Source organism: Klebsiella sp. I138, assembly GCF_051131765.1.
Taxonomy (GTDB): Bacteria; Pseudomonadota; Gammaproteobacteria; order Enterobacterales; family Enterobacteriaceae; genus Klebsiella.
In genome coordinates, this window is sequence record NZ_CP180447.1 from 2,986,518 (window position 1) to 3,043,088 (window position 56,571).

The 56,571-nt window shown below is 52.9% G+C and carries 53 protein-coding genes, 1 tRNA gene and 1 pseudogene (2 of these 55 running past the window's edge); 30 read left to right on the forward strand and 25 right to left on the reverse strand.

The annotated features are described in order from the left end of the window. On the forward strand, positions 1–1,471 hold the 3' portion of the coding sequence (locus tag ACMYSK_RS13940) for a lysophospholipid acyltransferase family protein (protein WP_434636101.1). It extends 248 nt beyond the left edge of the window; only the last 1,471 of its 1,719 coding nucleotides appear in the window; the start codon falls outside the window, past its left edge; the stop codon is at positions 1,469–1,471. Between the two features lie 79 nt (positions 1,472–1,550). Here ACMYSK_RS13940 and tauD read toward each other — a convergent pair whose 3' ends face one another. The 6 genes from tauD to mmuP all read right to left on the reverse strand — a co-directional run bounded on the left by tauD (position 1,551) and on the right by mmuP (position 7,515). After that, on the reverse strand, positions 1,551–2,402 hold the full coding sequence (tauD, locus tag ACMYSK_RS13945; RefSeq protein ID WP_434636102.1) for a taurine dioxygenase: 852 nt from the start codon (positions 2,400–2,402) through the stop codon (positions 1,551–1,553). Further along, positions 2,399–3,232, reverse strand: a complete 834-nt coding sequence (gene tauC, locus ACMYSK_RS13950) for a taurine ABC transporter permease TauC (RefSeq protein ID WP_434636103.1) — start codon at positions 3,230–3,232, stop codon at positions 2,399–2,401. Before tauC ends, tauD begins: the two co-directional genes overlap by 4 nt. Further along, positions 3,229–3,996 (reverse strand): taurine ABC transporter ATP-binding subunit, encoded by a 768-nt coding sequence (tauB, locus tag ACMYSK_RS13955; protein ID WP_434636104.1) that lies wholly within the window; start codon positions 3,994–3,996, stop codon positions 3,229–3,231. The genes tauC and tauB overlap by 4 nt, the downstream gene beginning before the upstream one ends. 12 nt (positions 3,997–4,008) lie before the next feature. Continuing rightward, a complete protein-coding gene (gene tauA / locus ACMYSK_RS13960; RefSeq protein WP_434636106.1) occupies positions 4,009–4,971 on the reverse strand; it encodes a taurine ABC transporter substrate-binding protein in 963 nt (320 codons plus the stop codon). A gap of 218 nt (positions 4,972–5,189) precedes the next feature. Then, the gene (mmuM, locus tag ACMYSK_RS13965) at positions 5,190–6,122 is read right to left on the reverse strand and encodes a homocysteine S-methyltransferase (protein WP_434636107.1); all 933 of its coding nucleotides are present in this window, start codon (positions 6,120–6,122) and stop codon (positions 5,190–5,192) included. Beyond that, entirely contained in the window at positions 6,109–7,515 is a 1,407-nt protein-coding gene (gene mmuP, locus ACMYSK_RS13970; protein WP_434636108.1) for an S-methylmethionine permease, read from the reverse strand. The genes mmuM and mmuP overlap by 14 nt, the downstream gene beginning before the upstream one ends. Before the next feature lie 222 nt (positions 7,516–7,737). Here mmuP and eat point away from each other — a divergent pair, with 222 nt between their 5' ends. From eat to eutC, 3 genes are read left to right on the forward strand one after another with little or no spacing between them, the layout of a single operon-like run. Then, on the forward strand, positions 7,738–9,117 hold the full coding sequence (gene eat / locus ACMYSK_RS13975) for an ethanolamine permease (RefSeq protein WP_434636109.1): 1,380 nt from the start codon (positions 7,738–7,740) through the stop codon (positions 9,115–9,117). Between the two features lie 9 nt (positions 9,118–9,126). Then, positions 9,127–10,515 carry an ethanolamine ammonia-lyase subunit EutB gene (locus ACMYSK_RS13980; RefSeq protein ID WP_434636110.1) on the forward strand — a complete coding sequence of 463 codons (1,389 nt, stop codon included), beginning with the start codon at positions 9,127–9,129 and terminating at the stop codon, positions 10,513–10,515. Beyond that, positions 10,512–11,291 (forward strand): ethanolamine ammonia-lyase subunit EutC, encoded by a 780-nt coding sequence (eutC, locus tag ACMYSK_RS13985; RefSeq protein WP_434636111.1) that lies wholly within the window; start codon positions 10,512–10,514, stop codon positions 11,289–11,291. Before ACMYSK_RS13980 ends, eutC begins: the two co-directional genes overlap by 4 nt. 106 nt (positions 11,292–11,397) lie before the next feature. On the opposite strand, the gene ACMYSK_RS13990 is transcribed toward eutC, so the two are convergent. Next, positions 11,398–11,574: a hypothetical protein gene (locus ACMYSK_RS13990; RefSeq protein ID WP_015585065.1), complete on the reverse strand. Its 177-nt coding sequence runs from the start codon at positions 11,572–11,574 to the stop codon at positions 11,398–11,400. A 305-nt stretch (positions 11,575–11,879) separates the two neighbouring features. On the opposite strand from ACMYSK_RS13990, the gene ACMYSK_RS13995 reads away from it, so the two are divergent. The 8 genes from ACMYSK_RS13995 to phnE (ACMYSK_RS14030) all read left to right on the forward strand — a co-directional run bounded on the left by ACMYSK_RS13995 (position 11,880) and on the right by phnE (ACMYSK_RS14030) (position 18,779). Then, entirely contained in the window at positions 11,880–12,689 is an 810-nt protein-coding gene (locus ACMYSK_RS13995; protein WP_434636112.1) for an ABC transporter substrate-binding protein, read from the forward strand. 1 nt (position 12,690) lies between these two features. Beyond that, positions 12,691–13,509: an amino acid ABC transporter ATP-binding protein gene (locus ACMYSK_RS14000; protein WP_434636113.1), complete on the forward strand. Its 819-nt coding sequence runs from the start codon at positions 12,691–12,693 to the stop codon at positions 13,507–13,509. Then, positions 13,506–14,258: an amino acid ABC transporter permease gene (locus ACMYSK_RS14005; protein WP_434636114.1), complete on the forward strand. Its 753-nt coding sequence runs from the start codon at positions 13,506–13,508 to the stop codon at positions 14,256–14,258. The genes ACMYSK_RS14000 and ACMYSK_RS14005 overlap by 4 nt, the downstream gene beginning before the upstream one ends. Further along, the gene (locus ACMYSK_RS14010; RefSeq protein ID WP_434636115.1) at positions 14,248–14,952 is read left to right on the forward strand and encodes an amino acid ABC transporter permease; all 705 of its coding nucleotides are present in this window, start codon (positions 14,248–14,250) and stop codon (positions 14,950–14,952) included. The genes ACMYSK_RS14005 and ACMYSK_RS14010 overlap by 11 nt, the downstream gene beginning before the upstream one ends. A 204-nt stretch (positions 14,953–15,156) precedes the next feature. Then, on the forward strand, positions 15,157–15,999 hold the full coding sequence (gene phnC / locus ACMYSK_RS14015) for a phosphonate ABC transporter ATP-binding protein (protein WP_434636117.1): 843 nt from the start codon (positions 15,157–15,159) through the stop codon (positions 15,997–15,999). A 23-nt stretch (positions 16,000–16,022) separates the two neighbouring features. Then, positions 16,023–16,964 carry a phosphonate ABC transporter substrate-binding protein gene (gene phnD / locus ACMYSK_RS14020; RefSeq protein WP_434636119.1) on the forward strand — a complete coding sequence of 314 codons (942 nt, stop codon included), beginning with the start codon at positions 16,023–16,025 and terminating at the stop codon, positions 16,962–16,964. A gap of 67 nt (positions 16,965–17,031) precedes the next feature. After that, complete coding sequence (gene phnE, locus ACMYSK_RS14025; protein WP_434636121.1) at positions 17,032–17,904, forward strand: phosphonate ABC transporter, permease protein PhnE; 873 nt, start codon at positions 17,032–17,034, stop codon at positions 17,902–17,904. Further along, entirely contained in the window at positions 17,901–18,779 is an 879-nt protein-coding gene (gene phnE / locus ACMYSK_RS14030; RefSeq protein WP_434636122.1) for a phosphonate ABC transporter, permease protein PhnE, read from the forward strand. Before phnE (ACMYSK_RS14025) ends, phnE (ACMYSK_RS14030) begins: the two co-directional genes overlap by 4 nt. A gap of 48 nt (positions 18,780–18,827) precedes the next feature. Here phnE (ACMYSK_RS14030) and ACMYSK_RS14035 read toward each other — a convergent pair whose 3' ends face one another. Together ACMYSK_RS14035 and ACMYSK_RS14040 are read right to left on the reverse strand one after the other, a co-directional pair. Continuing rightward, on the reverse strand, positions 18,828–19,490 hold the full coding sequence (locus tag ACMYSK_RS14035) for an HAD family hydrolase (protein WP_434636125.1): 663 nt from the start codon (positions 19,488–19,490) through the stop codon (positions 18,828–18,830). Positions 19,491–19,661: 171 nt separating this feature from the next. Then, entirely contained in the window at positions 19,662–20,477 is an 816-nt protein-coding gene (locus ACMYSK_RS14040; RefSeq protein ID WP_434636128.1) for a sulfite exporter TauE/SafE family protein, read from the reverse strand. 103 nt (positions 20,478–20,580) lie between these two features. Here ACMYSK_RS14040 and ACMYSK_RS14045 point away from each other — a divergent pair, with 103 nt between their 5' ends. Both ACMYSK_RS14045 and ACMYSK_RS14050 read left to right on the forward strand, forming a co-directional pair. Beyond that, positions 20,581–21,381: an AraC family transcriptional regulator gene (locus ACMYSK_RS14045; protein WP_434636131.1), complete on the forward strand. Its 801-nt coding sequence runs from the start codon at positions 20,581–20,583 to the stop codon at positions 21,379–21,381. A gap of 229 nt (positions 21,382–21,610) precedes the next feature. Beyond that, complete coding sequence (locus ACMYSK_RS14050) at positions 21,611–22,177, forward strand: NlpC/P60 family protein (protein ID WP_434636134.1); 567 nt, start codon at positions 21,611–21,613, stop codon at positions 22,175–22,177. 91 nt (positions 22,178–22,268) lie between these two features. On the opposite strand, the gene phoE is transcribed toward ACMYSK_RS14050, so the two are convergent. Then, positions 22,269–23,321, reverse strand: a complete 1,053-nt coding sequence (gene phoE, locus ACMYSK_RS14055; RefSeq protein WP_434636137.1) for a phosphoporin PhoE — start codon at positions 23,319–23,321, stop codon at positions 22,269–22,271. A 290-nt stretch (positions 23,322–23,611) separates the two neighbouring features. Between phoE and proB the strand changes: the two genes are divergently transcribed. The 6 genes from proB to ACMYSK_RS14085 all read left to right on the forward strand — a co-directional run bounded on the left by proB (position 23,612) and on the right by ACMYSK_RS14085 (position 30,827). Continuing rightward, positions 23,612–24,715, forward strand: coding sequence for a glutamate 5-kinase (gene proB, locus ACMYSK_RS14060; protein WP_434636140.1), 1,104 nt, complete (start codon positions 23,612–23,614; stop codon positions 24,713–24,715). 10 nt (positions 24,716–24,725) lie between these two features. Then, positions 24,726–25,979: a glutamate-5-semialdehyde dehydrogenase gene (gene proA, locus ACMYSK_RS14065; RefSeq protein WP_434636141.1), complete on the forward strand. Its 1,254-nt coding sequence runs from the start codon at positions 24,726–24,728 to the stop codon at positions 25,977–25,979. A 115-nt stretch (positions 25,980–26,094) separates the two neighbouring features. Continuing rightward, positions 26,095–26,170, forward strand: a tRNA-Thr gene (locus ACMYSK_RS14070). 163 nt (positions 26,171–26,333) lie between these two features. Beyond that, positions 26,334–27,518, forward strand: coding sequence for a tyrosine-type recombinase/integrase (locus ACMYSK_RS14075; RefSeq protein ID WP_434636144.1), 1,185 nt, complete (start codon positions 26,334–26,336; stop codon positions 27,516–27,518). Next, positions 27,505–29,208, forward strand: a complete 1,704-nt coding sequence (locus ACMYSK_RS14080) for an ATP-dependent nuclease (RefSeq protein ID WP_434636147.1) — start codon at positions 27,505–27,507, stop codon at positions 29,206–29,208. Before ACMYSK_RS14075 ends, ACMYSK_RS14080 begins: the two co-directional genes overlap by 14 nt. Further along, complete coding sequence (locus ACMYSK_RS14085; RefSeq protein WP_434636150.1) at positions 29,205–30,827, forward strand: UvrD-helicase domain-containing protein; 1,623 nt, start codon at positions 29,205–29,207, stop codon at positions 30,825–30,827. The genes ACMYSK_RS14080 and ACMYSK_RS14085 overlap by 4 nt, the downstream gene beginning before the upstream one ends. Positions 30,828–31,350: 523 nt before the next feature. On the opposite strand, the gene ACMYSK_RS14090 is transcribed toward ACMYSK_RS14085, so the two are convergent. The 3 genes from ACMYSK_RS14090 to ACMYSK_RS14100 are packed head-to-tail and all read right to left on the reverse strand — an operon-like array spanning position 31,351 to position 32,914. Then, complete coding sequence (locus ACMYSK_RS14090) at positions 31,351–31,917, reverse strand: phage polarity suppression protein (protein WP_434636153.1); 567 nt, start codon at positions 31,915–31,917, stop codon at positions 31,351–31,353. A gap of 17 nt (positions 31,918–31,934) precedes the next feature. Then, positions 31,935–32,180 carry an ogr/Delta-like zinc finger family protein gene (locus ACMYSK_RS14095; RefSeq protein WP_023339332.1) on the reverse strand — a complete coding sequence of 82 codons (246 nt, stop codon included), beginning with the start codon at positions 32,178–32,180 and terminating at the stop codon, positions 31,935–31,937. Beyond that, the gene (locus ACMYSK_RS14100) at positions 32,177–32,914 is read right to left on the reverse strand and encodes a glycoprotein 3 (RefSeq protein WP_434636156.1); all 738 of its coding nucleotides are present in this window, start codon (positions 32,912–32,914) and stop codon (positions 32,177–32,179) included. The genes ACMYSK_RS14095 and ACMYSK_RS14100 overlap by 4 nt, the downstream gene beginning before the upstream one ends. Positions 32,915–33,473: 559 nt before the next feature. Between ACMYSK_RS14100 and ACMYSK_RS14105 the strand changes: the two genes are divergently transcribed. The 6 genes and pseudogenes from ACMYSK_RS14105 to ACMYSK_RS14130 all read left to right on the forward strand — a co-directional run bounded on the left by ACMYSK_RS14105 (position 33,474) and on the right by ACMYSK_RS14130 (position 37,183). Next, positions 33,474–33,740 (forward strand): helix-turn-helix transcriptional regulator, encoded by a 267-nt coding sequence (locus ACMYSK_RS14105; RefSeq protein ID WP_434636159.1) that lies wholly within the window; start codon positions 33,474–33,476, stop codon positions 33,738–33,740. A 116-nt stretch (positions 33,741–33,856) separates the two neighbouring features. Then, a pseudogene (locus tag ACMYSK_RS14110) lies at positions 33,857–34,075 on the forward strand (ash family protein); the annotation flags it as partial. 24 nt (positions 34,076–34,099) lie between these two features. Next, positions 34,100–34,294 carry a host cell division inhibitor Icd-like protein gene (locus tag ACMYSK_RS14115; RefSeq protein WP_434644115.1) on the forward strand — a complete coding sequence of 65 codons (195 nt, stop codon included), beginning with the start codon at positions 34,100–34,102 and terminating at the stop codon, positions 34,292–34,294. After that, the gene (locus tag ACMYSK_RS14120; protein ID WP_004098168.1) at positions 34,291–34,518 is read left to right on the forward strand and encodes a hypothetical protein; all 228 of its coding nucleotides are present in this window, start codon (positions 34,291–34,293) and stop codon (positions 34,516–34,518) included. Before ACMYSK_RS14115 ends, ACMYSK_RS14120 begins: the two co-directional genes overlap by 4 nt. Then, complete coding sequence (locus tag ACMYSK_RS14125) at positions 34,515–34,835, forward strand: DUF5375 domain-containing protein (RefSeq protein WP_004185276.1); 321 nt, start codon at positions 34,515–34,517, stop codon at positions 34,833–34,835. The genes ACMYSK_RS14120 and ACMYSK_RS14125 overlap by 4 nt, the downstream gene beginning before the upstream one ends. A gap of 14 nt (positions 34,836–34,849) precedes the next feature. Then, the gene (locus ACMYSK_RS14130; protein ID WP_434636163.1) at positions 34,850–37,183 is read left to right on the forward strand and encodes a primase-helicase zinc-binding domain-containing protein; all 2,334 of its coding nucleotides are present in this window, start codon (positions 34,850–34,852) and stop codon (positions 37,181–37,183) included. Between the two features lie 600 nt (positions 37,184–37,783). Here ACMYSK_RS14130 and ACMYSK_RS14135 read toward each other — a convergent pair. From ACMYSK_RS14135 to ACMYSK_RS14165, 7 genes are all read right to left on the reverse strand, one after another. Continuing rightward, positions 37,784–38,845, reverse strand: coding sequence for a fimbrial protein (locus tag ACMYSK_RS14135; protein ID WP_434636166.1), 1,062 nt, complete (start codon positions 38,843–38,845; stop codon positions 37,784–37,786). Between the two features lie 9 nt (positions 38,846–38,854). Further along, complete coding sequence (locus ACMYSK_RS14140; RefSeq protein ID WP_434636169.1) at positions 38,855–41,356, reverse strand: fimbria/pilus outer membrane usher protein; 2,502 nt, start codon at positions 41,354–41,356, stop codon at positions 38,855–38,857. A 60-nt stretch (positions 41,357–41,416) separates the two neighbouring features. Continuing rightward, on the reverse strand, positions 41,417–42,121 hold the full coding sequence (locus ACMYSK_RS14145; RefSeq protein WP_434636171.1) for a fimbrial biogenesis chaperone: 705 nt from the start codon (positions 42,119–42,121) through the stop codon (positions 41,417–41,419). A gap of 61 nt (positions 42,122–42,182) precedes the next feature. Further along, on the reverse strand, positions 42,183–42,737 hold the full coding sequence (locus ACMYSK_RS14150) for a fimbrial protein (RefSeq protein ID WP_434636174.1): 555 nt from the start codon (positions 42,735–42,737) through the stop codon (positions 42,183–42,185). Positions 42,738–42,912: 175 nt separating this feature from the next. Then, positions 42,913–43,488, reverse strand: a complete 576-nt coding sequence (locus ACMYSK_RS14155) for a LuxR C-terminal-related transcriptional regulator (RefSeq protein ID WP_434636177.1) — start codon at positions 43,486–43,488, stop codon at positions 42,913–42,915. 301 nt (positions 43,489–43,789) lie between these two features. Beyond that, on the reverse strand, positions 43,790–44,074 hold the full coding sequence (locus ACMYSK_RS14160; protein WP_434636179.1) for a hypothetical protein: 285 nt from the start codon (positions 44,072–44,074) through the stop codon (positions 43,790–43,792). A 394-nt stretch (positions 44,075–44,468) separates the two neighbouring features. Next, on the reverse strand, positions 44,469–45,101 hold the full coding sequence (locus tag ACMYSK_RS14165) for a winged helix-turn-helix domain-containing protein (RefSeq protein ID WP_434636181.1): 633 nt from the start codon (positions 45,099–45,101) through the stop codon (positions 44,469–44,471). A 1,850-nt stretch (positions 45,102–46,951) separates the two neighbouring features. On the opposite strand from ACMYSK_RS14165, the gene ACMYSK_RS14170 reads away from it, so the two are divergent. From ACMYSK_RS14170 to ACMYSK_RS14180, 3 genes are all read left to right on the forward strand, one after another. Then, positions 46,952–48,235, forward strand: coding sequence for a TULIP family P47-like protein (locus ACMYSK_RS14170; RefSeq protein ID WP_434636183.1), 1,284 nt, complete (start codon positions 46,952–46,954; stop codon positions 48,233–48,235). 165 nt (positions 48,236–48,400) lie between these two features. Beyond that, positions 48,401–49,969, forward strand: coding sequence for a TULIP family P47-like protein (locus ACMYSK_RS14175; RefSeq protein ID WP_434636186.1), 1,569 nt, complete (start codon positions 48,401–48,403; stop codon positions 49,967–49,969). Between the two features lie 39 nt (positions 49,970–50,008). Next, positions 50,009–51,601, forward strand: a complete 1,593-nt coding sequence (locus tag ACMYSK_RS14180) for a TULIP family P47-like protein (protein WP_434636189.1) — start codon at positions 50,009–50,011, stop codon at positions 51,599–51,601. Between the two features lie 158 nt (positions 51,602–51,759). Here the strand turns inward: ACMYSK_RS14180 and ACMYSK_RS14185 are convergent, their stop codons facing one another. Then, positions 51,760–52,011 (reverse strand): DUF1471 domain-containing protein, encoded by a 252-nt coding sequence (locus ACMYSK_RS14185; protein WP_434636191.1) that lies wholly within the window; start codon positions 52,009–52,011, stop codon positions 51,760–51,762. Positions 52,012–52,153: 142 nt separating this feature from the next. Further along, entirely contained in the window at positions 52,154–52,951 is a 798-nt protein-coding gene (locus ACMYSK_RS14190) for an SDR family oxidoreductase (RefSeq protein WP_434636193.1), read from the reverse strand. Between the two features lie 150 nt (positions 52,952–53,101). Between ACMYSK_RS14190 and ACMYSK_RS14195 the strand changes: the two genes are divergently transcribed. Beyond that, on the forward strand, positions 53,102–53,995 hold the full coding sequence (locus tag ACMYSK_RS14195) for a LysR family transcriptional regulator (RefSeq protein WP_434636196.1): 894 nt from the start codon (positions 53,102–53,104) through the stop codon (positions 53,993–53,995). Positions 53,996–54,028: 33 nt separating this feature from the next. Here the strand turns inward: ACMYSK_RS14195 and ACMYSK_RS14200 are convergent, their stop codons facing one another. From ACMYSK_RS14200 to ACMYSK_RS14210, 3 genes are all read right to left on the reverse strand, one after another. Continuing rightward, positions 54,029–55,018: an aldo/keto reductase gene (locus ACMYSK_RS14200; protein ID WP_434636199.1), complete on the reverse strand. Its 990-nt coding sequence runs from the start codon at positions 55,016–55,018 to the stop codon at positions 54,029–54,031. 26 nt (positions 55,019–55,044) lie between these two features. After that, a complete protein-coding gene (locus tag ACMYSK_RS14205; protein ID WP_434636201.1) occupies positions 55,045–55,896 on the reverse strand; it encodes an aldo/keto reductase in 852 nt (283 codons plus the stop codon). Positions 55,897–56,027: 131 nt separating this feature from the next. Further along, positions 56,028–56,571, reverse strand: partial view of an alpha/beta hydrolase gene (locus ACMYSK_RS14210; protein WP_434636204.1) — the final stretch only. Its footprint extends 545 nt past the window's final position; only the last 544 of its 1,089 coding nucleotides appear in the window; its start codon lies off the right edge, out of view; its stop codon occupies positions 56,028–56,030.

The following is a 56,571-nucleotide window of genomic DNA, read 5'->3' on the forward strand; positions in this document are numbered from 1 at the left end:
TCCCACCGGTACGCTTGACGGCCTCGCACTTCTGTATGCCGTTTCCCGCGTACGTCGCGATGTCAAAGTCGTGACTAACCGCCTGTTAACCCATCTTGAGCCGCTCAGCTCGCTGTTTATTCCCGTCGACAACATCAATGGCCGCACCGCCAAAGCCGCGCTACAGCAAATGGATAATCAGCTTCAAAACGGCGGCGTGCTGATCTTTTTCCCGGCGGGAGAAGTCTCGCGCCTGACGCGACGAGGGATCCGCGACAAAAAATGGCACTCTGGATTTATCAAGATGGCGGCTAAATACCGTGCCCCGTTGCTCCCGGTATGGATTCGCGCACACAACAGCGCGCTCTTTTACGCCAGTACCCTGATCTCCGACAACCTGCCGCTGCTGTTGCTGATGCAACAAATGTTCCGCCGCCGCGACACGAGTCTGCCGATTGGTATTGGCCAACAAATTGCCTGGTCCTCCTGGTACAGCGCGCAAACGCCGCCTCGCGATCTGGCGGACCGCTGCTATCGCCATGTTGAACGGCTGGGTAAAGGCATGCCGGGCATATTTAAAACGGAAAGCGCGATTGCGCGTCCCGAAGATCGCGCCCTGCTTAAGCGCGAGCTCAGCCAGACGGAATGCCTTGGGCGCACGGCGGATGGCAAAACTATCTACCTGTGGCAGCGCCGTGGCCAGGATGATGCGCCGCTGCTGCGTGAGCTGGGCCGCCTGCGAGAAATTGCCTTTCGCGCGGTTGGTGAAGGCAGCGGTAAACGCCGCGACGTTGACGGGTATGATGATGATTACCTGCACCTGATTCTGTGGGATGAAGACGACCTGGAAATTGTCGGCGCCTATCGTTTTATGCCCACCGCCTTACAGCTGGAAAAACGTGGGCTGGAAGGGATCTATAGCTACAGCCTGTTCCATTACGACGCGCGGATGGAGGATATCCTCACCCACGGTATTGAACTGGGCCGCAGCTTTATTCAGCCGCGCTACTGGGGGCGACGTGGGCTGGATTATTTGTGGTCCGGCATCGGGGCCTACCTGGCGCGCTATCCGCACTACCGCTATCTGTTCGGCCCGGTCTCCATTTCCGGCGGTTTGCCACCGGCAGCTCGCGATTTGCTGGTGACCTTTTATCGTCTGTGGTTCCCGGCCACGCATCCGCTGGCGGAATCCCGTTGTCCTTATCCCGCGTCACTCCCCGAGGTGCTGGCACAGTTTGGCGGTGAGGATTATAACGAGGATCTCACGCGGCTGAAGTCGCTGCTGGGCAACCTCGGCTGTGCGATTCCGCCGCTGTATAAGCAGTATTCTGAAGTCTGTGAACCGGGCGGCGTACAGTTTATCGACTTCGGCAGCGACCCGGATTTCAACAACTGCGTCGATGGCCTGGTGCTGGTGGATTTGACCTATCTGAAAGCTAACCGGTATCAGCGCTATATCGGGGTGCATCTGGACTCTGAAAAGTCGGCATAACACCGCCTCCTGGAGGCGGCGCATCGTGCCTGTCCGGGCTACAGGGTCACAGCATCGCGGCAAACCCGTAGCCCGGGACTTATCCTGCCCGATAATACGGCTTATCCCCCAGGATAGTTGCCCGGTGCATAATCCGCCGCTGTGGCAGATAGTCGGCATTGGCATAGTGCTGCGTCACCCGGTTATCCCAGATTGCAACATCGTCAGGCTGCCAGCGCCAACGGACCTGAAATTCAGGCTTTGTGACGTGGGCAAACAGGAAGCTGAGCAGCGCCTCGCTCTCTTTTTGCGTCACATCGACAATGCGGGTGGTGAACCCTTCGTTGACAAACAGCGCCTGCTTGCCGGTCACCGGATGGGTTCTTATCACCGGGTGCAGCAGCGGCGGATTCTTGCTCACCGCCTCCAGCCAGCGCTGATGCTCCTCTTCCGTGGTACGGTATTTATACTCCTGGAACGATTTACGGAAATCATGCTCCGCCCGCAGGCCGCTTAACAACTGGCGGAAAGGTTCGGAAAGCGCCTCGTAGGCCGCTACGCCACTGGTCCACAGTGTATCCCCCCCGGTCGCAGGCAGCTCTTTCGCCGCCAGAATCGCCCCGGCCGGCGGGGTCTCAATGAAGGTCACGTCGGTATGCCAGTTGTCGTTATCCGGCGGGTTATCGTCGTGAGTGTCCAGCACAATGATTTCATCCACGCCCGGGGCATGGGGATAAACCGGATGAATATGCAGATCGCCGAAACGCAGGGCGAGGTCGCGCTGCTGCTGCGGGGTGATACGCTGCCCGCGCAGGAACACAACCTGGTGACGCAATACCGCGTGATACAGCTGTTCAAACTGGTTATCGCTCAGCGGGCGAGCCAGATCGGCCCCGCTAATTTGTGCGCCAATAGACGGCCCCAGCGGGGTAATGCTCAGACGTTCACTCATTGTATTTCTCCATGCCAGGGCGTCAGGCGGCGCTGCAACGCGCGCAGTCCCAGTTCTAACAAAAAGGCGACGATCGCAATGACCGCAATCCCGGCCAGCACCACGTCGGTCGCGAGGAATTCCCCGGCGGATTGCACCATAAAACCCAATCCACGGGTGGCGGCAATTAGCTCCGCGGCCACCAGCGTTGACCAGCCCACGCCGAGCCCAATACGCAGGCCGGTGAGAATTTCCGGTAATGCGCCGGGCAAAATAACCCGCCACAGCACCTGCGCCCGGCTGGCGCCTAAGGATTGCGCGGCGCGGATACGTACCTGCTGGGCACTTTTCACTCCTGCCAGCGTCGACATCACCACCGGGGCAAAAATCGCGAGATAAATCAGTAAGATTTTTGGCGTTTCACCAATCCCGAACCAAATAATGACCAGCGGCAGCCACGCCAGCGGCGGCACCGGACGGTACAACTCGATCAGCGGATCGAGAATCCCGCGGATCGCCGGACTCAGCCCCATCGCGATCCCGACCGGTACGCCGAGGATCGTCGCCGCAACCAGGGCGATCGCGATCCGCGCCAGGCTCGCCGCCAGATGCTGCCAGAGCGTGGCATCCATAAATCCCTGGGGCCCGGCAATGGCGATCAGTTTCTGCAATACCTGCTGGGGCGGCGGGAGAAACAGCGGGCTAATCAGCTGTAAGGCGGTAACGCCCCACCAGACGGCCACCAGCACGACCAGCGTGGCGAAACTCAGCGTCAGTTGACGGGAAAGGGGCCAGCGCCACTTCAGCGTCCGCACTCGCGGCTGCGGTTTGTCATTCATCACCACGCTCATGAGAAGGCCTCCCGTTGTTCAAATACCCGGCTCAGAACATATTCACGCTGAGCGATAAACTGTGGGTCCGATTTAATGCTGCGGCAGGACTCACCGGCGACAAATCGACGGCCAAAATTCAGCGGCAGTCGCTCCAGTACCCGGCCCGGCCCCGGAGACAGCAGCACCAGCTCGGTGGCCATAAATACCGCCTCTTCAATATCATGCGTAATCAGCAGGACCTGTTTGCCGGTCTCGTGCCACAGGCCGAGCAGCAGGGTTTGCATCTGTTCGCGGGTAAAGGCATCCAGCGCGCCAAACGGCTCATCCAGCAACAGCAGCTGCGGGTTTGCCGCCAGCGCTCTGGCAATCCCGACCCGCTGACGCTGGCCGCCGGAGAGCTGCCAGATAAAGCGTTTTTCGGCCCCTTCCAGCCCGACCTTCTTCAGCATCCGCGCCGCGGTTTCCCGGCGTTCGGTTTTCTCCACGCCCGCCAGCTGTAGCCCCAGCGCGACATTATCCTGTACGTTGCGCCACGGCAGCAGACCTTCATGCTGAAAAACCACGCCGCGTTCGGCTCCCGGCCCTTCGACCTGCCGGCCTTCGAGAGTGATGCTGCCGTGTTGATAAGGCACGAATCCGGCAATCAGGTTCAGCAACGTGGTTTTACCGCAGCCGGATGGCCCGAGGACCACCAGCAATTCGCCACTGTCCAGCGTCAGGTTGATATCCGCCAGCGCTGGTTTACCGCCGTAGTCAGCGGAAAGATGCGAGATATGCAGCATCGTGACCTCCTGTTACTTCACAAAGCGGTCGGTGACGTACTGGCTGTAGTCACTACCGGCCGCCGGGACTTTACCCTGCTCTTTGAGGAACTTCGCCGTGTCGACAATCGCCTGGTTTACCGGGCCATTCAGCGCCTGCACCTGCTCCGCAGCAGTCAGGTAGGTATTCCCTTTCACCAGCACCGGAACATCAGCATCCGGTACGCCGCTCAGACGCGATAGCTTGCTGATATTGTCCGGCTGCTTCAGCCACGCTTCCGGGTTAGCGATGTACGGCTGCTGGGCATCGATAGCGCTCTTTGCAAAAGCTTTCACAATCTCAGGGTGTTTCTCGGCAAAATCTTTGCGTACCACCCAGACGTCCAGCGTTGGCGCGCCCCACTCCCCCACCAGGGATGAGTCGGTCAATACTTTGCCCTCTTTTTCCAGTTCGTTCACCGCCGGGGCCCAGACGTAGGCACCGTCAATGTCTCCGCGCTGCCAGGCGGCAATAATCGCCGGCGGCTGCAGGTTGATAATCTGCACCTGGCCCGGCTTAATGCCCCAGTGTTTGAGCGCCGAAAGCAGGCTGTAATGGGTTGTGGAAATAAACGGCACCGCGATGCGTTTGCCGATCAGATCCTCCGGTTTGCTGATGTTCTTTTTCACCACCAGCGCTTCGGAGTTACCGAGCTTCGAGGCCAGCAGGAAGACTTCAATCGGCACCTGCTGGCTGGCGGCCACCGCCAGCGGACTGGAGCCGAGATTGCCAATTTGCACATCCCCGGAAGCCAGCGCACGCACGATGCTTGAGCCGCTGTCGAATTTGCGCCAGTCAACGGTTGCCCCGCTTGCTTTGGCGAAGGTGTTATCCGCCTGGGCGACTTTCGCCGGTTCAGCAGAAGTTTGATAAGCCACGGTAACGTTGACCGCCTGAGCCTGAAAAGCGGCGAAGGCCAGTGCTGCAAAAAGTGTGAAACGCGATGTCAGTGCCATAGAGTCTGCTTCCCCTTGTTCTCGTCATACTTCATTAAGAGGTATGTCTGTTATGGGTGCAGTATTTCCGGCCTGATGCGTTTGATGAAGTAATTAAAAATTCTGGCTAATTCCAAAGCGTCATTAGAAAAAGAGTGGCAAAGGATAGATAAAAAGAGGGAAAGAGAGGAAAGGATGTTTCCCGGCCGCGGCGCATGGCACCGCAGCCGGATGATGGATCAGCGTTTTGCCGCGAGGGCAGCAATATCGTCAGGCGTCGTCCGGCAACAGCCGCCAATCAGCTTTGCCCCAGCCGCCAGCCACTGCGGCAGATAATCCTGCAGACTGGCGCAGCTTTCTCCGTGGTGATGCCAGGTTTTGCTCTGCGCGTCGTAATGCTCGCCGGAGTTGGGGTAGACCACCAGCGGCAGCGCGGTCAGGCTGTGCAGATGCGCCAGCGCAGCGGTGGTATTTTCCAGGGCGATACAGTTAATGCCCACAGCCACCACCTGCGGATAGTCCGCCAGCGTTGCCAGCACTTCCCGCAGCGGCGTGCCGTCGCTCAGGTGTTCGCTGTCGCGCAGGGTAAATGAGAACCAGGCGCGAGCGCGCGGATACTCGGTAAGCAGCGTCGCCAGCGCATGAATTTCGGCAAACGACGGCAGCGTTTCACAGGCCAGGAGATCCACTCCGGCGTCCAGCAGAGCTTCGACACGCGGGCGATGGAACGCCTGAAACGCTTCGTCGCTGCGCACATAATCACCGCGATATTCAGAACCATCGGCAAGAAACGCGCCGTACGGCCCTACGGAGCCGGCAACCAGCAGCGTACCCGCCTGCGGGTTTTCCGCCAAATAGGCTTCCCGCGCCTTTCGCGCCAGCTCAACGCTTTTGCTAATCAGGGCCTTCGACTGTGTCTCATCCAGCCCGCGTGCGGCAAACCCTTCTGGGGTGGCTTGATAGCTGGCGGTGATCGCCACCTGCGCGCCGGCGCGAAAGTAATCAAGATGAACTTCACGGATAAGCTCTGGATTGTCCAGCAGCACCTTCGCCGACCACAGGCTATCGGCGAGATTGCAGCCGCGCGCTTCCAGCTCCGTCGCCATCGCACCATCCAGCAGCACAAAGGGCTGGCTGGCGAGGACCGTGGTTAACGGATTATTCTGCGTCATGTTGAAGCTCCTGGGTCAATGTCCGTGAACGAGTCAGATAGTACGCACCATAACACAGGGCGACGAACGGGATCCCGCACCACAGCGCAATTCTCTGGCTGGGATCAAAGGCGAGCCCCACACAGGCCACCAGGCACAAAATAAAGCCCAGCACCGGTACCAGCGGGTACCAGGGCGCGCGATAGTGCAGCTCGCTCAGCGCTTTGCCCTGCTGGAGATGGCGGCGACGGAACATAAAGTGCGATGCACAGATACTTATCCATACCGCCACCACCGCAAAGCCGGAGATAGCCGACAGCGCGACAAAGACCGTATCCGGCGCCACCACGCTGGAAAACAGCGCCAGTACGCCGCCCAGCATACTGACCGACAGCGCGGTCAGCGGCACCCCGTTCTTGTTCACTTTGGCAAAACAGGCCGGCAGCGTCTTTTCATTCGACAGCGACCACAGCATCCGCCCGGAGGCATACAGCCCGGAGTTCGCCGCCGAGAGAATAGCCGTCAGGATCACAACGTTAAAAATGTCGGCCGCATAGGGAATACCCACCTTTTCGAATACCAGCACAAACGGGCTTTTTTCCACCCCCGCCTGCTGCATCGGGATCAGCGCCGCCAGCACAAAGACGGTGCCGATAAAAAAGATAATCAGCCGTGCAATGGTCGTGCGGATAGCGACCGGGATAACTTGATGGGGATTTTGCGTCTCACCGGCAGCGATACCGATAAGCTCGGTCCCGGAGAAGGCGAAATTCACCGCCACCATAGTCATCAGAATCGGCAGTCCACCGTGGGGAAACCAGCCTTCGGCGGTAATGTTGTGCAAGCCAGGCGCCGGCGAACCATCCTGCATGGGAATAAAGCCAAAGATGGCAGCGCCGCCGAGAATAATAAAGGCGATGATAGTGATGACCTTCACCAGTGAAAACCAGAATTCACCTTCGGCGAAGAAGCGGGTAGAAATGACGTTGAGGCCGAAGATCAGCACGCAAAACAGAACGCACCAGACCCACACCGGCACCTGTGGAAACCAGTACTGCATGCAAAATCCGGCGGCGGTAAAACTTGAACCCAGCGCCACCGTCCAGGTCAGCCAGTAGAGCCACGCCACGGTATAACCGGTCGCCGGTCCGAGATAGCGTGCGGCATAGACGTGAAAGGCGCCGGTTTCCGGCATTGCCACCGACAGCTCCCCCAGACACTGCATTACCAGCCAGACTACCAGCGCGCCAATCAGATAGGCCAGCAGCGTACCCGCCGCGCCGGTCGTGGAGATGATATAGCCGGTATTGAAGAATAACCCTGTGCCAATGACGCCACCCAATGACAGCATGATCAAATGGCGCGTCTTCATGGTGCGCTTTAACTGCCCACCTTCTTGTTGTGTTGTTTGCATATTACCTTCTAAACGTATGGACATCTAAACATCCAAAGAAGGTCTGTTATACCCTGCCACCTCGTAAAATGCAAAGCGCCCTGCACCATCCCGTCGCGTCATTGCCCCTCATGCTGCCCCATTTTCGCTCATTTCTCGCCGCCGGACGGACTGCTGACGCGGGCCACGTCCTGGCATCCTCTTTGCAGCGTCCGCTTATCTTCATCTGGCGAGGCAGCGATTATGACAGAGCAAACCACGACATTAAAAAGAACGCTCGGCAGTTTCCGTTTATGGGGAATAGCCGTCGGGCTGGTTATCTCAGGCGAATATTTTGGCTGGAGCTACGGCTGGTCGCAGGCCGGGACGCTGGGCTTCTTGATTGTGGCGCTGGCAATTGCCGCCATGTACTGCGCCTTTATCTTCAGCTTTACCGAGCTGACGACCGCCATACCGCACGCCGGCGGGCCATTCGCCTACGCCTATCGCGCCTTCGGCCCCACCGGCGGCTTTATTGCCGGCTTCGCCACCCTGATTGAATTTGTCTTTGCTCCCCCGGCGATTGCCATGGCGATCGGCGCCTATCTTAACGTTCAGTTCCCGTCGCTGGACCCGAAATGGGTGGCCTGCGGTGCCTACGTTATCTTTATGACTCTGAATATTCTCGGCGTCGGCATCGCCGCCACTTTCGAACTGATTGTCACCCTGCTGGCAATCTTCGAGCTGCTGGTCTTTATGGGCGTTGTCGCACCGGGCTTCTCATGGAGCCACTTTACCGCCAACGGCTGGGCCGGCGCGGAGAGCTTCAGCGGCCTGGCGCTGCCGGGAATGTTTGCCGCCATTCCCTTTGCTATCTGGTTCTTTCTGGCGATTGAAGGCGCATCGATGGCGGCCGAAGAGGCAAAAGATCCGCAGCGCACCATTCCCCGCGCATTGGGCGGCGGCATTCTGACCCTCACCGTGCTGGCGATTGGCGTGATGGTGTTTGCCGGTGGCGTTGGCGACTGGCGCGCGCTGGCCAACATCAACGACCCGCTGCCGCAGGCCATGAAAATGGTGGTGGGTAACAGCAGCGGCTGGCTGCATATGCTGGTCTGGCTGGGGTTATTCGGTCTGGTGGCTTCGTTTCACGGCATCATCATGGGCTATTCGCGGCAGATTTACTCCCTGGCGCGGGCGGGATATCTGCCCGCCGGTCTTGCCACGCTCAACCGTCGCACCCGCACACCGCATCTGGCGATCCTCGCCGGCGGCGTCGTTGGCATGGCCGCCATTTTCTCCGACTCGCTGATCACCATCAGCGGCATGCCCCTGACCGCCTGCATCGTCACGATGTCGGTATTTGGCGCTATTGTTATGTATATCACCTCGATGGCGGCGCTGTTTAAGCTGCGCCGCAGCGAGCCGAATTTGATTCGCCCGTTCCGCGCGCCCCTCTACCCGTGGGCACCGGCCTTCGCCCTGGCGATGGCGGTACTCTGCCTGGTCGCGATGGTCTGGTATAACCCGCTGCTGGCGCTGATTTTTGCGGCAATGATGCTGGGAGGCTACCTGTGGTTTCGGAAAACCGCGTCTTCCCGCGAACGTGCGCTGGCGGACCCACAGCTGCGCATAGTCTCCTGAGGAGGCAGCATGTATAAAACAACGCTATCGGGCCAGGTCTGGCGCTTTGATAGTCTGAAAACGCTGATGGCTAAAGCGTCGCCGGCGCGTTCCGGTGACGCGCTGGCGGGCGTTATCGCCGATAGTGCGGAAGAACGTATGGCAGCGAAGATAGCGCTGGCGGATGTCCCGCTGAGCGAGATCCTGGCCAATCCGCCGATCCCGTATGAGCAGGATGAGGTCACCCGGCTGATTATCGACACCCACGATGCCGATGGATTTGCCGCCATCCGGCACCTGACGGTCGGGGATTTTCGCGACTGGCTGCTGGATGACGCCACCGATACCGCCACCTTGCAGCAGGTTGCGCGAGCGATCACGCCGGAAATGGCGGCAGCGGTCAGCAAGCTGATGCGCAATCAGGATCTGATCCTCGCCGCCAGCAAGTGCCGGGTCATTACCCGCTTTCGCAATACGATTGGCCTGCCGGGGCATCTTAGCGTCCGTCTGCAGCCCAATCATCCGACGGATGATATGAAGGGCATCGCCGCCAGCATGCTTGACGGGCTGCTGTACGGTGCGGGCGATGCGGTTATCGGTATCAACCCGGCAAGCGACAGCCTGCCGGTGCTGGCGCAGCTCAACCATATGCTCGACGATATTATTCAGCGCTTCGCCATCCCTACCCAGTCCTGCATTCTGACCCACGTCACTAACACCCTGCAGCTGATTGAGCGCGGGGCGCCGGTCGATCTGGTCTTTCAGTCGGTCGCAGGGACCGAAGCGGCCAACAGCGGTTTCGGTATTAACCTGGCCTTGCTGCAGGAGGCGCGCGAGGCCGCGCTAAGCCTCAATCGCGGTACCCTTGGCAACAATGTGATGTATTTTGAAACCGGTCAGGGAAGCGCCCTATCCGCCAATGCGCATCACGGTGTCGATCAACAGACCTGTGAAGCACGGGCCTATGCGGTTGCCCGCCATTTTGATCCGCTGCTGGTGAATACGGTGGTCGGTTTTATCGGCCCGGAATATCTCTACGACGGTAAGCAGATTATCCGCGCCGGTCTGGAAGATCATTTCTGCGGCAAGCTGATGGGGCTGCCTATCGGCTGCGACGTCTGTTATACCAACCACGCCGAAGCGGATCAGGATGATATGGACACCCTGCTGACCCTGCTGTGCACCGCCGGACTGACCTTCTTAATCGGCGTACCGGGCGCGGACGACATTATGCTCAACTACCAGAGCACGTCCTTTCATGATGCGCTGTACGCCCGCCGCTTGCTCGGCTTAAAGCACGCTCCCGAGTTTGCCGCCTGGCTGGCAAAAATGCGCATTATCGACCCCGATGGTACGCTGCGCCTGACCGATGCCCGCCATCCGCTGCTCTCCGTCCTGCCGCAAGGAGCACCAGTATGAACCGACCCGATGCCTGGAGCCCGCTGCGTGAATTTACCGATGCGCGGATAGCGCTGGGGCGCAGCGGCGCCAGTCTCCCCACGCGCGAAGTGCTCAATTTTGGCCTTGCCCACGCCAGGGCGCGCGATGCGATTCATCGGCCGTTTGAAAGCGAGCTGCTGGAAGCGCCGCTGGCGGAGATGGGGCTGTCATCGCTAACGGTACACAGCGCCGCCGGCGATCGGCATATTTACCTTAACCGCCCCGATCTGGGGCGCCGGCTGGATGAGTCCAGTCGCAGCGATCTGGCTGCCAGCGGCGTACGTCCGGCGGATCTGCTGCTGGTGATTGGCGACGGACTGTCGTCGTATGCCGTGCATCGTCAGGCCCTGCCGCTGATTCGCGCGCTGCAGCCTTATTTGCAAACGCTGGGCATCAGCCTCGCGCCAGTGGTGCTTGCGCATCAGTCGCGAGTGGCGCTGGGAGATGATATTGGTGAAACGCTGAAGGCCCGGGCGGTGGCAATATTAATCGGCGAGCGGCCGGGGCTCTCTTCGCCAGATAGCCTTGGTGTCTACCTGACCTGGCAACCGCATCGCCAGAGGCTGGAGTCGGAGCGGAACTGTATTTCGAATATTCGCCCGGACGGGCTGAGTTATGATGCCGCCGCCTTTAAGCTGGCGTGGCTGCTGGAGCAGGCTTTTTTACGTCGTCTGACCGGCGTGCGACTTAAGGATGAGAGCGATAACCCGGCTCTGCATGGCAGGGTGAAACCGCTGGGGATGAAGCAGAATTAAAGCTGCTGGAGGCTGCGGCATGGCATCCCGCTCGCCGCAACCTCCAGCAGCCTCGCGCTACACAAAGCACACCTCGTTCCAGTAGGCTTCACGCGTCCAGCGTCGCTCAGTATGTTTTATCATGACGGAACCACCGTGTTTCAACATTGCCGATATCCACGCCGTAAAGGCTGGCGACCGGCAATATTGCCTCCATCATTCGTTGGGTATCCTGCTGCCCGGCTTCTCCGTTAGATAAAAAAGCCAGCCAGCGCGTTAATCGTTGCCATAGTGCTACTTTCATTTTTCCTCCGTGGGAAGCGATGTGCCTGACCGTATTTCAACCACAGATGGCGCAAGCCTGGAAATATCAATTCCGGGTTTTCTATCCCGGAAGACGCATATCGCCCCCATCCCACTGTGCCCCGGAGACGGTGCTGCATCGCGGTGAGCCCGTAGCCGGTCAGCGCAGCGCCGCCGGAAAATACCCATGCACTCTCTAAGTTCTTTTTCGCTATAAATAAGAACTTTTTCTTCTTTGCCCGGCGCGGTGAATGTGTGGGAGCGTAACAGCCACAACATAAAAACAGGGATTCAGGGGAAATAATCATGCGCATCACAAAAACAAAAATCGCGTTGGCACTGGGTATGCTGGCGCTGACCGTCCAGGCTCAGGCAGACCAGTTGGCAGATATCAAAGCCGCCGGCGTCGTGAAAATCGCCACCTTCGATGCGAACCCGCCGTTTGGTTCGGTCGACCCTAAAACTCACCAGCTCGTAGGCTATGACGTTGACTTCGCCCAGGCGCTGGCAAAATCGCTCGGGGTGAAGCTGGAACTGGTTGCCACCAACCCGGCCAACCGTATTCCACTGCTGCAATCCGGGAAGGCTGACCTGATCGTCGCCGACATTACCATTACCCCGGAACGCGCACAGGTCATTGATTTCTCAACTCCGTACTTTGTCACCGGCCAGCAGTTCCTCGTTCCGGCCAAATCAGCGGATCAGCTTGAAAGCTACAGCAAAGCGCGGATCGGGGCGGTAAAAGGCACTACCGGTGAACAGGCTTTACATCAACGTTTCCCGCAGTCCCGTGTGCTCTCCTATGATGATATTCCGCTGGCGCTGACCGCCCTACGTAACGGCAATGTCCAGGCCATCACCCAGGACAGCACCATTCTGGCCGGCCTGCTGGCAGAGGCACCGGATAAAGCCAACTTTAAAATCATCCCCGATTTGCTGAGCAAAGAGGAAATCGGCGTTGGCGTGAAGAAAGGCGAACCGGCGCTGCTGAAAGCGGTCAACGACGAGCTGGTCAACCTGGAAAAATCGGGCCAGGCCGCGAAAATCTATGATGTCTGGTTTGGCCCTGCCACCAAAACTCCACAGCCGCGTGCGTTTACCATAGAAGCTAAATAATATGTTATCGGGTCTGTTTTCACGCTCCGCGGCTTCGTCCGCGGATTTTTCGCATTTGCAGCGCGCCAGCATTGAATTCCGTCAGGCAGCAAAACGCTATGGCGACCATCAGGTGCTCAACGGCATCGATCTGCAGGTCGAACCGGGGGAAGTGGTGGCGATCCTCGGCCCATCCGGATCGGGGAAATCAACGCTGATCCGTCTGATCAACCAGCTCGAATCCCTCAGCGGAGGCGAGATCCTGATCGACGGTAAACCCACCCGCCATCTTACGGGCAGCGCGCTGCGCCAGCTACGCAGCCGCGTGGGCTTTGTTTTCCAACAGTTCAATCTCTATGCCCACCTGACGGCACAGGAAAATATCACCCTGGCGCTGGAGCGCGTACACGGCTGGGCAAAACCCGCCGCTCATGAACGTGCGCTGGCGTTGCTCCAGCAGGTCGGGCTGGAGGATAAGGCGCAGCAAATGCCTTCCCAGCTCTCCGGTGGCCAGCAACAGCGCGTGGCCATTGCTCGCGCCCTCGCGTCATCCCCGCAAATTATTCTCTTCGATGAGCCGACCTCGGCGCTCGATCCGGAAATGATCGGCGAAGTGCTGCTGGTCATGAAGGCGCTGGCGCACAGCGGCATCACCATGGTGGTGGTGACGCACGAGATGCAGTTTGCCCGCGAAATTGCGGACCGGGTCGTGTTTATCGACGGCGGCGATATTCTAGAAGTCGCTCCCCCGGCGGATTTTTTCGCCCGGCCACAGCACGCTCGTACGCGTCGTTTTCTGCAAAAGGTGCTCAATCCGCTGCACCAGGAGAGTCTCGAGTGACTCCTGTTCTCGACTGGCACGGCGTACTGAGCGGGCAGCCGTTAGAGTGGATCATCTCCGGATTTCTCACCACCGTGTGGGTCAGCGTCGCCGGGATACTGCTGGCCACGGTCCTGGCCGTTTTGCTGCTGGGGCTGCGACTAGGCGGCGGCAGCGCCGGACGCGGCCTGGTGGCCTGCTGGGTCTCGCTGTTTCGTAATACTCCGCTGTTGGTTCAACTGCTGTTCTGGTATTTCGCTGCCTGGAATCTGCTGCCGCTGCCGGCAAAGGATTTCATTAATGCCGATCATCCCTGGTCCATTCTGCCGGGTAATGTCTGGTGGCTAACCCCGGAGTTTCTCTGCTCGATGTGGGGACTGGGAGTATTCACCTCGGCGTTTTTAGTGGAAGAGATCGCTTCGGGGCTGCGCGCCGTCAGCCACGGCCAGCGTGAAGCCGCGCTCTCTCAGGGCTTCACGCCATGGAGTGAGCTGCGCCATATACTGCTGCCACAGGGACTGGCGAACGCCTGGCAACCGATTATCGGTCAGTATCTGAACCTGATGAAGCTTTCGTCGCTCGCCAGCGGTATCGGCTTCGCCGAACTGACCTACCAGGTGCGGCAAATCGAAAGCTATAACGCCCACGCGCTGGAAGCCTTCGCCGTTGGTACGGTGCTGTATCTGGCGCTCGGGGTCGTTATGGGTCTGGCGCTGGCGCGCCTTGGCCCGGGGAAAATGCAGCACAGGAGCACCCAGCATGAACGCTAATCTGGCAGTCATCGTCGATAATCTCGATTACCTGCTGTGGGGACGGCTGGCGGAGGGGATTCCCGGAGGCGTTGCGCTGACGCTGATGATGGCGATCGGTGCCGCGGCGCTGGCACTTCCCCTCGGCATTTTGCTGGCAGGCGCCGCCTGGCGTTACGGCGGACTGGTCCGTCGCCTGCTGTTCCTGTGGGCGGAGATGATTCGCGGTATCCCGCTTATTTTCGTTATTTTCTGGCTCTGGTATCTGCTGCCGATGCTGACCGGGAGCGATTTGCCGGGTGCGGTGACGGTCACGCTGGCGCTGGCGTGGTTTACCGCCGCTTCGGTGATGCACTCGGTGCTGGCGGGGCTGCAATCGTTACCCGCCGGACAATTTGAAGCGGCACGAACTCAGGGCTTCTCCGCCGGGCAGGCGCTGCGTTTAATCCTGCTGCCACAGGCGCTGCGTAACGTTCAGCCCTCGCTGGTCGGGATTTTTATCAACCTGCTGAAAGACACGTCGCTGGCGTTTATTGTCAACGTACCGGAGCTCACCACCGTTGCCGGCCAGGTGAATAACCGGGTACAAATCTACCCGCTGGCGATTTTTGTCTTTACCGGCGCGGTGTATTACCTGTTGTGCTGCGGTCTGAGCCTGCTGGAAAACCGCCGTTTTATCCGTGGCAACGCCGACAGACGTTACGCCCGCGGATAAGACACGGCGGCGCATTCATGCGCCGCCTGTGCGCCCCTGGCGCCTTGCGTCAGGGGCGCTTCCCGCCCAGTCTGCCCGGTAGATTGGCCAAACCTGCTTTCGCAATAACCTCACCGTTCACCGTTCTTTCGTCTTACCGTCATATAACGATCACATAAAACGCCATTAATAGTGCCCAGTTTAATGACGAATCTGGACGCTCTTATGAATAGCTCTCTTGCCGCGGTAACCGATACCGATTATCCGCATTTTGGTCAGCCGAATGCCGCCCGGCAGCGGAAAGTCTTAAGCGTGCGCAACCTGAATAAGTCTTACAGCGCGCAACAAACCGTGCTGGATAACATCAGTTTTGATCTCCATGCCGGTGAGCTGGTGGGTGTTATCGGCCGCTCTGGCGCCGGTAAATCGACCCTGCTACACGTACTGAACGGTACCCATAGCGCCACCGGCGGCGAGATCCTCAGCTATCCGGAAGTGGGCATGCCGCACGATGTAGCGAAGCTAAAAGGCCGCGCGCTAAACGCCTGGCGCAGCAAGTGCGGCATGATATTCCAGGATTTCTGTCTGGTACCGCGTCTCGACGTATTGACGAACGTGCTGCTGGGCCGCCTGAGCCAGACTTCAACACTGAAATCCCTGTTTAAGATCTTCCCTGACGCCGACCGGGCGCGTGCTATATCGCTGCTGGAGTGGATGAATATGCTCCCCCATGCGCTACAGCGGGCAGAAAACCTCTCCGGCGGGCAGATGCAGCGCGTAGCGATTTGTCGTGCGCTGATGCAGAACCCCGGTATTTTGCTGGCCGATGAGCCGGTCGCCTCTCTCGACCCGAAAAACACACAGCGCATCATGAACGTGCTGCGCGAAATCAGCGAACAGGGCATCAGCGTAATGGTGAACCTGCACTCGGTGGAACTGGTGAAAGAGTACTGCACGCGAGTTATTGGCGTAGCGAAAGGCAATATTATTTTTGACGACCATCCCTCACAGCTGACTCAGGATATTCTGCATCAGCTGTACGGGGATGAAATTAGCCAATTGCATTAATTTCCACTCACACGGACAATATAATGAAACAATATATCACTGGTGCAGTTCGACTATCCGCCGCGGTCGCGGGAATAATGATGGCATGGCAGGCTGGCGCTGCGGAACAGCCAAAAGAATTAAACCTGGGGATCCTGGGGGGGCAGAACGCCACCCAGCAAATTGGTGATAACCAGTGTGTAAAACAGTTTCTCGATAAAGAGCTGAACGTCGATACCAAATTACGTAATTCTTCCGACTATTCCGGCGTTATCCAGGGTCTGCTGGGCGGTAAAGTGGACGTGGTGCTGAGTATGTCGCCTTCGTCTTACGCTTCTGTATATATTAATAACCCGAAAGCGGTCGATATCGTCGGTATTGCCGTGGATGATAAAGATAAGTCCCGCGGCTACCACTCGGTAGTCATTGTTAAAGCGGACAGCCCGTATAAATCGTTAGAAGATCTGAAAGGCAAAGCCTTTGGTTTTGCTGACCCGGACTCCACGTCCGGATATTTGATCCCGAACCACGCCTTTAAACAAAAATTCGGCGGCACGACGGATGACAAATATAAAAACTTCTTCTCCAGCGTGACCTTCTCCGGCGGCCACGAGCAGGACATCCTCGGCGTGCTGAACGGCCAGTTTGCGGGCGCGGTGACCTGGACCTCAATGGTTGGTGACTACAACAGCGGCTACAGCGTCGGTGCCTTCAACCGCCTGATTCGTATGGATCACCCGGATCTGATGAAGCAGATCCGCATCATCTGGCAATCGCCGCTGATCCCCAACGGCCCGATCCTGGTCAGCAATGCGCTGCCGGCTGACTTCAAAGCCAAAGTCATCACTGCTATCAAAAAACTGGATACCAACGACCACGCCTGCTTTATTAAGGCCATGGGCGGTACTCAGCATATCGGCCCGGGTAGCGTGGCTGACTTCCAGCAGATTATCGATATGAAGCGCGAGCTGGTGAGCGCCCGTTAATCCCGCCCCAACGCCGCCTCCGTGTAAGCCCGCGTGAGGCGGCGGCATACTGAAGACCCTTCGACGTATGAATATTGCGAACACCGAATTTGAACGTTATTACCAGCAGGTACGGGCGCGGCAAAAGCGCGATACCTTTACCTGGTCTCTGCTTTTACTGGTGCTTTATTTCGCCGCTGGCAGCGCCGCCGAATTTAATCTCTTCACCATCTGGCACTCTCTGCCAAATTTTCTCGATTACATGTTTGAAACGCTGCCGACGCTCCACGTCAGCGATCTGTTCGCCGATGTTCACACCAAAGGCTCGCTGGCCTACTGGGGCTATCGCTTGCCGATTCAGCTGCCGCTGATCTGGGAAACGCTACAGCTGGCGCTGGCGTCCACGCTGGTCGCGGTTGCTATCGCGACCCTGCTGGCATTCCTCGCCGCCAATAATGCCTGGTCGCCGCCGCCGCTGCGCTTTGCCATTCGTGTTCTGGTGGCCTTTTTACGCACCATGCCGGAGCTGGCGTGGGCGGTCATTTTCGTCATGGCTTTCGGCATTGGTGCTATTCCGGGTTTTCTGGCTCTGATGCTGCACACCATTGGTAGCCTGACCAAACTGTTTTATGAAGCGGTGGAAAGTGCGCAGGACAAACCGGTACGCGGACTGTTGGCCTGCGGGGCCTCGCCGATACAGCGTATTCGTTTCGCACTGTGGCCGCAGGTTAAACCGATTTTCCTCTCCTACGGCTTTATGCGTCTGGAAATTAACTTTCGCTCTTCAACCATTCTGGGTCTGGTGGGCGCCGGCGGGATCGGTCAGGAACTGATGACCAACATCAAGCTGGATCGTTACGATCAGGTCAGCATCACGCTGCTGCTGATCATCATCGTGGTGTCGCTGCTGGATATGCTGTCCGGCCGCCTGCGACAGTGGGTTCTTGAGGGCAAAAAATGAGTCAATGGCAAAGCCAACCGGATATCGCCGCCAGTCGTCGGCAGCATCGGCAGCTGTATAAAGCCCAGGGGCGCTATTTGCGCTTCGTCGGGCTGCTGACGCTGGCGAGCTTACTTTATTACGTCTGGTTTTTTATGCAGTTCGGCATCAGCGGCGAACAGCTGACTACCGGCCTACAGCAAATTAGCCGTTATCTGCTGCGGATGTTTGTCTGGCATGACTTTTTCAACTGGCCGTTTGCCTACTATTTCACGCAAATCGGCATCACTCTGGCGATTGTCTTCGTCGGGACAATGACCGCGACGGTCATTGCGCTACTGCTCTCTTTCCTCGCAGCGCGTAACATTATGCGCGGGTTAATTCCCGGATTTATCGCCCTGCTGGTGCGTCGCCTGTTTGACGTGCTTCGCGGTATTGATATGGCTATCTGGGGGCTGATTTTTGTTCGTGCCGTGGGCCTCGGGCCGCTGGCCGGGGTGCTGGCCATTATTATGCAGGATACCGGGCTGCTCGGACGGCTGTATGCGGAGGGACATGAAGCGGTTGACCGCTCTCCGGGGCGTGGGCTGACCGCCGTCGGCGCTAACGGTTTACAAAAGCACCGCTTTGGTATTTTTACCCAGTCTTTCCCGACGTTTCTGGCGTTGAGCCTGTATCAGATTGAGTCGAATACCCGCTCCGCCGCGGTATTAGGCTTCGTCGGTGCCGGCGGTATCGGTCTGATTTATGCGGAAAATATGCGCCTGTGGAACTGGGACGTGGTGATGTTTATTACTCTGCTGCTGGTTGTCGTGGTCATGGCGATGGATACGCTCTCCGCCTGGTTGCGCCGCCGGTATATTGGCGGCAGCGTGGTGCCGCTGTTTAAATCCTGATATCGCAGACTTCCCGGAGGCGGCTCAATACGCCGCCTCCGGGGAAAATCACAGCCGCCACGCCAGCACCGGCCACTGGTGCCGGGCATTTGCCGCCACCAGCTGCGGGCAGGGATTGACCAGCCGGACACGATCGGCATGCAGGCACAGCGGCAGATCGTTAATCGAATCGGTATAGAACGTCACCTCACCGTGATGGTGCGGCCAGGCCTGTTGCCACGCCGCCAGCCGCGCCACTTTCCCCTGCTGGTAGCTTGGCGTACCGGCAATCACCCCACTATAGCCGCCGTCTGCCATTTCCACATCGATGCCTAAAGCCTGCTCAATTTCCAGCGCCGCGGCTACCGCCTGAACCAACAGGCTCACCGAAGCCGAAATCACCAGAATTTGCTCGCCCTGCGCGCGCAGGGTTTGCAGGAGATCCCACGCCTGCGGGTAGACACGCGGCATAATATCCTCACGCACGCAGCGGGCCACCAGCGCATCAACTTCCGCCTGCGGCACACCGATGAGCGGCGCCTGGATTAAGGCAACGTAGTCGGCAATATTCATTTCTCCGCGATCGTAATCGTCCATCAGCATCGCTTCCCGCGCCAGATATGCCGGGTCGCTTACCCATCCCTCTCTCACCAGAAACCGGCTCCATACCGTGCTGCTGTCGCCCTTAATCAAAGTATTATCCAGATCGAATATCGTCAGATTGTTGGACATCGTTCATTTTCCCTAATCAGCAAAATTGGCTCGCCAGAGCATGCTTAACGAAGATGACAGGAGGATGACTCGCCTGTGCGCTGAGCAAAGGGTAGCAAAAAGCGAGGAAAAACGTTCAGATTCGCAGATCGGTGGTGATATGCCGTGAGCCGTGGTGAGATAAATACCGCCTCATCGCAATCCCTGAAGGCTCATCACCAGCAGTACCGCGACCAGCAGCAGCGGATAAACCCGCGCGTGCCAGCGATCCGGCAGACGCCCCAGCCAGCGGGCAGCCAACCGCAGCCCCAGCCAGCTCCCGGCGACCAGTAGCGCCGTAGCCGATAGCCAGATATGCCCCATAAATCCAGTAGGAAGATGCCCGGGAGACACCCACGCCATCACCAGCCACGTGCCGCTTGCGCCAGCCGCCAGCGGCAGCGTCAGCAGATTAGCCATCGCCGCCGCTTCCGACATCGTCGCCCCGCGACGGCGCATCAGCGGGACGGTCATGACGCTGCCACCGACGCCAAGAAATGAGGCAATCAGGCCAATCACACCGCCGCTCATCAGCTCGCGCGATGCTATCGGAGCGCGACGCTGCACGATCGGAGCCATAAAACCCGGGCGCAAATAGCAGTCGAGGATAGTCACCAGCAGATAACCGACGAACAACCCGCGGATCCATCCGCCGTTTACCGAGAGCGCCAGTAGCGCACCGGCTATCCCCCCGAGGGCAATCCCGGCGAGCATCATCCTCAGAGAATGCCAGCAGAGCGTTCGGGCGCGAAGGTGACGTCGGGTTGCCAGCAGCGCCGTGCAGAGCATCACCAGCGCGGAAGTGGCGACCGCAATCTGCATCGCCTGCCCGCCGACATCGCTCTGCGCCCCCCAAACCACGGTAACCAGCAGAGAGATCAGCGGCACGGTAACGAAGCCACCGCCAAAGCCAAAGAGCCAGGTCGTTACGCCACACGCCACACCGCAGAGAAAAAGCCAGCACATCATTCGATTGTCCTCCATTCAGAGCAATCACGATATAGAATAGCGATATGGCTGACTTACGATTAAACGCCATCATCTTACGAATTTAAGCCATGGGGGGGTTATCATGCGCAATATTCCCGTCAACGATGTCGATAACCTCCCGCGCAGAGTGCTGGCGCTGGGTAGCGATTATCCGGCCAACACGCAGCTGGAACGTCACTGCCACCGCCGGGCGCAGTTTCTCTATGCCATGAACGGGCTAATGAAGGTGGAAACGGATGACGGCCAGTGGCTGGTCCCGCCCTACAGCGGCGTGTGGATCCCGGCCACCCGGCCGCACCGGGTATTGATGCCGGGCGTCAGCACCCACAGCCTGTACATCGAACCGGAGGCGGCACCGCGCACCGGGGAACGCTGTGAGGTTTTACACGTTTCCCCCCTCCTGCACCAGCTGCTGCTGAGCGCCTGCCAGCTGCCGCTGCTGTATCACGAAACCGGACACGATGCGGCGCTAATCGAGCTGGTTTTACACGAGCTAAAGGCCGCCCATCCGCTGCCAATGTTTACCCCGCTGCCGCAGAGTGCCCCCCTGGCTGCGCTGTGCAGCGACTTTCTGCATCGGCCTGATATTCACAGTACGCCGGAGCAGTGGGCCGAAAGACTCAATAAAAGCGCCCGGACTTTTCACCGCCAGTTTCGCCAGCAGACCGGAATGGCTTTTCGCGACTGGCGTCAGCAGGCCTGCCTGATGTACGCCCTGACGGCACTGCGGGAAGGAAGAACGATTACCGATGTGGCATTCAGCCTCGGGTATGAATATCCAGCGGCCTTCACCGCGATGTTTCGCAAAATGATGGGGTATTCCCCCGCCGTTTTTGCCCGTCAGCTGAGGAATGGTAACGCGGGGAAAAGCCGCACCAGCTAAAAATAGGAAGAACCCTATTCCACGGCGCTAAATAGTGTTTTATGTAGAAAAAATTTATAAATAAATGAGATGACTGATTTTATATTCCATCCGCTATTGCCAATTCAGCGATACTGAAATTGGCATTTTCCGTACGTAATTTTTCGTAAATTTTGCGTTTAATCATTCTGACAAGCTAGTGAATAAGCTATAAAAGTCGACGGCCGATCCCTAACATGAAAATAATGATATGAAGCCCAAACTGTCCCATGTCTTATTATTGGTGCCTTTTTTGATCCTGGCAGGATGCTCATCTTCATCTAAAAAGCCGCCAAAAACCGCCGCTAAGCATCAGTACGCGCCGATCGACAGCGGATCTGACGATCTGATTCCGGTAGTTGCCGCCCTTCACGATCAGATGCATACCTGGCACGGCACACCTTATGAATGGGGCGGTACAGAGCAAAGCGGCGTCGACTGTTCCGGCTTCGTCTGGCGAACGCTCAAAGACCGCTTCAATTTACCGATGGATCGCGTCACGACCGGCGATCTCCTGCATATGGGCATTCGCGTCAGTAAACAGCAGCTTCGTCCGGGGGATCTGGTCTTCTTCCGTATCCGCGGCGGGATGCACGTCGGTTTCTATGATACTGAGCACAACTTCCTGCACGCCTCCAGCAGCCAGGGCGTCATGCGCTCTTCGCTGGATAACCCGTACTGGAATTCGGTGTTCTACCAGGCGCGTCGTCTGCCGAAAGAATATAACGCGCAGATCACCATGAATAGCGACCATCAACACCTGGCAAAAAATCATTAATCGCCGGCAATAAAAAAACCGCAGCAATAGTGCCGCGGTTTTCTTCCGACATATTTGGCCGCCCCAGGAAAACCTCAGGCGGCAAACATCATCAGAACTGGTAAGTCATACCCAGAGCAACGATGTCGTCACTGTTGATAGCGAGTTTATTATCGCTGTTCAGCTGGTTGATTTTATAATCAACGAAGGCGTTCATGTTTTTGTTGAAGTAATAAGTCAGACCCACGTCGATGTAGTTCACCAGGTCTTCGCTACCAACGCCTTCAATATCTTTGCCTTTTGACAGGACATAGCCCAGGGATGGACGCAGACCGAAGTCAAACTGGTACTGAGCAACGGCTTCAAAGTTCTGCGCTTTATTGGCAAAACCACCGCTGATTGGCGTCATTTTACGGGTTTCGGAATACATGGTCGCCAGGTAGATATTGTTGGCGTCATATTTCAGACCTGTTGCCCAGGCTTCCGCCTTGGAGCCCTGGCCACGAGCCAGCAGGTTCTGGTCATTTGTACGGTCAGAGCTGGTGTAGGCCGCGCTGATGGCGAAATCGCTGCCGCCGAAGTCATAGCTTAATGAAGTACCGAAGCCGTCGCCGTTCTGTTTCTTCGCGTCACGACCTTCGTTTTTACCCTGATACTGCAGGGTCATATCCAGACCATCTACCACGCCGAAGAAATCGGTATTGCGGTAAGTTGCCAGGCCGCTGGCACGCTTGGTCATAAAGTTATCGGTCTGTGCGGAAGAGTCGCCGCCGAATTCCGGGAACATATCGGTCCAGGCTTCAACGTCATACAGGGCACCGAGGTTACGACCGTAATCGAAAGAACCGTAGTTTTTCAATTTCAGACCGGCAAATGCCAGACGGGTCTTCTGGGTGGAGTCGCTTTCCGTTTTGTTACCGGAGAATTCAGATTCCCAACGACCGTAGCCGGTCAGTTGGTCGTTAATCTGTGTTTCGCCTTTGATACCGAAACGAACATAGGTCTGGTCGCCGTCTTTGCTGTCATAGTCGCTGATGTAGTGCATCGCTCTGACTTTGCCATACACGTCCAGTTTGTTGCCGTCTTTATTATAAACTTCTGCTGCCTGTGTAGCTGAAGAAGCGACAAGACCCATCATCATTAATGCCAGTGAGCTCTTTTTCATTATTCAGTCCTGGTGATTTATTTATACGCGCTAATCAATTCCGGGCGAAGGCCCCCGTGAAAACAGGAGGTTTTTTAACGCCCCAATATTAAAAATTTATGACAATGTGGAACTTTTTATAAAAAAGAGTGTTTAGATGTTTCTGTCATAAATTTGTCATCCGGTTACTCCACAATCGCCGATCTCGCGCAATAAAGTGGCTCGCCCAATACGCCAGGTGTTGGCAAGCGGCCTGAGTCCTGTTACAACATCAGCTCGATATCGATATTCCTTTTGAACGGCAGAGAATCATGAGTGATAGCCAGACGCTGGTGGTAAAACTGGGCACCAGTGTTTTAACGGGCGGATCCCGTCGCCTGAACCGCGCCCATATTGTCGAATTAGTGCGTCAGTGCGCACAGCTGCATGCAATGGGCCACCGTATTGTCATTGTGACCTCCGGGGCTATTGCCGCCGGACGTGAACATCTCGGCTACCCGGAACTGCCCGCGACCATTGCGTCGAAACAGCTTCTGGCGGCGGTAGGACAGAGCCGTCTGATCCAACTGTGGGAACAGCTGTTTTCTATTTATGGTATTCACGTAGGCCAGATGCTGCTGACCCGGGCGGATATGGAAGATCGCGAGCGCTTCCTGAACGCCCGCGACACCCTGCGCGCGCTGCTGGATAACAACATTGTGCCGGTCATTAATGAGAATGACGCCGTGGCGACCGCCGAAATTAAAGTCGGCGATAACGATAATCTCTCTGCGCTGGCCGCTATTCTTGCCGGCGCCGATAAGCTGCTGCTGCTGACCGACCAGGCAGGCCTGTTCACCGCCGACCCGCGTAATAACCCGCAGGCGGAGCTGATCAAAGATGTCTACGGCATTGATGACGCCCTGCGCGCCATCGCCGGCGATAGCGTTTCCGGCCTGGGCACTGGCGGCATGGGAACCAAGCTGCAGGCTGCGGATGTCGCCTGCCGCGCCGGTATCGACACCATCATTGCTGCCGGCAACCGTCCAGGCGTGATTGCCGATGTGATGGACAGCGTGTCGGTCGGTACGCGCTTCCACGCGCAGGAATCACCGCTGGAGAACCGCAAACGCTGGATCTTTGGCGCCCCGCCGGCGGGCGAAATTACCGTTGATGCCGGCGCCACGCAGGCGATTCTGGAAAGAGGTAGCTCCCTGCTGCCAAAAGGCATCAAAACCGTCACCGGCAATTTCTCCCGTGGCGAAGTGATCCGCATCCGCAATAGCGAAGGTCGCGATATTGCTCACGGCGTCAGCCGCTATAACAGCGATGCGCTGCGCCTGATTGCCGGCCAGCACTCGCAGCAGATTGATGCGATTCTGGGCTACGAATACGGCCCGGTTGCCGTCCATCGTGACGATATGATTATCCGTTAAGGAGCTGAAAATGCTGGAACAAATGGGCATTGCTGCCAAGGCGGCCTCTTACAAACTCGCACAACTCTCCAGCCGTGAAAAAAATCAGGTGCTGGAAAAAATCGCGGACTATCTCGAAGCACAGACCGAAGAGATTCTGCGCGCGAACGCCGATGATCTGGCGGAAGCCCGCGCCAATGGCCTGAGCGAGGCGCTGCTCGACCGTCTGGCGCTTAACCCGGCGCGCTTAAGCGGCATTGCGAACGATGTGCGGCAGGTGTGTAACCTGGCCGATCCGGTCGGTCAGGTGATCGACGGTGGCCTGCTTGACAGCGGCCTGCGTATCGAACGCCGCCGCGTGCCGCTGGGGGTCGTGGGCGTCATTTATGAAGCCCGACCTAACGTGACGGTTGATGTCGCGTCCCTGTGCCTGAAAACCGGCAATGCCGCGATTCTGCGCGGCGGGAAAGAGACCTGGCGTACTAATGCCGCCACGGTGAAAGTGATTCAGCGAGCGCTGGAGGAGTGCGGGCTACCGGCGGCAACGATCCAGGCGATTGAGAACCCGGATCGCGCGCTGGTTGGCGAGATGCTGAAGATGGATAAATACATCGATATGCTGATCCCACGCGGCGGCGCCGGGCTGCATAAGCTGTGCCGCGAACAGTCCACGATTCCGGTGATCACCGGCGGGATTGGCGTGTGCCATATCTATATTGATGATTCAGCCGACATTGCAGAAGCGCTGAAGGTTATCGTCAACGCCAAGGTTCAGCGTCCAAGCGCCTGTAACTCAGTAGAAACGCTGCTGGTACATCACAATATTACCGAGCTTTTCCTGCCAGCGCTGAGCAAACAGATGGCAGAAAGCGGCGTAGCGCTGCACGCCGATGACCGGTCGCTGCCGACACTGCAACACGGTCCGGCATCAGTAGAGCCGGTGAAGGCGGAGCAGTACGATGATGAGTATCTGTCGCTGGATCTGAATGTCAAAGTGGTCGCCGACCTCGACGAGGCTATTGCGCATATCCGCGCCCACGGCACCCAGCATTCGGATGCCATCCTGACCCGCACGCTGAGCAACGCCAACCGCTTTATCAACGAAGTGGATTCCTCGGCGGTGTACATTAACGCCTCTACCCGCTTTACCGACGGCGGCCAGTTTGGCCTCGGCGCAGAAGTTGCGGTCAGTACCCAGAAGCTGCACGCTCGCGGCCCGATGGGGCTGGAAGCGTTAACGACATATAAGTGGATTGGTTTCGGCGACGATACGATTCGTGCTTAATGCTGAGCGGGTGATGCAAAAGTAGCCGTTTGATTCATAAGGCCATTGACGCGTCACCCACTTAGTTTTAACCTTTTACCCCGTGATTCACATTCGTGGGCACGTCCTTTTCAGGGCCGATATAGCTCAGTTGGTAGAGCAGCGCATTCGTAATGCGAAGGTCGTAGGTTCGACTCCTATTATCGGCACCATCTCAACTTCCCCAAACGTCCGTATTCATCCATAAATACCATGATTTATAAAGGTTTTACTGACTTTTAGTCCGTTATTGTCCGTAACCATCCAGTAGAATCCGATACTGAATGTGTATAGGATTGTGTATATGTTCCTGTTCGGTCTTGGATTCCTATACACATGCCTTTAAACGATATGCAGATTCGCCGCGCTAAGCCTGAAGCTAAAACCTATACACTCGGAGATGGGCAAGGCTTGTCATTGCTTATAGAGCCTAATGGAAGCAAGAGCTGGCGGTTCCGCTATCGCTATGCCGGTAAGCCCAAAATGATCTCGCTTGGTGTGTATCCGACGATCACCCTTGCCGATGCTCGTTCTCGTCGCGACGATGCCCGAAAGCTGGTCGCGGAAGGAAAGAACCCGAGTGAAGTTCGAAAAGAGCAGAAGATCGCTTTGCAAACGGAATCCGAAAGCGCGTTTGAAAAGATAGCCACAGAATGGCATCAGATGAAGTCGACCAAATGGTCAGAGGGCTATGCCTCAGACATCATGGAAGCGTTTAAGAACGATATTTTCCCGTATGTGGGGACAAGACCCATCGGTGAAATAAAACCGCTAGAACTGCTTAATGTGCTGCGTAAAATTGAAAAACGTGGAGCGTTAGAGAAAATGCGTAAAGTTCGACAGCGTTGTTCAGAAGTTTTTCGCTATGCCATAGCCACCGGAAGAGCTGAGTTTAATCCTGCAGCGGATCTCTCTAGCGCCCTCGAAGTACATCAATCCAATCATTTCCCATTCCTGAAAGCTGATGAGATACCTGATTTTCTCCGTGCTTTAGACAGTTACACAGGGAGTCGGCTTGTCCAGATTGCTACAAAATTACTGATGATCACGGGTGTAAGAACCATCGAATTACGTGCAGCATTATGGTCAGAATTTGATCTAGATAACGCAATTTGGGAAATTCCTGCTGAGAGGATGAAAATGCGCAGACCACATCTTGTGCCATTATCGACTCAAGCGTTAGATTTACTCAATGAACTTAAAATCATGACAGGAAGCTATTGTTATGTCTTTCCGGGGCGGAATGATCCGAACAAACCAATGAGTGAAGCAAGCATAAATCAGGTCATTAAGCGCATAGGCTACGGTGGTCAACTTACTGGTCATGGATTCAGGCATATGATGTCTACATTGTTGCATGAGCAGGGCTTTGATTCATCTTGGATCGAAATTCAATTAGCACATGTTGATAAAAATAGTATCCGTGGAACTTACAACCATGCTCAGTATTTAGAAAAACGAAGGGGTATGCTTCAGTGGTACTCATCTATTTTAACGGAGTACAGCAATGTATATAAATAGTGTATATCTGAAAGGTTTTCGAAACTATTCTGATAGTTTTATAAAATTCAACCACTCAACTTTGATAATTGGAAGCAATGACGTTGGGAAAACCAACCTTTTGTATTCACTGAGAATTTTATTAGATAAAAGTTTCTCGGATTTAGATATCGAGCCAAAAAATAGTGATTTTCACATTGATGGAAAAGGCAACCAATGTGATGAATTAGAAATAATCATCAATTTTCGAGAAATAAAAGAAGATGCTGTACTTTCTAAGTTAGGAGGATACGTAAGTGATGACTCCGAAACATTTATTAAATACAAAGCGAGTAGAAATACTCTAGACTACAAATTATACATCGGTCATAAAGAAACTGATATGGACGAGATTAATGGTAGGTTTTATCTAAAATATCTTAACCTACGTTACGTCAATTCTCAAAGAGATCTTGCTAGATATATATCATCAGAAAAAAAGCATTTGTTAAGACTTGCTCAAGAAATGAGGGATCATGAACAGGTGATAAAAGACGAGGAAACTTTAAATTCATTAAGTGATTTATTGGTTAATGTAAACGATAAAGTTAAAGAGATAAGTTATGTTTCATCGGCGACAAAAGAATTAAATGATGAATTAAAAAAACTATCTTATAACAATGAAAAAATTTCTGTTATGCTCGACTCTGGAGCAATCGGCATCGACCAATTCATTGAGAAGTTAGAATTAAGTTCAAATACAAATGGTAAAAAAGTAATGCTTGGTGGAGATGGATTCAACAATCAAATATTACTTGCATTATGGAAAGCTAAAAGTGTACGTGAGCATGACACTGAGAACGAAGTTGTAATATATTGCGTTGAAGAGCCTGAGTCACATCTTTATCCACATCAACAAAGAAAACTATCTGAGTATCTAATTAATAAATTACCCGGACAATCTCTTGTTACAACCCATTCACCACAGATTGCCGTTAATTACTCACCTGATTCAATAATTAAAATATGTTCATCCGATGGTGAGTCTTACGCTGCAAGTGAGGGATGTTCTGATTGCATAAGTGATGCATGGAATGGAATGGGATACAGGATAAGCATATTACCCGCAGAAGCTTTTTTTGCAGATGTGGTTTTTTTAGTTGAAGGCCCATCTGAAATGTTATTCTATCAAGCTCTTGCTAAAGAATGTGATATTGATTTGGACTTTTATAACATAAGTATTTTATCAGTTGACGGAGTCCAATTTGAAGTTTATAGAAAAATTCTTGATTCATTTGAAATAAAATGGGTTGCACGGACGGATAATGATGTATCTAAAGTACCTAGAAAAGAAGAATGGCAATATGCAGGATTAAACAGAGCTTTAGCCCTCTGCAAATATGAACCATTAAAAAATGAATTAACAGAAATAACACAAAAACAGAAATTAGAGAAGCATGCCATTTATAAAGATATTCTCAAACAGAACAATATATATGTTTCAATTGATGACCTTGAGGGCGATATTAGTATTGAACTGAGAGAGCAGCTTAAAGAATATGTAGGGACAGATGATGCAGAAAAGGCAGCTGATTATCTAAGAGGTAAGAAAGCCACACGAATGCAAGACTTTTTAAAGGAATATTCAAACTCACTCAGCTCAATATATTTCGGGAAATTAATACTACCTCTTTTAACATCAGTATCACTCGCAAAGGAGGGTAAGCAATGATTAATTACACAAAAGAACAAAGTATAGCAATAGAGTATCCATCGAGTATGGTATTAACAGCCTGTCCCGGAAGCGGTAAGACAGCCGTAATTGTTTCTAAAATAGTAAACGATTTAGCTCTTTGCAACGACTATCAAGGTGTTATTGCTATTTCTTATACAAACAAGGCTAGTGATGAACTGAAAAAAAGATGTTTAAAAGTAATTTCAGAACCAAAGTCAAGCTTCTTTGGCACGATTGATAAATTTTATCTAACTGAGATAATCTATCAATATATCAAGCATATTTGGGGGTATACCGATAAAATAAAAATCATAAAATTCAATGAGCTAGATGAGGCAACCAAAGATAAACTCTCTTGTTTTTCAAATACTGAGGATGTATGTAAAAAAATTGACACATATGACTTCAAAGAAGTTCGTGATTTATACATCAAGGGTTATATAGTTTTAGAATTCATCCCTTTAATTTCTTTTTACGTTTTAATAAACTCTTTATCCTGTCGTAGATATCTGGCAAAAAGATATAAATCCATATATATTGATGAATATCAAGATGCTGGATTTATTCAACACCTAATTTTCTTATCCCTATTTAAACTCGGAATTAAAGCTGTTGCTGTTGGGGACGTTGACCAATCTATATACGCTTATGCAGGAAAAAGCTCAAGATACTTGTCATCATTGTTAGATGAAAAAAGTGGCTTTAAACCATTCGAAATAACAATAAACCATCGTTCTCACCCTTCAATCATTAACTATGCATCTCGATTAATAAATGAAAACTCTTCTTTGTTAACAAGCGATACTATACATGTATATAGAACTACAATTAATGGTTCCCAGGAAGATATTGTCAAATGGATTGACTCTAATATTGGTAGTGTCAAATCCACTTTTGGAATAAAAAAAGAAAGTGAAATTGCCATTCTGGCCGCGACAAATAGCTCAGTTTCGTTAGTGTCTGGAATAATAAAGACAAAATCTAGAGCTTACCTTGATGATGATCTTTCCATAATAGGCGGGGAAACATCCCTCTTATTAAAAGAACTATTGCGATTTCGTTTTAATCAAATGGCAACCGCACAAGAGATCATTGATAGTTTAAGAGATAAAGTTTTTGAGAAAAACTTACTGAGAGAAATGAGGTGTGTGATTAAGGATGTAAGAAAGGCCAGTGAACCTCAACTGATCCCCACATTACGCAAAGCAGTGAAATTATTAATTACTAGTGACATCTCCTCTCAGCATATTGATGCAATTAACTCAGTCATTCAAAACAAAATGATGCTTAATAATTACTTACCTGTTAGTGAAAATGAGTTGCAGATAATGACCTTGCATAAAGCAAAAGGTCTTGAATTTGATTTTGTTTTTCATCTAGATCTTTATGATTGGATATTACCTCGGCGCGAATATATAAAAAATTGCTTTGATGAGGTTTTCTCTCACTATGACCAATGTCTTAATCTTCATTATGTTGGAGTTACTCGAGCAAAAAAAGCCATTGTATTAATAAACTCCACGGAAAGATTTAATTTCCAGCATGATTTAAAAAGAGCAAAACCCTCTCAGTTTCTCTCATTAAACGGACTTGAAGGACTCTATAAAAACATTTAATTGCACGGTATTCCCCCCCCTGCCTCTTGTAACATTCGAATCAGGGGGTTAACTTAAATCTAAAATAGAATTAATACATGTGATTAGTCAGCTGATAACTTTGAGGTTTCTCTTTCCTCTAAAACCGGTCTCTTTTTGAAACAGAAATTAAGGGTTTCCGTAATCTCGGGCAGCATCTACTTCTACTTGACCTAACCGCCTCAAAAGCTCACCACGCCCCCGAACAGCACCGCACCACCCACCGACACTCCCGTGAACCCGCGCAGCGCAGCGACGCGCTCAGGCCGCCAAATTAAATATCATTAAATAAATACTTTACCGCTGGCGCGCAGTGCTTTCCCCGCCTCGCCTGCCCGCTTCGTGGGTCGGTTTTCATGCAGGTGCGTGGGCAGGCCCTGGCCGCGCCGGGACAGGGCTGCGAAGGGAGTGACGGGACGGGAAAACGCATGCAAAGCCATGCACCCTGTGGATGCATGGCTTAATTCGGGAAAAATAGCGGTATTTTCGGGGATTTTTGCGGAGGCTACCTGCCGGCCAGTTCCGTGCGCCGGCGGGCATAAATCAGGCTCTGTGCGGGGGTGTATTTTTCCTGATTATCCACCCGCGAAGCCGCGTCAGGCCTGAATCCGATGGCCGTTAAAATATCGCTGTCTTCTACGGCATAATTAATTTCTTCACCGGTACTCAGCCACACGGACAGGGCTTCCCTCAGGTAATGCGCCGAACGGTCGAGCGCATGGACGGTCAGGAGTGCGGGCTGCTGACTGAGACCCATCAGCTCCGGGGCAAGCGTGGCGGCCAGTTCAGCACCGTGCGCCTGCATAAAGTCATTCAGCCGGTTGCGGATACTGATGCGCTGCACCGCTTCATGGGAGCGGATATAGCGCCCGGCGGCCTGATTAATTTCCCATTTTTTGACATCCATAATGTCGCGCAGTTCCTGCATAATTGCCGGGATACGTTCATCCCCGGCCAGCACCTGCTTGCGGTATTCCTGCTCTGTGGCCGCCAGCTCGGCTTTACGGTTCAGCCAGGCGGTTTTGTTATTCTGACAGGCCTCAAAGGCCTGCTGTAGCGTAATGGTGGTCATGGTCAGTTCTCCCCTGATTAATGACGGTATGGCGAGCTGTAGCAGCCCTGCACTTTACGGGGTGCCGGAGGCGTGACCGGCTCCGCGACAGGCGGCGTTTTCTCCGCCGGGGGCCGGATAACCTCGTCGATGGCTTCAGTGGTGCGGAACGTCGCCGAGCACTCAATATTGGTGCACTGGTGGTAGCGCTGTTTGACGTTCTCCGACAGGTAGCGGGAGGTACGGGTATGCGCTGACTTTTTGCAGAACGGACAGTGCATCATGGCAGCAGCCCCCGCGCTTTCAGGTCAGCCTCGCGCTGACGGATTTTCTCCTGCCAGACTTTACGCTCGCCGGGCGTGCTGGCGGCGTCGTGGTCCATGTGCGGAAGCGCGACGGCCGGGAAGCCGGTCAGGGAGAGCACCGGCTCATCCGCTGGCGTGACGGAGAAGGCGCTCACTTTCCCGGTCAGGAAGGTGACCACCTGCTGCATGACCTCCTTCTCCGGCTCGATGTAGCCCTGATGGCCGGTGGTGTTGGCCAGCGGATTTTCCATCACCTCTGCTTTCAGCACCATCGCCCGGACCAGTGGCCCGAGGGTGTCATTCAGCGCGCGGTTAAGCTCTTCCTCAGCGTATTTACTCAGCACAGCATGATGCGCCTGGCGGAATGCACGCGCGGTGCTGTTGCAGGTGGCTTTCAACTGGTCACGCTCAAAGGCCAGCACTTCGGTCAGATTGTCACATTCCTGCGCCAGCTCCCGGCGGGCCACGTGTTCGATATGTCCGCTTTTCAGCTCATCGGTCAGCATGGCACCCCCGGCACGGAAAGCGGCGCGCCAGTTGCGGGTATCGCTCCCGTTGTCCTGCTCCAGCTCCGCTTTCTGCTCCTCCGCGCGGCTGATGGCCGTCAGGGTGTCCTCCATCCGGCGGGCCTGTTCAAGATGGGCCGCTCTGGCCTCGGCCAGTCGCTCCAGCGCCGGTTTCAGGTAATCAGGGATAAAGGTGGTGTCGGTCATGGCAGGTTTCCTCGTGGTTTCAACATGAGGTGATTCTGCCGGGGCACACACAACAAGGCGATTCATTGCAGTTGTGGCAGTTCTGGCACAAACAGGACGTCAAAACCCGGCTTGCCAGAGAAAGGTCTCAGGAAAAGCATACTCACCGTTTGTTTTTTTACTGTTAACTATTCACCACTATTCACCATAAGAAATAATATAAGTAATACAGTAACATAAAGGGTGAACAGTTGAGGGGTTGACTGTTCACCGTCTGTTCACCACTGTTCACCCTGACTGTTTATTAACCGCTGACTGCTTTTGAGTTTTTAGAATTATTTGGAATAATAAATTAATTTAAAATTCCTATTTGTAATTAACGCCTTTGCCAACAATGGCCAATAACGGTCAATAATGGCCAATATAGGCCAGCACCTTTTTTTGATTAAAAATTAGCCTGCTGTGTGGTGGGCCACTACAAAATGACTTGTTGCCCTCGGGGAAAATATTCACAAAATAGAGAGCTACCCGAGGCCGGACGGACACGACCGGCACTGTATGGACTTTATGAGGTAGCCCGATGCACACCGCTTTTTCTTCCCCGTCTTCTGCCCCTGCCGCGCCGCTGATGCCGGTCTCTGATACCGTTCCGGAGCGCTTTATCCGCCTGCCCGAAGTGATGCATCTGTGCGGGCTGTCCCGCTCCACGATTTACGACCTCATCAGCCGGGAGGCTTTCCCGAAACAAATCTCGCTCGGCGGAAAAAACGTGGCGTGGGCGCAGTCGGAAATCACCGCATGGATGGCGGCTCGCATTGCCGAACGCAACCGGGGCTATGACGCATGATGATGCCCGTTCCGCAAAAAGCCCCTTTTTCTGGCTTGCTTCCCTTCGTCGTTTCCAGGTATAGTTTTGCCGCTGTCGCAAAATCGGCAGCCGGAATTGGCGTTCCGCAATACTCAATGGCGACACCAGACGCGCCACGCGTCTTTTTTTACGTCGTTGCTCAGGCACACCTATTTTCCGGGCTGTGGTGTTTACGCACACACCGCAGCTCCAGCAAGATAATGGTGGTCCGGGCGGGGCAGCCTTCGGGCTGGCCGGTACCCATTGAGGCCGGTTACGCCAACCCCGTTCGGGCTACCACCAGTGAAATTGGCGTTTCCGGTGGTAGCAGTAACCGCTACTCAATGGAGGCTGCCATCATGGCTACTATCCTCACCCCGTCACACCCGCAGTTTGTCTTTGTGTTTGCCGCCGTCCGTCGTGCCGACCGTCAGCCCCGTATCTGTATGCTCCGCGCCGTCGCCGGGGATGAACACGCCGCACGTCTTTCCCTCGTCCGCGATTACATCCTCTCGTTTGCCGGTCGTCTGCCGGTAGCGGAGGTGCGCGCATGAAACAGCCCGCCATCACCGTCAAAGACCTCGAATGCCTGGAGCACCTGCGTAACGTCGGCCAGTTCGTCGGCGAGCTGATGCAGGTGCAGGACTGTACTTCCCTGCGTCGTGACCCGACCCAGCAGTTACAGCTCACCTCCGTGATTTACCTCATGACCGCCCAGCTCGACGGCGTGGTCGAACGCTGTAATCACCGCTGGTTCACCGGGGAGGGCAACGTATGAAAACGCCATTACCGCCCGTATTGCGCGCTGCCCTGTATCGCCGCGCCGTGGCCTGTGCCTGGCTGACCCTGTGCGAACGTCAGCACCGCTATCCCCACCTCACCCTCGACGCGCTGGAAAGCGCCATCGCCGCCGAGCTGGAGGGCTTCTACCTGCGCCAACACGGCGAGGAAAAAGGCCGTCTGATTGCCTGTGCGCTTCTGGAAGATTTGATGCAGGCCGGGCCGCTGAAAGCCGCCCCGTCGCTGTCCTTCCTCGGACTCGCCGTGATGGATGAGCTCTGTGCCCGCCATATCACATCGCCTGTACTGCACTGAGGGAGACAATCACCATGAAAATGAACGTAACGGACACGGTAAAACAGGCGTGCGGCCACTGGCCGCGCATTCTCCCGGCGCTGGGAATGAAAGTGATAAAAAACCGCCATCAGGCCTGCCCGGTGTGTGGCGGCGCTGACCGGTTCCGCTTTGACGATAAAGAGGGGCGTGGCACATGGTTCTGTAACCAGTGCGGCGCCGGTGACGGCCTGAAACTGGTTGAGAAGGTGTTCGGCGTGTCGGCATCCGAGGCGGCCGGGAAGGTGAACGCCGTCACCGGCAACCTGCCACCGGTGGCCCCGGAGGCGACAGCAGCCGCAGACGCCGGAACGGAGGCCGACCGCAAAGCAGCGGCCGCGCTGGCCGTCAGACTGCTGGAGAAAACCCGCCCGGCCACCGGCAACGCCTACCTGACCCGCAAGGGCTTTGCCGGTCGTGAGTGTCTGACGCTGACAGCTTCCCACAAAACCGGCGGCGTGGCCTACCGTGACGGTGATGTGGTGGTGCCGCTGTATGACGAGTCCGGCGCGCTGGTTAACCTCCAGTTTATTAATGCTGAGGGGCTCAAGCGCACCCTGAAGGGCGGGCAGGTCAAAGGCGCATGCCATCTCATCGACGGACAGAAACAGGCCGGAAAACGTCTGTGGATAGCGGAGGGCTATGCAACAGCCCTTACCGTGCATCACCTGACCGGAGAAACAGTCATGGTGGCGCTGTCGTCCGTGAACCTTCTTTCTCTGGCGAGCCTGGCCCGCAGCAAGCACCCGGCCTGTCAGATTATCCTCGCCGCCGACCGTGACCTTAACGGCGACGGCCAGAACAAAGCCACCGCAGCCGCTCAGGCCTGTGAGGGCGTTGTCGCCCTGCCGCCGGTGTTCGGTGACTGGAATGATGCGGTGATGCTGAAGGGGGAAGACGCCACACGGAAAGCCATTTGTGCCGCCATCCGGCCAGCAACACAAAGCCCCTTTGATACCATGAGCGAGGCGGAATTTACCGCCATGAGCGCCAGCGACAAGGCCTGGCGGGTACATGAGCATTACGGCGAAGCGCTGGCGGTGGATGCGAACGGCCAGCTCCTGTCCCGTTATGAAGCAGGGATATGGAAAGTCATTCAGCCGTCCAATTTCGAACGCGACGTAGCAGGGCTTTTCCAGCGCCTGCGCGCCCCGTTCTCGTCGGGGAGAATCACCTCAGTGGTGGAGACGCTGAAGCTGATTATTCCTCAGCAGGCCGCACCGGCACGCCGTCTGATTGGTTTTCGCAACGGGGTACTCGATACCCAGAGCGGCCTGTTCAGCCCGCACAGCAAATCGCACTGGCTGCGCACGCTGTGCGACGTGGATTTTACTCCGCCGGTAGAAGGGGAAACGCTGGAAACCCATGCGCCTAACTTCTGGCGCTGGCTCGATCGGGCGGCCAGTGGCAACCCGACAAAACGCGACGTGATTCTGGCCGCGCTGTTTATGGTGCTGGCGAACCGCTACGACTGGCAGCTCTTTCTCGAAGTGACCGGCCCCGGTGGCAGCGGGAAAAGTATTCTGGCCGAAATCGCCACGATGCTGGCCGGAGAGGATAACGCCACATCGGCGAATATCGACACGCTGGAAGACCCGCGTAAGCGTGCCTCCCTGATTGGCTTCTCGCTGATACGTCTGCCTGACCAGGAGAAATGGAGTGGTGACGGTGCGGGGCTCAAGGCCATCACCGGCGGCGATGCGGTGTCGGTCGACCCGAAATACCAGAACCCGTACTCAACGCATATCCCGGCGGTGATTCTGGCCGTGAACAATAACCCGATGCGCTTCACCGACCGCAGCGGCGGCGTGTCACGTCGCCGGGTGATTATCCACTTCCCGGAGCAGATAGCCCCGGAGGAGCGCGACCCGCAGCTCAGGGATAAAATCGCCCGCGAGCTGGCCGTCATCGTGCGCCAGCTGATGCAGCAGTTCAGTGACCCGATGAGTGCCCGTTCGCTGCTCCAGTCGCAGCAGAACTCCGATGAGGCGCTCAGTATTAAACGCGACGCTGACCCGACCTTTGATTTTTGCGGCTATCTGGAGGCGCTGCCGCAGACCAATGGGATGTTTATGGGGAATGCCAGTATCATCCCGCGTAATTACCGTAAATATCTCTATCACGCGTATCTGGCCTATATGGAGGCCAACGGGTACAGGAATGTGCTCAGCCTGAAAATGTTCGGGCTGGGACTGCCCATGATGCTGAAAGAGTACGGGATGAATTATGAGAAGCGGCACACAAAGCAGGGGATCCAGACCAACCTGTCGCTGAAAGAAGAAAGCTACGGCGACTGGCTGCCGAAGTGCGACGAACCCACCGCGACTTAACCTGTCTCAGACCGGCAACCGCCGGTCTTTTTGTATCTGCCCCTCCCTCAAGGGTGAACAATCCACTGTTCACCCTTCACCGTATATTCACCCTGTATCACTATGAAAGTATTAATAAAAAACCAAAGGTGAACAGTGTGAACAGTTAAACCCAAAAAAACTTTTTACCCCCCCCTCTCATCACCATCGTATTGCGATGATGATCGCCGGAAACAGGTCAAAAACGCGCTGAGGTGAAGAGTTGACTGTTCACTCTTCACCAACTGATAACCACCTATCATTATGATATTAAAAAGAAAAATAATGAGGTGAACAGTGTGAACAGTTAAATGCAAAAAAACTTTTTCTTACTGAGAATTGAGCTCAAAAAAAGAACGCCATCGACGATGTGTATAGGGATGTGTATAGTTTTATTTATCGAACTTAAATTTTACTTATATATCAACATCTTGATTTAATTTGTTGATTCCTATTATCGCACCATCAGACCCGCTTTCCTGCCTGATGTATGGCATCTGACATTCCAGGGTTCCCGTTTCCTTTCTTCTGCTTTCATCTGGCGCAACGAGTGTCAGTAAGCGGATTTCAGTCGTCTGCCATTTACCTGTATTCAAGCTGATAGATAATGCTGCTATCCGCCCGTCCGGGGGTCACGTGGGTCTCTGTCTGGATATAGCGGGCAAATATCGGAATGGTCATAGAAGCCATACCGTCCGTCGGAAAGTCTCCGCTAAGCTCGGCGCTCAGGCGAATAAAAGACGACTCATTCTGCGCGGTCGCCAGCTGGATACCAATCCCACTGGCACTTTCTGTCCCTGAGCTATCGATACTGATAATCCCCTGTGTATCATCAAGCGTGCCAAAAACAGGTTGCAAAGAGAGAGCCCAGATATTGGTTTTTACGGGTGCAATACCATAGTAAGTCCGACTTTCAGATCTGCCACGGCTGCCGTAAAACGTCGGACAATTAATCAACCTGATACTTGCATCCTCCCAGGCTGTCGTTGCGCCAATCCGGGTAAACGTCCCGCTGATGAGATGGTTGCCCATCTGGACAACCTTGTCCGGTGTCTGAATCTGGCAGGTAGGTACGGTGACCGTAATTTGCCCATTCAACCGATACCTGAGGAACTCGTGCATGTCGCCGCTCTGGCCACCGGAAAACACGGCAGCGGGTAAGTTAGCCCCGAGAATGGCACCGGGCTGAACTGCCCCCGTTTTTATTAACACAAACTCTATTGTTAGCGGGCTATCCTTCAGGAGCATCTCTGAATAGACCCCTGGCGTGTACTGATAAGGAAATCCTTTGCTCGCCAGGTAGACTACGCTGACGCCCGGCAGATTGGTTTCATACATGCGCCCCCCATAAGGACTTGCCCCGGAGGACTCGGGATACGACGCATCCGCATAAGCAAAACTCCAGTAAAAGTTCTCCGACGCGCTGCAGACAATCCCCGCATTACCGACATCAGCCGGGCTCGCAACCCGGATGCGATAGATTTCGCTACCAACGGGCATATCCGGAGGGACCGAAATAATGAGATTGCCCAACGAGGCCGCTTTTTCCTCAATCTCCGCGAGGGCGCTATGACACCCCGTTGCCAGGACGCTTGTTGACCAGAAACCGAGTAGCAACACCATCAGTAAGCGTAAAATAGCCATAATTCATCCTTAATTTGGCCCTGGACGGCAAATTGCCGTCAACGTGGTGAGATCCGGGCTCTTGTCCGGTACCCGATAATCAGCATGACAACGTTGATTCGCCTCGCCTCCCCAGCGAACGACAAGCGACCCCGACGCTGAGCCCAGCCGGACAAACGCTCGCTTTCCTTGCCCGACCACGCCCACAATATTTTGCTCTTCATCCAGAACATCCGCGCCAAACGGGATGTCATCATTATCTTCTAATTGCATCATTACCGGTCGCCCCTGGGTTGTGTTGAAACGCAGTTTCACCACGGCACCGTTGTACGGAACCACCTTTTGGCTTGTATCATCCAGCGCAATATCATCTGACAATCCTTTAGGGTCGATACTGATTTCATTTATCTGGTAGGCATTCAGGTAAGGCACAATGGCATACCCTGCACCATCTACCCGAACGCCCGGATAGCCGCTAACGGCTGCACCATCAGCCCCTTTCGCCTCCACCAACGCCTGGGTGCCGCCACTGTACGGCGTCAGGGTAATACCCCCGCCGTGAACAATAGCGGCCCCGTTCATACCAACCGAGTAGTTATGGTAGTGCTTACCCGTACCTGCCGATGCCTGTAGGGTCGTGCTCGTCGTACGTAGCGAAGTACTTGCTGATGCGGCAGGCGTGCCACCGTTATTCGAATGAGAGCCGGACAGGTTATAGCTGAGCGAGCTATTCTCGAGCGCGGAACCGCTCAGATTCACCTGCTCGCGTAGCACGCCTCCCGGCTCATGGTTCAGATTGACCGACATCTGTCGGAACAAGCCGTCATTACCCAGAGGAATACTCAGGCTAAGCGTATAGCGGTTCTCAAAATCATTGTTGCCATTTCGGGTACGGCTGGCACTGATGCCATAGCTCAATTTACCGAAACTGTTGTTGTAGCCAACCTGATACTGCCGGTCGCTGTGCGCCGAGTTCCAGTAATTTTGCTGCCAGGCATTAAGGTAAAAACTTCCCCATCCCTCAGGAAGGCTCTGATTCGCGGTGATCCCAAGACGGCTTTTCGGCCGCTGGATAGCGTAAAAATCATCACCATGGCGCTGTTGTTCCCGAATCTGCATGGCCGTGATGTAGTCAATATAACGATCAGTCGAAAAACGGTATGCCGCCAGGCCTATCTGGCTATTGGTTTGCTTAATATGCTGGCTAAACTTCAGCTGATAGCTCTGCCCATTCATCACTTTACGGCCATCCAACGGCTGCTCCAGCCTGGCGTTGGCATGAGTCAAATCCAGAGAGAACGCACCGATAGCCGTCCCTAAAGCAGTACCAATTTGCCCACTTTGGTAATCCTCATTTCCCTGAAAGCCCACATAGCCCGTCAAAAAGTTGTTCATGCCCCGCTGCCACGTCAGTTCGCCCAGAACCGGTTCGTCACTGACCCAGCCCTTTCTCAGCTTCCCCAGCGTCACGCTGTAGTTACTCATCCCCGGGCGGAGTAGATTACTGGTTGGCGCAAATGGGATAGTCTGGTGCTGAGAAGTGCCATCGGCTTCAAGGACGATGACTTCCAGCTCCCCACCGTAGCCGGTGGGGTAAAGATCGTTAATCTCAAACTCCCCCGGTGGGACGGTCGTTTCATACAACAAACGATCTTGCTGTTTGACCTGCACCCTGGCGTTGGTACGCGCGTTACCGCGAATCAGCGGCGCATAGCCACGCTGTGAGCTGGGCCGCATTAGTTCTTCATTAGACAGACGTAGACCGCGAAATGACAGGGTATCAAACAGATCTCCGGGCGTGCCGGTATCCCCTAAAGTTAAACGGCCCTGTAAACCAGGGATATCACGCTGCACGTAGGTTTCAAGTGTCTGGTAGCCACTGCCAGTATCATTACTCCAGTTCCAGCTACCGTTGTGACGAAGCAACCATCCGGCCAGATTCAGGCCACTGGAAAGCCCGGCCCAGGCACTATCCATATTTTTTCCACGGCTCTGCGAGCGATAGTAATTGGTGTTATAGCTCAGCAACCCGGCAGTAATCCCGCGATCCCACTGCTCAGGATTAACATACCCACGAGGGTTTCGTTGCAGGTACACACCCGGAATAGCAATATCGAGCTGTTCCCCAGGTTCAAATGCAAGCGAAGCCTGAGGGACTATTTGCTTGATTGGTAAACACGCATCGCTCTGGCTGTTACGGAGAAGATCGCGGGCGGCGGGATCCTGTTTTTCCAGATCGAATCCCAACTGGTTAAGGGAATGTGCGCTCAAACAGAGTTGCCCATCCATCTCCGGGGCAGGGCTGTTTACTACCGTGACATCATGGACTCCCTGAGACTCGCCATTGACCAGAACGTTGACCCGGTAAACGCCTGGAGCCGCCAGCCCGCGCTCATAGCGCGTAATATCAATTTTCTTCTGACTTCCTGGACTCATAAAAGCGCTATTAAACTCCACCTCTTCTGCGCAAAGCGGGCCTGTAAGCAGGGCAATTGCCGCAGCAATGGGTCTCAGTGCCAGCCTGTCCGACATGAAAATGCTCCCTTTCTTCAGTCATATCCCGCCCGGCAGAGACCAGACGACTTCCGTCTTTTACTTCTCAGTAGGCTTGATAACCTTCATCGCGCCATAGTCATTGATGATGACCGGATAGAACTGTCTGGCGGATTTGCTGAGCGTGAAAGTACGGACGTCCCCAGGCTTGACTATTCCGCCCTCACCTATCGGGATTTCACCCTTTTCATCTTCAGTAAATAACGCCACGTTTATATGAAAAGGTGTCGGATTTGTGGCCGATATGTTGTTTCCTGAACGGGTCCAGACAACTTTGCCTGGCGCATCTGTCGGCTTACCTGCAAGACCCGCTGGCCGGAAAAAAAGCTTCAGACGCGAACGGAATGCCATATGCAACATATTCTGGCCCTCTGCATTTTTGACCTTCGGCGGGACTTCAAGCACATTCAGAAAAAAGAGTGATTCTTTATCCTGTGGTAATTTCTCACCGGTGTAGCGAATACGTAGTACCTGGCCACGCCCGGCATTGACCCGGTTCACAGGCGGGGTAATAAAAAACGGGGCTTTTGCATTCTCAGGGGTAGAATTACGATCCCCGCTGTCAATCCACGACTGAACTAATACCGGCGAAGTGCCGTTATTATTCATTTTTACCGTAACTTCCTTATCCGTCGCCGGGTAAATAACGCGAGTGCCGGTAATAACCACGGTACTATTTGCCGGTAAAGAGATGCTGGCCATCAATATGATTGCCAGCCCCGGGAGTAAATTCCTTTTCATCATAAGTTACCATCCTGAACGGCAGCATCAATGCTGCCGTATTTCACGTCACCGGGTCAGATAATTACTCGTAATCAATACTGAAGTTAACCTGGCTTTGAACAAGCCCTGCTGATGCTGACCCTAAAGAGTAATACCGAACGGTATACGGCATCTCCGCTTGTTCAGACGCAATACTGTGACGAGTGGACTTCCCTTTCTGGTTGCTGAACCCTACGTTAATTGGCGACTGATTTTCAGCATCCAGCAACTGAAGCTGGACATTTTTAGCACCATCATCACTGAGGTCGGTATTAATAAGATTAAAGGTCTTATTATCGACAGTGGAGCCAGCTTCAAAAAATGCAGCCGCCGTAGAGGATCCACTTACTCCCTCACAATTTGTCAAAACGATTTTAAACAGAGTATCACCTGCAGTGGCGCCTTCGCCAAGAAGTGCAGAAGCAGTAACCGTCGGCAGAGTAACGGTTGCCGGGGAAGGTTTACCGTCAACGGTAATATCGCAAGTGTTCGCTGTTAATGCGCCCTCGAAATTAATAGTACCATCAGCAGCCAGAGCTGATGAAGCCATTAAGGTAGTGGTGACCGCAGCAGAAATTATAGCAAGTTTCAGTTTCATACAATAATACTCCATTTTATTGATAATATTTACCTGAGATACTTTCGCAGGCGAACGACTACCACTTATCAACATGACATCATTTAGCAGTAGATAGATTTAGAACGACTCATCAATAGCTTTAATTTTTTGTAGGTTAATAAAAGTTCAAATATGTTATCCGGGCAGTAAATTACTATGCACTTAACATTATTTCAAAGCCATTCAAACTGATGCAACCATAAATCAGGACCGCTTTATTTTTAAGTTTATAAATACCCATTCTATGTATTGCTTTAGTTTTGTGGCTGTATACTTTCTTCTCTGTCACCTGCAAATTGTGCGCAATTTGTGAAACGCTGACGCCATTCGCCAGATTATCCATAACCAGGCGTTCTGACGGTGTCAGCTTCTCGGTGATACTGAGAAGTGAATTATTTTTCACCGCCCGATGAACTGCAGCAATCATCATTGAGATGGGAATACGTCGTGAAACAATCCCATGGTGTCCGGTTAAATATTCATATCCGCAAGCGTTATTAATAAACAGACAAATTTTAATCTCTCTACCGGCCAGGCTTTGAAATATACGCCGGGCCAGCCCCATAAAGTCGACGGCCAACAAAAGTATGTCACCACGTTCAAGAACATCGAACTGCTGTTGCCAAGCCTCCGAAGCAAAAGGTAAGACAACGACCTCCTCACCAGCGTTGTTAAAAACTGACTTCACACCTAACGAGAAATAATCCTCATCTGACATGATATAAATCATTCACTGCCTCCCTGTCTGGTCCTGACTATAAGCTTTCGGAACGTGATAACCCCCGCCACACACTCTTCAACCCTGCTTAGGATTTTTCCCAAATCCATGTTGTGAATTATGTTTCACTAAATACAAAATCAAAATAATAAACTTATATTATTGAATTATTTATTGAATAATATAAAAAATAATGAATATTAAGCAATTATACAGGATTTTATCCTGCTGAGATGTGATTTTGAAGTCGACAATCCCGGCATCAGCCGTGACATTCACTGACTAATATTGTGGATAAAGAAACTTGATGCGCTTACTGAGAGGTGCAAACCAGGAAGGGTGAGCTGACCGAACTGATGAGACTGGTCTTTGGGTTAATCATGCGTATCCGAATTCTCAGTTTTTCAGAACCATGGCTTATCATGTTGACCAGGCTCAAAAACTCTTTGTCGCCAGAGGTATCAGCCGGAGCCGGAACAATTTGGTAGTCATCAAGAATAAAATCTTGCCCTTCAGAGGAGTGAACAGATTGATAATTAAAGAAAATAAATCTATCCAACGTTGCAGCGCCGCCAGCTGACTGTGACTCACCGTCCATACGGATATGCCCTCTTCCGTCGGATTCCAGAGACAGATAAAACTTCCCCCGCAAAATGGGCGGAGAAGTATTGTCCTGGAATATCTCTAAGTTGCCAGAACAGTGATAACTATCATTTTTCTGATGAAAAAAATGCCAGACAAAAAAACACTAGCGATTGCAAAGACCATCGTAGAAAACCAAAGAAATGAGATCTCTTTACGTATCATTCTACCTCCAGTTGTAGAAAAAATAATTATTGCAAAAACCGTCCGGGTTATTTCCACGAGGCGTACACTGAGTCAATAGCGTTTTTCCCAAACCTGAATTTTTAATCCTGGCGTCATAATAAAACATAAAATGATGATGCGCATCACAGCTTAATGAAAGCCCCTGCCGTACGCGAAGAAAATCCTCAACAATTTCCGGCCCCCCCCTGTTTACTAACTTGTTCTAATGAATTAACACGACAATCGGTAACCGGGAGAGTGCTAAGAAAAGGGCTAGCTAAGAATTGATGTTCATAGATAACATAGATCAGCATAAATGCTGACAATGAGAGCAAGAGAGCACCAGGAACAATATATTTAAAATAGATGCGAAAGTAGCCATTCAGAGTGGCTTGCTTTTCCCTCAGGTATAACGTCGGGGGCGGTTCTGAAAAACGGCTCTCCACAACTTTTGTAGCGCTGTCATTTTCCGGGTCATCGCTTTCATCAAAAACTTGTTCCACCTTTATATCTGGATTAAGTTGAATCCCAACACGAGGTATAGAAAGGATGAAGTCGTCAAGGCCGTACTGACGAAATGTCCGACGCAAAATACTGAGATACTGGTTAAGATTATTATAACTACCTGCTCCCACCTGACGACTCCAGACCCTTTCCCGGACGATATCACGGGTCATAACGTCTCTATCGTCAAGCAGCACAAGCAATAGCTTTGAGGCGGTTCGGGTCAGCTGGACAAAATCTTCGTCGTTATTTGTTGAGCGCAGAGTACCGTGTTGGGAGTCATAGTATACTGAATGTTGAATAATGTACTTCATAATATTTTCAATTTAATATTTAAAATATCGGAAGATCTATCCTCTTATGACAGACAGGAGCATAATCATACTCACTAAACCATACTCGGCGTAATAAAGAGGATATCGAAAAATCACTCCCAGATTTTATGATACAGGCACGTAACATAAAATGGGTGATGTGCTATCTCTAATGCAATTTTTCGACCCATGAAAAAGTCATACCGTAATATTGCATTAGCAAAAATTTCTCCCACGCTCATCGCTGAATGAAAAACAATCAAGAGATGATGTGCATTTAATCTAATAGCCATACTATCTGCTTTTGGTTTTATGGTAAACATAATTTTTTAATATGTATCACGCACTCCCGAGAGCGAGAATATGGCACCTTGATCACTTGTCAGCCAAACATCTGAACAATCGAATTCACATCATGAATTCATCACAACAGAAAAACATCTGTAGCATGTTCAGAGACAATTTCTGCCGGCTGAAGGATTATTCATCATACAGGGAGATTAGATTGAGTGGCTTCTCAAGCTGACTATATTAATACCCCCCTGTTATTAATTATTTTTGCTTCAAATATGCCCGCCATTTTTTTGCTCTGTGAGCAGAAACATAATTAAGCAGACGATGCAGGAAAACCTTACGGCGCCCCGATGGACCGTTTGCTTTCATCGGGAGAAGTGAGATCTTACATTCATCTGTTATGAGGAAAGTATTGCCATCTGGAAAAAGTCTTTCAGATTCCACCATCTGACGACTGGAGGGCCTTTTAACGGATTTGCTCCAGAACCGGCCAGACCTTCAACAATTTTTCACCATCAGAATCCGGTAGCTTAGCGTCTGCATGGCGAAAATCGAGCAACGGGCACAACCAGAGCATGCGCGGCGGCCTCCGCTATCAAAAAGCCCCCTTCGGCCAAACTGACGCTCGCGGTCAGGAATCGAAAGGGCCCAGCCTCTGATTGACTGAAATGAAAATGAGGTTACCGGCGAACCGGTTCTCCCTTTATAGAGGATAAAGGAGTACCTGGCTCAGTCCCCGGCGGGCATTCCAGCCAATATCCTGGGCATCACAACGGCTTTTGCCCGGCATCGCGTTTAAAGCCTACGGCTCTCCTCCAAATCCACGTATGAATGAGGGAATATTCCAGACGTCTTTTCGCTTAGCCTTATACCCCCTCCGCCAGTTAATGTATCACCGGCCATGTTATCTGGAATATATTTAATACAATCAAATACTCACAATTTTACTTTCACATCGGTATTTTTTACCACCGCAACAGAGGGAGATGAGCGTTTCTGTATATTTAAATGCAAGATTATTCGTATACGTTTTTAACAAGATTAACTCTTTTTCTTACTCCAGGATTCAGGATGACTGTTTAATTTACTTAACTCCTTAAAAAAACGAGCAGTATTAGATATCAACAAAAAACGGCCATCGCTCGGGCGGATTTGAAAGCACGTGATATAGGGTGAAGAATCTTCAATTGTAGATACAATACAGTCATTAGCAAGGAGCGTCTTTTTTTATAGTTTTTTTTCAGTCTCATTAGCTCGCTGAATTTTCAATAGATAATGATTGTTAACTGGCTTCCTTACGAAGCCTAAGTCATTGAAAATATTTATTTTATTTTTTCATGCGAACTTATCTGACATTTAAACATATATATAATTTGCATTTTATTATTTAGACTTGAATTTCAACAAGTAATTATTTGCAAGGCGGTACAGGCATTAAAAAAGATGCGCATTGGTTACATTACAACTTATTGACACTCGCACAACGCTGAACTATCACTAATCCAGTAGGAATGACCGCCATTAAATACCTGTACTTTCTATCGAGGGCTGCCAAAATGAATTTATTTGGTTGGGATACCGCTTATGCGGTAGATATCCGTGAAGCTAATAGTGCTCTGTCGCAAACTGCATCAACGTTAATTCCCGGATTTAATAGTGAGATTCATAGTCAGCTAGGTGATTTCAATATCGAGGTGAAATTTGGCCAATGGCAAATAGTCACGGGCGGTAGTAATGGCGCATTACTAAACCTGGAAATTAACTTCCAGACCGGGACTTTAACCTCGTCTAATAGCAGTCCAATCGATCTGGCCGGGGCGGCAGCATTAATGCAGATATCTTTGGCTTTACTTCCCTCACCAACAGACCCGGCGGTAAAGGTTCTACGGTTTGCTTTCGAAAAAGCCGGAACTCTTGGAGGACAAGGATATCCAGGGCTGGTGCTGCCGTTAGGCTTTTCAAAATTACCTCCGGCTGTGGATGTCCAGGCAATCATTCTTAATGCATTAGCGCAAGCGCTAGTAGATCATGCCAATGAACTCAGTTTTATATTTGCCTCCATTAATCCTGTCCAACCGGGAGCGGAAAGCTGGCTGGCACCGCAAAATGTTGCCTATGCATATTTTGAACTGAATAGCCCTAAACGCGGTTATCTGGTGCTATTATCAAGCGCTCAGCCAATCGATAATCTTCCCCTTATTTGCGATCCAGCACTGGTGAAGCAAGGCAGTGCCTCCTCGGGGTTTGCATTTTCGAACCAGCTTTATTTTAAAAATGTTATTTTGCCCGGATTATTGGCCTCATTACCATCTGGAACGCCAGCGGATGCCTTCGTAATTAATTCCGGGGCAGTGACTTCGCTTTCTCTCAGGCCTGGTACATCAATATCTCTTGGGGGAATGAAAGAGGCAGCAATTACCTATTACCCCAGAATGTCACGTATGGTCGCTACCGCACACAATAATTCACTCAACGTTCAGGCCAGTGGAGATTGTGATTTTTATGCTGGTTTGAGCGGTAGCTGGAATGTTACTGCCAATAATGCGTTCTATTTTAATAGCGATAATAAAACCATCAGTTTCTTATCAGATCCGAATCCAAACTCAGGCTATGACATCGATATTCCTTGGTACTGGATACCACTCGGGCCAGTTATTTATGGTATCTGTGCCGCAGTAGTCAGTCTCATTGCCCGTGGTCTGGTCAAAGATTTATCAGATAAGATCTCCGGGAATTTTTTCCCTGCCGTTCCTCCTTCATCCGTTCATTTTATTGGAGCAAGTAGTTTTGTTGCTGATTCCGTTACAATGGAAGATGCAATTGTGATGACCAGTAAATAATCTGTGGTACTCCTCAGTAAATGGTTAACTGGAGACATTTATCGTTCCAGATAGTTTAGCTACGTAAGTTCAGTGAAATACTTTCACTCGTAGTTTAATACCGTCACCAGTATTTGGGGATTAAAACAGTCATGTATTTATACAACATCATCGGAGAGTTATAGCATGAGTGAAATTAAAGATCCTGTTTCTCAAGATGACACTGCCCCCACTAAGCGTTCGGTCAGAATTCAAATTCCAGGCATTTTTGGCGCCCCGCATGTCGGCGCCGCATCGCTCGGCGCGGTTGGCCCACAATCGCCCGGCATCGCTGGCCATACGGCGTTGAGGACCGTGCAGCAAAACGATACCCTGGGATGGGATACTGTATTTGCGGTACCGGTAAAAAATGTGAATACGGCCTTTGCTGCTTCCAGGGCATACCCTGAATCATTTGATTACACGCTCAATAGTCCGATTATTAACGTCAATATTAAAGGTAAATTCGGTGCCTGGGCACTCACGACCGGGGGAAGTGGCGGAATTGTACGCATGGCGCTTCCAGTTAGTAGCGGTACTTTCACCCCCGTTGGTGGGCAGCCAATTGATATGGCGGGGGGAAAAGTCACCATTTCAGTAAATTTGGTTTATGTTCCGCAACCGCAGATACCTGAGAATGGCACACTGAATGCCCTACGGTTCAATACGCAGTCACAAAGCGGCCTTTATCCAGTAACAGTCCTGCAAGTTGAATTGCCTGCTTCCAGCGACCCAGCGGTACTGGCAACGGCCTCTGCGGCTTTTGAGGCCTATTTGAATCAAAACCTGTCCGCTTTTACCTACGTTTTTAATACTATCAACCTCAATATGGTGGCCGATAAAGAAAGTTTCCAATGGCTTAAACCGACTTACAGTAGCTACGCCTATTATGATGCTGCCAGTATTGATAACGCCGTATTTGGTGTTCTTTGTATGGTACAAGACAATGAACCGGGGACTGCGGCTAACCAACTCGGTCCAATGGCTATTCCTCCAGAATCACAATCCGGGTTTTCAGTTTCCCAGCCATTATTTATGAAACAAATGGTTTTGCCCGGTTTACCTGTAGCATTTGGTCAAAATACCACAGCAGATGACTTTAAGTTATTAGCAATCGACACCACCATTATTGCGAATAAGCAGCTTCCCACGGCCCCCGTCAAATATGGAGCAATTAACTACTACCCTAAAATTGAGCAATTTCGACTTTGGATTGATGCCGATATGGTTTGCATTTACTCGAAGGTGCACTGTCATATTTCAGCTGGCATAGACGCTTATTATGAAGAAACCTGTTATCTCTCGCTTCAGCTGGTAACGAAAGAAGATGGTACCAGCACACTGGGCTATGTCGAAGCCGCTCCCCCTAATCAAAATCACTGGGTAGATATCGCAAACTGGATTGTGATTACTCAAGTACTGATTGCATTGTTGGGCGCTGTGATCAGCACCATTGTGGGCGTTTTGGCGACAACCACCGCACGTATTGTGGCGGCCTGCGTCATTGCGGTTGTGATGGGGGCTGCTGCTATTACGGCCAGCCTGGTCGCAACTATCGTTGGTGGCGGTGTCGCAGATCATCTGCCTTCGGTTGAGGGTCTGGTGATTGATATGACCAATCCAGTCAGTTGGCCTGACGGTACAACATTTACCCCTACGCTCGCCCAACTGAATGGAACATTCCAGTTTGGTGGGAATGCATTTATCACCGCATAGGTCACCGCTGAAATAGCTACCCAATGTTAGGAGTTCATCATGTCTACTGAAACGGTATTACCCGCAGATGCTCTGTATCGTGGTGCATTACGGTTCCAATTTCCTGACCATGAGAATACCCCCTCGCTGCTCAGCGGCCAGTTAATCAATCGTTCCGAACATACCAACAAACAATTGTTGACCCGGCGCCATCGTCTGGCGACAACTTTACAAGGTGAATCGTTATATGATCCGATGACGTTTACTACCCTGGGCTGGGACACTGTTTTTGCTGTTCCGGTTGATAAAGTCAATGAGGTTTTCTCCGCCTCTGGCGAGTACCCAACAAATTTTGATTACACCCTTGTGGGGTCGTTAGTCACATTAACTATTAATGGCAACTTTGGCCCATGGTTAATTACTGCCGGCGGTACGGGTGGTTTGATGAATATGAAAATACCGGTCGCCAATGGAACGTTGACGCCACTAGGGGGCAATCCTCTCAGTATTAACGGAGCGATCGCCACAGTCCAGGTCACCTTGAAATACCTTGAGCAGCAAAATGCACAGGAAGAAAATGGTATTCCTTATAATTTAAAACTCAACCAGAGCAGTCCAGGTTCTGGCGTCGAGCCAGTCGTGGTGCTGAAAATAGATAATCCCAACTCTGGCGATGAAACGCTTAATGCATTGTTAAAAGCGGCCATTCAAGGTTATCTCAATGCCCATCTTGAGCAAATAACCTATGTTTTTAATACGGTTAATTTAAATATGAAAGCATCCAGCGGTGCTTTTGCCTGGCTTAAACCCACGACAACTGATTATGCTTATTACCAGGATACCGCAGGCAACAATAAGCTATTTGGCGTGCTATGCATGGTACTTGGTCACAGCGTTGATGGACTGGCTAACCAGATTGCCCCAGCGGCAGTCCCCGACGGGCAGCAGTCAGGTTTTTCGATCTCACAATCCATGTTTTTACAACAGATGGCCTTGCCGACCCTGGCAAATGCGTGGGATAACAATGTTGACGACAGCTACTTTCAGCTTACGGGGAATAATACCAAGATCGTCAATACCAAAGATGTCCCGATGAAGAAAATCACCTATGCCCTGAGCGATTATTATCCCGTTTGCCAACAATTCTGGATGATGGTGCAGGGTGATACGTTGGTGGTGTATATGAAAGTGCATATTCCTATATTGCCAGGTATTGATGCCTATGCAGAGTCCACCAGCTATCTGGGCGTTAAGCTAGGCAACAATGATCAAGGTGAACAAACGCTCTCATATTATGATCTGCGGCCAGCTGATAAAAATAGCTGGGTTGAAAAAGCGACATGGGTCATTATCACCGAAGTCATCGCCGGAATTATTGCTGCGTGTATTACGTTTGGCGTAGCTAAAATGCTGGAGGGTGCAGTGCGCATTGTTGTTGCGATCATTGTTGCTTTGGTTCTGGGAGTCGCTGCCGCGATACCCGAATTAATTGCGAGAATTGCAGGCAGCGGTACCACGGATAAACTCCCGTCTATTTCTGGCATGGTAACGGACGCCACTAACGCCGTCGTCTGGCCCGGCGGGCAGAATTTCGTGATAAAAACCTCATCCCTCAATGGAACATTGCAGCTTGGCGGTGATGCTTTTGCATAATGCCGTCCCTGTATTTTAAGTAGCAGGTCCTCCGGCCAGATTTAATCTATGCCGGAGGGCCCAAGGCTATTCTTAGCAAGAAGCCTACAGAATTAGCAGCGACCTGACGGTTAAAAAATAACATGTCCGCGGTATCGCCCGAAAATAGCCCGCATCGCTTATTTATAGATTGCGGCAACGCCATGCAGGCGGTTATTACCGGTGGCCGAGAGGATCTTATAAGAGGACGCCCCTTGTTCATCCGCTTTGCGCGATAGCGCATCGGATAACTCATCAAGGGTCATCGCATTGCTGGCTGAAACCACGCCGATTTTCTCTTTGCCGGCGGCATCATTGACTTGCTGAGCCGCCGATGCAGCATTAACCATACCGGTACCGATAAGCAGTGCAGAAATTAAGATCGCTTTCATATTTTATACCTCGTCAAATTAACGCTCAGAAACGTGACAGATTTCACCGCGCCAGCACTTTCTCTGGCGCGTTGCTGGATATCCTTGAAGAGAGTATACGGATCCCGCCTGACGGAGACCTGACGGCAGCCTGACATCTTTGTCAGGAAATAATGTTTACCCCAGCTCGTTGATTTAAAAACAGATTTAACTCCGTAACAAGGCCGGCGGGCTCCTCGGACAGCGGCATATTATCGCTATCCAAAATGCCATCGATGTGCCCGGGCGCGTCCGCCTGCAGGGCCGCAAATAACGGGGTGAGGTCCGTCTGCTCCACTCCCTTTTCCGCCACCAGCTCAAAGGTTTTATTTTTCGCCGCATCACTCGTGAGTGAAGAAACCAACACATTGGCAATTTGCGCACGCGCAATCACGCCATCATCCGGGTTACCGGCGTGGCGCCGATCGCCCTGTAGCAGAATGAGCCGGTGTTGATCCTCAGCGTTATAATCAAACCAGCCGGGCCTGACGATGGTATAAGGATGGCCGCTGGCGCGAACCAGTCGCTCAGCGCGCCTTTTCCAGTCATGTACCTCGGTACGTTGGTTCCAGCTACTGAGCCGCTCTGTCACCCCAATTGTCGACATCAGCGCAATGCGTACCCGGGAATGGTTGAGCAGCCGCAGAATATTGCGCACGCCGCCATAATCAATAGCCCGCGCGCCGATACGCCCCTGGCCATCGGAACCGAGCGTAAAAATCACCGCATCAATTCCTTTCACGGCATCCGTTAATGTCTCAGGCAGTGCCACATCGCCGTAGCAGATCTCTACCGTCTTCGGTAGCTGCTTCACTTTCTGACGATTTCGGACTAATGCCCGGGGTTGATGCCCCATCTTAATCACGCGGTCGACGACATGACGACCCACGCTGCCGGTCGCGCCGGCAATCAATATTTTCATAGGAAACCTTCTGTAATATTCAAAGAACCAGCACTGAAAACAGGATATCAATTGCCATTGTTCTCAGTAACGGGGCTAAAATGATTGCGTCTATGAGCCTCTCTCATAAGTTTTGCCCACGGCTGGCCGTGCTAAATAAGGAAATCGCCAATGCTTAAAGAAAACTTCAATGAACTGCAGATCTTCCTGGTGGTGGCCAGAGAAAGAAGTTTTACCCGGGCAGCCGGTAAGCTTGGCGTGTCGCAATCGGCACTCAGTCACGCCATGAAGGCGCTGGAAGAGCGTTTAAATATGCGACTTCTGACGCGAACCACCCGCAGCGTTGCCCCCACGGAGGCCGGAGAGCGTATCATTGCCTGTCTTGAGCCCCGTCTCGCGGATCTTGAGCAAGAGCTGGAAACGTTGATTCAGATGAACGGAACGGCATCAGGCAATATTCGTCTGTCGGCGGGAGAGCACGCCGCACGAAACCTCGTATGGCCCAAACTCAAACCGTTTCTGCGAGAATATCCGGAAATTAATGTCGAGCTGGTGGTGGATAACGGTTTTGTGAATATTGTGGATGGCCGTTTCGATGCCGGCGTCCGGCTCGGCGAAAGCGTCGATAAAGACATGGTGGCGGTCAGAATCGGGCCGGATATGCGCATGGCGGTCGTGGCCTCACCGGACTATTTTTCCGCCAACGGCGCACCTGAAACGCCTCATGAATTGCAGCACCATCGCTGCATTAACATGCGTTTGCCAACCGCCGGCGGCCTGTATCACTGGGAGTTCGAGCGCGATGGCAAACCGCTTCGCGTACGGGTTGAAGGGCAGTTGACGTTTAACCTGCTGTCAGAACGGCTGGATGCAGTGCTGTCCGGATTTGGCATCGCCTGTGTCCCGGAAGATGTCATAGTGGAACACGTGAAGTCCGGTGCGCTCATTCAGGTCCTCGACGCGTGGTGCCCCTCGTTTCCCGGCTATTACCTCTACTATCCCAGCAGGAAGCAGCACCCACCCGCGTTTGCATTGATGATTGATGCGCTGCGCTATACGGAATAACAGGCCGGCGGTTTCCCGCCAGCCCGTGATCTGTTACCGCCCTACTCGTGCCTGAAGCGCAGCAGGGTAGCGCTCACCGACGATTTTCACCGTATCGAGCGCCTGGGTAATCTGCTGCAAATCACTCGGCGAAAGGACAACCTCAGCGGCACCCAAATTCTCCTCCAGCCGGTGCAGTTTGGTGGTCCCCGGGATAGGCACAATCCAAGATTTTTGCGCCAGCAGCCATGCCAGTGCGATTTGCGCCGACGTGACGCCTTTATCTGCGGCAAGTTCACCCAGCAGCGCAATCAGCCGTTCGTTCGCCGCGATCGCCTCGGTGGCAAAACGCGGTACTTTGCTACGAAAATCATCCGCACCAAAGGTCGCACCGGGCTTAATCGCGCCGGTTAAAAAACCTTTTCCTAGCGGGCTGAAGGGCACAAACCCGATCCCGAGTTCCTCCAGCAGCGGTAATATCGCGTGCTCAGGATCGCGCCACCACATTGAGTATTCGCTCTGCAACGCGGTAACCGGCTGTACGGCATGTGCACGACGAATCGTCTCAACGCCGGCCTCCGAAAGACCAAAGTGTTTCACCTTACCTTCCGCAATCAGATCGTTGACGGTACCGGCCACATCCTCGATGGGGACATCCGGGTCGACGCGGTGCTGGTAAAGCAGATCGATGACATCCGTTTTGAGGCGCCGCAGCGAACCTTCAACCGCTTCACGGATATGCTCCGGGCGGCTGTTTAAGATCTGCTGCTTGTTGTCATCCCCGAAGGTAAAACCAAATTTGGTGGCGATCACCACCCGGTCACGAAACGGTTTTAACGCCTCGCCGACCACCTCTTCATTGAGATACGGGCCATAGACCTCTGCGGTATCGAAAAAGGTCACTCCGCGTTCCACGGCAGCACGAATCAGTTCAACGGCCTGTCGGGTATCCGTAGCCGGACCGTAACCATAGCTGAGCCCCATACAGCCCAGTCCAAGGGCCGACACTTCAAGGCCCGACTTACCGAGATAACGTTTTTGCATTAACAACTTCCTCGTTTGTTATGGCGTTATACATCGAGCTTACGACCGGCCAGCCATTCCACCATGGCCGGATCGCGATGGGAGAAGAAGGCGCTGGTCGCGGTGTCGAGTGCGGTGATTTGCAGCATGTCTTGCGCGCTGAGCTCAAAGTCGAGGATATTGATGTTCTCCTCCATTCGCGCCCTGCGTACCGATTTCGCCAGCGAGACAATTCCCCGCTGGAACAACCAGCGTAAAACCACCTGGCCGACGCTTTTGCCATACTTCTCACCCATCGCGGCCAGTACCGGATGCTGGAACAGGCCGTTTTTCCCTTCGGCGAAAGGCGCCCATGCTTCAGGCTGAATACCGCGACTCTGCATCCACGGCGCCGCATGTAGCTGCTGATTGAACGGGTTCACTTCGATTTGGTTGACCGCCGGCACGACCTGGTTAAATGCCATCAGGTCAGCGAGTCGGTCCGGATGGAAGTTGCTCACGCCTATGGCGCGGATTTTCCCTGCCTGCTGCAGCTCTTCCATGGCGCGCCACGCGCCGTGCACATCCCCGTAAGGCTGATGAATCAGGTAGAGATCGACATAATCCAGCTGCAGGCGATTCAGCGAGCGTTCAAACTGCGCTTTCGCCCCTTCATAGCTGGTGCCCTGCAGCCACAGTTTTGTGGTGACGAAAAGATCGCTACGCGCAATACCGCTCTGCTTCAGCGCGTTACCCACCTGGGTTTCATTCTGGTAGGAAGCGGCGGTATCAATCAGTCGGTAACCGACGTCGAGGGCGTCCAGTACGGCGCGCTCGCACTCCGCGGCATCCGTCATCTGGAAGACACCAAAACCCAGCAGGGGCATCTCAATCCCGTTATTCAGTTTTACCGTTTGCATGACGTTTTCCTTCAGCTGTTGTGTGGGAAAAGCATAACTCAGGGGGATTTATTTGATTAGAGGGCCTAATTTACTAGGGTTAATTAGCAGGGCTCATTAATCAGACCATCGAACCCTGCCGTATCACCGCGTTATTGTAGATGCTTTTCTTGCAGGAACCGGCTGACCAGGTCGGCAATCTGCACGTTGTTGCGATCGGAGAAGGGGAAATGAGTATTGCCTGTGATACCGATTGCCGGTAAATGGATGACCGTGACATCCCCGCCATGCTTATTCACCACGTCGCGCCATTCCCGGGCCATGGCCAGGCGCACCCGCCAGCTATCCTGCGCGGGCATCGCCACCGGTTTATCCGGGATGTTGTCGCCGTAAATGATCAGAACCGGGATTTTCGTCAGCGCCATAAACTGCTTTACAGGCACCGGCTCCCCTTTCAGGGTATCGAACGCGCTCGGCATCGGGGCGGGTAATTCGTTGTCCGGGAAGACAAAGCTGCTGCCCGGTTCAAAAGCCACAATGGCTTTGACCTTGTCATTTTTCATCGCCGTATACCAACCCGGTCCACCGCCTTGCGAATGGGTGAAGAGGATGGCCGGACCGGATTTATCCACCACAGCCGACATTGCATCGGAAATGACGTTGATATCGAACGGACCGGTATTGGGGGTCATCTGG

Excerpts from the sequence above, each read along its gene's own strand:
- ACMYSK_RS14185 (WP_434636191.1), bottom strand. The coding sequence starts at position 52,011 with ATGAAAGCGATCTTAATTTCTGCACTGCTTATCGGTACCGGTATGGTT.
- phnE (WP_434636121.1), top strand. The coding sequence starts at position 17,032 with ATGAATATTGCGAACACCGAATTTGAACGTTATTACCAGCAGGTACGG.
- ACMYSK_RS14140 (WP_434636169.1), bottom strand. The coding sequence starts at position 41,356 with ATGTCGGACAGGCTGGCACTGAGACCCATTGCTGCGGCAATTGCCCTG.
- ACMYSK_RS14135 (WP_434636166.1), bottom strand. The coding sequence starts at position 38,845 with ATGGCTATTTTACGCTTACTGATGGTGTTGCTACTCGGTTTCTGGTCA.
- tauA (WP_434636106.1), bottom strand. The coding sequence starts at position 4,971 with ATGGCACTGACATCGCGTTTCACACTTTTTGCAGCACTGGCCTTCGCC.
- phnE (WP_434636122.1), top strand. The coding sequence starts at position 17,901 with ATGAGTCAATGGCAAAGCCAACCGGATATCGCCGCCAGTCGTCGGCAG.
- ACMYSK_RS14160 (WP_434636179.1), bottom strand. The coding sequence starts at position 44,074 with ATGGACGGTGAGTCACAGTCAGCTGGCGGCGCTGCAACGTTGGATAGA.
- mmuM (WP_434636107.1), bottom strand. The coding sequence starts at position 6,122 with ATGACGCAGAATAATCCGTTAACCACGGTCCTCGCCAGCCAGCCCTTT.
- ACMYSK_RS14080 (WP_434636147.1), top strand. The coding sequence starts at position 27,505 with ATGTATATAAATAGTGTATATCTGAAAGGTTTTCGAAACTATTCTGAT.
- ACMYSK_RS14100 (WP_434636156.1), bottom strand. The coding sequence starts at position 32,914 with ATGACCGACACCACCTTTATCCCTGATTACCTGAAACCGGCGCTGGAG.
- ACMYSK_RS14105 (WP_434636159.1), top strand. The coding sequence starts at position 33,474 with ATGCACACCGCTTTTTCTTCCCCGTCTTCTGCCCCTGCCGCGCCGCTG.
- ACMYSK_RS14045 (WP_434636131.1), top strand. The coding sequence starts at position 20,581 with ATGCGCAATATTCCCGTCAACGATGTCGATAACCTCCCGCGCAGAGTG.
- ACMYSK_RS13995 (WP_434636112.1), top strand. The coding sequence starts at position 11,880 with ATGCGCATCACAAAAACAAAAATCGCGTTGGCACTGGGTATGCTGGCG.
- ACMYSK_RS14165 (WP_434636181.1), bottom strand. The coding sequence starts at position 45,101 with ATGAAGTACATTATTCAACATTCAGTATACTATGACTCCCAACACGGT.
- ACMYSK_RS14150 (WP_434636174.1), bottom strand. The coding sequence starts at position 42,737 with ATGAAACTGAAACTTGCTATAATTTCTGCTGCGGTCACCACTACCTTA.
- ACMYSK_RS14155 (WP_434636177.1), bottom strand. The coding sequence starts at position 43,488 with ATGATTTATATCATGTCAGATGAGGATTATTTCTCGTTAGGTGTGAAG.
- ACMYSK_RS14090 (WP_434636153.1), bottom strand. The coding sequence starts at position 31,917 with ATGACCACCATTACGCTACAGCAGGCCTTTGAGGCCTGTCAGAATAAC.
- tauB (WP_434636104.1), bottom strand. The coding sequence starts at position 3,996 with ATGCTGCATATCTCGCATCTTTCCGCTGACTACGGCGGTAAACCAGCG.
- ACMYSK_RS13980 (WP_434636110.1), top strand. The coding sequence starts at position 9,127 with ATGTATAAAACAACGCTATCGGGCCAGGTCTGGCGCTTTGATAGTCTG.
- ACMYSK_RS14010 (WP_434636115.1), top strand. The coding sequence starts at position 14,248 with ATGAACGCTAATCTGGCAGTCATCGTCGATAATCTCGATTACCTGCTG.
- ACMYSK_RS14050 (WP_434636134.1), top strand. The coding sequence starts at position 21,611 with ATGAAGCCCAAACTGTCCCATGTCTTATTATTGGTGCCTTTTTTGATC.
- mmuP (WP_434636108.1), bottom strand. The coding sequence starts at position 7,515 with ATGCAAACAACACAACAAGAAGGTGGGCAGTTAAAGCGCACCATGAAG.
- ACMYSK_RS14035 (WP_434636125.1), bottom strand. The coding sequence starts at position 19,490 with ATGTCCAACAATCTGACGATATTCGATCTGGATAATACTTTGATTAAG.
- ACMYSK_RS14170 (WP_434636183.1), top strand. The coding sequence starts at position 46,952 with ATGAATTTATTTGGTTGGGATACCGCTTATGCGGTAGATATCCGTGAA.
- ACMYSK_RS14095 (WP_023339332.1), bottom strand. The coding sequence starts at position 32,180 with ATGATGCACTGTCCGTTCTGCAAAAAGTCAGCGCATACCCGTACCTCC.
- proB (WP_434636140.1), top strand. The coding sequence starts at position 23,612 with ATGAGTGATAGCCAGACGCTGGTGGTAAAACTGGGCACCAGTGTTTTA.
- eutC (WP_434636111.1), top strand. The coding sequence starts at position 10,512 with ATGAACCGACCCGATGCCTGGAGCCCGCTGCGTGAATTTACCGATGCG.
- ACMYSK_RS14075 (WP_434636144.1), top strand. The coding sequence starts at position 26,334 with ATGCCTTTAAACGATATGCAGATTCGCCGCGCTAAGCCTGAAGCTAAA.
- ACMYSK_RS14195 (WP_434636196.1), top strand. The coding sequence starts at position 53,102 with ATGCTTAAAGAAAACTTCAATGAACTGCAGATCTTCCTGGTGGTGGCC.
- ACMYSK_RS14205 (WP_434636201.1), bottom strand. The coding sequence starts at position 55,896 with ATGCAAACGGTAAAACTGAATAACGGGATTGAGATGCCCCTGCTGGGT.
- ACMYSK_RS14200 (WP_434636199.1), bottom strand. The coding sequence starts at position 55,018 with ATGCAAAAACGTTATCTCGGTAAGTCGGGCCTTGAAGTGTCGGCCCTT.
- ACMYSK_RS14085 (WP_434636150.1), top strand. The coding sequence starts at position 29,205 with ATGATTAATTACACAAAAGAACAAAGTATAGCAATAGAGTATCCATCG.
- tauD (WP_434636102.1), bottom strand. The coding sequence starts at position 2,402 with ATGAGTGAACGTCTGAGCATTACCCCGCTGGGGCCGTCTATTGGCGCA.
- ACMYSK_RS14125 (WP_004185276.1), top strand. The coding sequence starts at position 34,515 with ATGAAAACGCCATTACCGCCCGTATTGCGCGCTGCCCTGTATCGCCGC.
- phoE (WP_434636137.1), bottom strand. The coding sequence starts at position 23,321 with ATGAAAAAGAGCTCACTGGCATTAATGATGATGGGTCTTGTCGCTTCT.
- phnC (WP_434636117.1), top strand. The coding sequence starts at position 15,157 with ATGAATAGCTCTCTTGCCGCGGTAACCGATACCGATTATCCGCATTTT.
- tauC (WP_434636103.1), bottom strand. The coding sequence starts at position 3,232 with ATGAGCGTGGTGATGAATGACAAACCGCAGCCGCGAGTGCGGACGCTG.
- ACMYSK_RS13990 (WP_015585065.1), bottom strand. The coding sequence starts at position 11,574 with ATGAAAGTAGCACTATGGCAACGATTAACGCGCTGGCTGGCTTTTTTA.
- ACMYSK_RS14190 (WP_434636193.1), bottom strand. The coding sequence starts at position 52,951 with ATGAAAATATTGATTGCCGGCGCGACCGGCAGCGTGGGTCGTCATGTC.
- ACMYSK_RS14115 (WP_434644115.1), top strand. The coding sequence starts at position 34,100 with ATGGCTACTATCCTCACCCCGTCACACCCGCAGTTTGTCTTTGTGTTT.
- ACMYSK_RS14180 (WP_434636189.1), top strand. The coding sequence starts at position 50,009 with ATGTCTACTGAAACGGTATTACCCGCAGATGCTCTGTATCGTGGTGCA.
- ACMYSK_RS14175 (WP_434636186.1), top strand. The coding sequence starts at position 48,401 with ATGAGTGAAATTAAAGATCCTGTTTCTCAAGATGACACTGCCCCCACT.
- eat (WP_434636109.1), top strand. The coding sequence starts at position 7,738 with ATGACAGAGCAAACCACGACATTAAAAAGAACGCTCGGCAGTTTCCGT.
- phnD (WP_434636119.1), top strand. The coding sequence starts at position 16,023 with ATGAAACAATATATCACTGGTGCAGTTCGACTATCCGCCGCGGTCGCG.
- ACMYSK_RS14120 (WP_004098168.1), top strand. The coding sequence starts at position 34,291 with ATGAAACAGCCCGCCATCACCGTCAAAGACCTCGAATGCCTGGAGCAC.
- ACMYSK_RS14145 (WP_434636171.1), bottom strand. The coding sequence starts at position 42,121 with ATGATGAAAAGGAATTTACTCCCGGGGCTGGCAATCATATTGATGGCC.
- proA (WP_434636141.1), top strand. The coding sequence starts at position 24,726 with ATGCTGGAACAAATGGGCATTGCTGCCAAGGCGGCCTCTTACAAACTC.
- ACMYSK_RS14040 (WP_434636128.1), bottom strand. The coding sequence starts at position 20,477 with ATGATGTGCTGGCTTTTTCTCTGCGGTGTGGCGTGTGGCGTAACGACC.
- ACMYSK_RS14130 (WP_434636163.1), top strand. The coding sequence starts at position 34,850 with ATGAAAATGAACGTAACGGACACGGTAAAACAGGCGTGCGGCCACTGG.
- ACMYSK_RS14000 (WP_434636113.1), top strand. The coding sequence starts at position 12,691 with ATGTTATCGGGTCTGTTTTCACGCTCCGCGGCTTCGTCCGCGGATTTT.